The sequence below is a fragment of the Treponema sp. genome (genome assembly GCF_051883275.1).
In the GTDB taxonomy this organism is placed as follows: domain Bacteria; phylum Spirochaetota; class Spirochaetia; order Treponematales; family Treponemataceae; genus Treponema_D.
In genome coordinates, this window is sequence record NZ_JBJETK010000074.1 from 1 (window position 1) to 57,067 (window position 57,067).

The following is a 57,067-nucleotide window of genomic DNA, read 5'->3' on the forward strand; positions in this document are numbered from 1 at the left end:
ATTCCGTATTCCGGGAACTTTTTATAAATGTCCTCACCGTATGCATTTGCAAAGCAAATAATGTAACAAATAGTGTTCTCTGGCAGTTAACGAAAGATAAACATTTCAAGCTGTTTGCAGCTCAGTATCTATGCGCAGTTGCTATTCAATAGAAAGCAAGGCTGCCTTTGCCGCATGAATATGGGTTGTGTCAAATACTGGCAGTTTTACTTCATTCTGATGAATCAGCAAGCCGATTTCAGTGCAGCCCAAAATCACACCCTGAGCGCCGTTTTTTTCAAGCTCATCAATAACAGCAAGATATTCCATCTTTGATTTTTCGGAAATAATTCCAAGGCATAGCTCATTGTATATGATATTGTTGACGGTTTCGATTCCCGCTCGGTTTGGAATTACTACATCAATGCCTGCCTCAATCAGCTTGTTCTTATAGAATTCCTGTGTCATGGTGTATTTTGTACCGAGCAGACCAACTTTGGAAATATTGTTTTTCTTTAATTCTTCGGCTGTCGCTTCAGCAATGTGAATAATCGGAATTGAAATATGCTTCTGGATTTCCGGCGCAACTTTGTGCATTGTGTTTGTGCAGATAATAATGTAGTCCGCGCCTGCTTTTTCAAGGTTAACCGCCGCCTCCGACAAAACTTCGGCGCTCTTTTCCCATTCTCCGTTTGCCTGGTATTTTTCTATTTCAGCAAAGTCCACACTGTAAAGAAATATTTTTGCAGAATGTAATCCGCCAAGTTTCTGTTTTATTGTTCTGTTTATAATCTGATAATATGTGACTGTGCTTTCCCAGCTCATTCCGCCTATTAAACCGATTGTTTTCATTTTTACTTCCTCCTTGAACTTCAGGCTAAAAAAAAGCAAAAGGATTGCTCCCCTTGCACAATCAAGTTTATAGCATAGTTAATGATTTTATAAAAGTGTTGAACTGAATAAAATCTGTTCTTTGGCATATAAATAGTTTTTGCAAAACAGAATTTCTTTTTGAAAATATTATTTTTAATGTTGAAACTCTTCCCCTTTTTGTGCTATCTTTTGCTAAATCAAATACAGCGGAAGGCGGATAGCATAGATGCTGAAACGAGTTCAGCATGACAAAGTAGCAAATACCGCATGACGGGTTTTAAACAGTGGAATAGCGAGGTTACAGACAGTGGAATGGCGAGGGTGTAATCAGCGGAATGGCGAGGGTGCACTGTCATTCCACAATTCCACTGTCATTCCGAACTTGTTTCGGAATCTGTGAAGTGTACGACACAGATGCTGAAACGAGTTCAGCATGACGACTTTTTAGAAAGTTTTTGGGCATATTGTCATTCCGAACTTATTTCGGAATCTGTGAGGTGTATAGCATAGATGCTGAAACAAGTTCAGCATGACGTTTTTTTAGATTGCATGGCGGCTTTTTAGAAAGTTGCATGACGGTTTTTTTTAGCTGCATGATGGCTTTTTAGAAACTTGCATGACAGAGTTTTAACTACACTGTCATTCCGAACTTGTTTCGGAATCTATGAGTTGTATAACATAGATGCTGAAACGAGTTCAGCATGACGTTTTTTTTAGTAGCTGTATGATAGTTTAAAGTGCACATTCTTATTTTGAATGTGCTTAAAAAATAAAATCGGAAGCTGTTGCTTCCTCATTGATTTTTTTACAGGAGCTGGATGAAAAAATCTACAGGCAAACTGGGCATTGTGTAATGCCGGGAGAGTGGCGCAAAGTGCGTTGCATCTTCGGCAGTCTCCCGGTAGTTCAGGCAAACCGCAGGAATGGCGGTTCGGCAAAATACTTACAGGAGAAGTTCTTTTTTCTGAATTAAAAAGAACGCAAACACAATGAACAAAACAAATTATTTAATCCGAAAGGAAACAGAAGCTGATTTTTTTGAAGTTGAAAACCTGACGCGCGAAGCGTTCTGGAATGTCTACAAGCCCGGCTGCGATGAGCATTACGTTCTTCACTGCTACAGGAAAAACCCGGATTTTATCCCGGAACTTTCGCTCGTTCTTGAGCTGGACAAAAAAATCATCGGGCACGTAATGTACAGCCGTTCGCACATAGACGCGGACGACGGCACGCAAATTCCGGTAATGACGTTCGGCCCGATAAGCATTCACCCGGACTTTAAGCGCAAGGGATTCGGAAAAATCCTTCTGGACTGTTCGATGGAAAAAGCAAGGCAGCTCGGCGGAAAATGCCTTCTGATTTGCGGAAACATCGGTTTCTACGGAAAAAGCGGCTTTGCACCGGCGGCAGAATTCGGCATCAGGTATGCGGACGACCCGGAAAGCGGCGCGCCTTATTTTTTGTGCAAGGAACTTGAGCAGGGATTTTTAAACGGAATTTCCGGAAGCTACAAAGACCCCGAGGGGTATTTTGTATCGCAGAAAAATCCTGCCGCCTTTGAGGAATACGAAAAGCTGTTTCCGCAAAAGGAAAAGCTCAGGCTTCCCGGACAGATTTTCTAAGTAAACGCAGAATAATCTAAAAAAGGAAAGGGCTTTCTGAAAATTTCAGGAAGCCCTTTCTGCGCACTGTCATTGAATTTATACTGTCATTCCGAACTTGTTTCGGAATCTATGAGGTGTACGGCACAGATGCTGAAACGAGTTCAGCATGACGTTTTTTTATTAGGTATACTGTCATTCCGAACTTGTTTCGGAATCTGTGAGGTGTACAACATAGATGCTGAAACAAGTTCAGCATGACAGTTTTTTTTAAGCATCATGACGTTTTTTTAGAAAGTTGCATGACGGAGTTTTTGGGCATATTGTCATTCTGAATTTACACTGTCATTCCGAACTTGTTTCGGAATCTGTGAGGTGTACAACATAGATGCTGAAACGAGTTCAGCATGACAGTTTTTTTTAGCATCATGACGGCTTTTTAGAAAGTTGCATGACAGAGTTTTTGAAAGTCCTTGTGGAGAGAAAAATGAGAGATAAAGTATATGTTTATTTTATGACAAATAAAACAAATTCAGTGTTATACATTGGTGTGACAAGTGATTTACAAAAAAGAGTAAATCAACATAAAAAACATGAATACGAAGGTTTTACGGATAAATATGATTGCACCAAACTTGTATATTTTGAAGAATGTAATGATATAAAGGCAGCGATTGCAAGGGAAAAACAGTTAAAGAATTGGCATAGGGATTGGAAAAATAATCTTGTAATGCAAGTCAATAAGGAATGGAAAGACTTGGCGGAAGAGAAATAGATACTGTCATTCAGAAGTTACACTGTCATTGAATTTATGCTGTCATTCCGAACTTGTTTCGGAATCTATGAGATGCTCAGCATAGATGCTGAAACGAGTTCAGCATGACGATTTTTTAGGCATGGTGTCATTCCGAACTTGTTTTGGAATCTGTGCGCTTCTGGTATTTGCAAATTTTTGATAAATACTTATACTGTTTTTATGACTTTGTATATAAACAGTTGTGTTAGAAAGGAATCACGCACAAACGAGCTTGCTGAATATCTTTTAAAAAAAATCGGCTCTGATTTTGTTGAAATTAATCTGGAAAAAGAATCTTTAAAGCCGATTTCCGAGGACTATATAAAAAAGCGGACGGAGCTGGCATTAAAAGGCGATTTTTCTGATGAAATGTTTAGTCCCGCAAAAATGTTTTCTCAGGCGGAAACGATTGTAATTTCTGCGCCATACTGGGATTTGTCTTTTCCCTCCGCGCTGAAAGTTTTTATTGAAAACATTTATGTAATCGGGCTTGTGACAAAATTTTCTCAGGACGGAAACCCGGTCGGGCTTTGCAGGGCAAAAAAACTTTATTATGTTTCTACTGCCGGCGGAAAATTTTGCGCTGATTTTGGCTTTGATTATATAAAAACGCTATGCCAAAAATATCTGGGAATAAATGAAGTTGAATTGATTTTGGCGGAAATGCTTGATGTTGCCGGCTCGGATGCAAAAAAAATAATCACCGCAGAAAAGAAAAGAATTGACGGAATGTTTTAACTTTTGCAATGCAGGGCTAAAAAATTCCGGCTTCCGCTTAGGGATACTGTCATTCTGAATTTATGCTGTCATTCCGAACTTGTTTCGGAATCTGTGAAGTGCCCAGCACAGATGCTGAAACGAGTTCAGCATGACAGTCTTTTTTTTTCGCATGACGGTTTTTTAGGCATACTGTCATTCCGAACTTGTTTCGGAATCTGTGAGGTGTACGACACAGATGCTGAAACGAGTTCAGCATGACGTTTTTTTTAAGGCTGCATGACGGAGTTTTAAGAATGCTGTCATTCCGAACTTGTTTCGGAATCTGTGTGCTGTACGACATAGATGCTGAAACGAGTTCAGCATGACAGTTTTTTTTAGCCGCATGACAGTCTTGTTTCTGCATGGCGGTTTTTAGGCACACTGTCATTCAGAAGTTACACTGTCATTGAATTTATGCTGTCATTCCGAACTTGTTTCGGAATCTGTGAAGTGCCCAGCACAGATGCTGAAACGAGTTCAGCATGACGTTTTTTTTAGCCGCATGACAGTCTTGTTTCTGCAAGACAGTCTTTTTTTCCGATGACGCTTTTCAGGAAGTTCCCCTTATTTTAAAAAGCCGTATTCGTAGACTTTGGGCTCGATTTTTTTTGCGAGCAGTTTTTGTTTGGCGCGAAGGTCGGCTATGAGGGCGTTGTATTTTTCGTCGGTGGAGGAATTGTTCATTTTGCCGCTGGATCCGATTCCCTGGAAACTTGCACGGATGTCGTAAAACGAAGCGTTGTTTGCCTCTTTTGTTACATGCGGTTTTGAGTAGTAATATTTGTAAAGCTCTTTTCCTGCTTCAAGAACTGCCTTTGCTTCTTCTGAAAAAACAATTTTTTGCGTGCCGTCGTAAACTGCGCTTTCTGTTTTTGCTAAATCCAGCTCGCAGGAGGTTTGTTTTTTCAACCGACCTTTTATAAAGTCTGTCATAAAAGTTGATTCAAATGCCTGCTTTGCGTTTACTTCGGATTCGGTGAATGGTATCCAGTGGTTTGTGCCGTGGTCGGCGGAAATTCTGTTTTGTCCGTGGAACAATGTGTAGGCAAGACAGTCTGACTGAAATTCAAGGTCAGTTTTCCAGCCGTCGTTTGGATAAAGGAACTGGTCACGGTCGTTGAGCCAAGAAAAATCAACACAATGGCGAACTGATAAATATATTGAAGAAACAATTAAATTTTTTTCATTAACCCATATTCCTCGTGGGTTCGGCATTTGAGATTTTTTATTTAAAATATATACAATGTTGTTGTGTTGAAAATCATTTCCATTAGTTCCTGCTAGAAATCCTATTCCATCATCTTGTAATATTTTAGACTTTGAAATCCATTTGTTAATTATATCGTCTTTTGAAGTAACAAAAATTTCTTTTTGAGGAAGCAAAATTCCATCTTCATTAAAACAATGAGCTTTGATTCTATTAAATTTTTCTGTTATTTTTGAATCCCAAATAAAAAATCCTATTGGAAAATCGCCTTTAACATTGTCAAACGTATTTGCAGGAACTAAAAATAAAGAAATAAGTTTTGGAGTAAAATGTTGTAAAAATTCTGAAAAGGCTGTTCCTTGTATTAATTTTAGTTTCGAAAATTCTGCTAAAATACATCCTTTTATTTCAAAATAAATTCGTGCAAAAAATTGTGCGTATAATTCTCTTCCTGCGGTTCCAAGTAATTCAGCATATTTATCATGAACCAGAGATTTATTTACTCCTGCTTTTCCTTTACCTATGACGGTAGAAACTTCCGCATACGGCGGATTAATATAAATCACAAGTTTTTTTCTTTCGTTTTCATCGGCGAGAATTTTTCTTAATTGTTCGGGAACTTTTTCGCTCTGCAAATCATCGTTCAAAAAATCAAACTGAAAAATGTTGTTTTCAAAAACAGGGAGAACATTCTGGTCGGCAAGTTCCTTCATAATACCCACATCGCCTTTGTCGAGGGTAGAGGCAAAAACATTTCGCTTGTTGGAAAGACCTTTCAAAAGATTTCCTGTTCCGGCGCAACAGTCCCAGATATAATAATCGTCCTGCCAGTCCTCGCCAAGGACATCGGCAATATATTTCTGGCTCAGCTCTACCCACTGCTTTGGAGTAAAAAAACTGCCCTTGCGCTCACGCACATCCTGCGGAACAAGAAGGTCTTTGCGCTCAATGAACCACTGCCAGTGCTCTTCTTTTGGCGGGCGCTCGTATTTGTTCCAGAAAGCCTTGTGCTTTTTTACGCTTTTTAGCTGGGTTTGTTTGGACATTTCCGTTCCGAGAAGTTTGTCTATTTCTCTTTGAAAACTGTATTTTCCGTCGCTGAAAACAACGTCAAGTTTTTCGTATAAAGTTTTTGTCGTGTCGTTAATCAAATCTGCAAGAAAAAAATCTCCGCAGAAAATATTTGCTTTCTTTGCCTGCTCCCAGTTCATCTGAATGTCGGGCATTACTTCTTCGCACCATTTGTTGAATACTGCAATAAAGTTGTTTTTTGTAACCTGAATTTTTTCTGTTTTCCCTGATGCAAGATTGTTTTTTATGAATTCTTTTAATTCCTTTTCGTCTGAATTAAATTTGAAAATTGTCTTTTCTTCGTCAAGAATTTTTTCACAGAGGGAATAAAGCTGCCTGAATTCTTTTGTTTCGTGCTTGCTCGGAGTTACATTCCAGTTAAAATCGTTCTGCGAAAAAATGTGAAGGACTTTGTGATATTCAATAAACGCAATTTTTTCCGCGTCAAAAGCACCAAGGTAGGCAGGCGGCATATATTTTTCGTTTGTCTTTTCTTTTCCGATTGTAAGAATCAGCTGGACAAAACTTTCGTTTATATCTTCTTTGTTTCCTTTTTTAGACTCTGCCCAGAGCAGGCTTTGAATGTCAGAATCAGTGGTCAGCCCAAGCCCGTCCTGAACTGAAACGCAAAAATCCACATTCCCCAAAATATGCGACGTTTCAAATTTTGCAAAAAAATCTTCTGCAACTCTTTTTTTAATTTCTTCTTCTCTTAGTGATAAAGCGTATTTCATGTTTTGTAAATCCTTATTGCAATCTGCTTTGAAATGTATGCAGGTGATGTTACATAGTTACAGTAACGACATTGTAATCCTGCAAGAGTTTTTTTCCGCCAGTGCGAAGAATCTGCAAGAATCTCTGCGCTGTGCCCTGAGGAATATTTCTGCCGGATTCCCATGCTTCAACTGTTTTAGGAGAAACGCCGAGAACGAAAGCAAAGTTTTTCTGCGTGAGATTTAAGTCTTCGCGAATCTGTTTGATTTCTTTGTCATGATACTGAGGAAGTTCTGCAACTGTGACGCTCATTTTTCTTGCTTTAGAAGTATCGCCTTTTGCATAAGCAAGACTTTCTGTGAGTCCGTTCATAATGCTTTCAAATGCTTTGTTTTCTGCCATCTTGTGTCTATAGTTTTTTATTCAATCCGAGTTCTTTCCAGTTGCGGTCAAATTCTTTTGTAATGATGAATTCTCTTGTCATGATTATAATATATACCCTATTGAATAGGAGTGTCAAAGGGGTGGCTGGATTAGGAAATACGGTAAGTGCAATATTTTTATTAATAAAATTGTTTTCCTTGCTGAAGATATGGAAAATTTTTTGATGTTGCGATACATTTAAAACAAGGAGGTACAATTATGGCAACTTCAAGTATTTTTGCTAATTTCAATATAACTGACTCAAAAAAAGCTGAAAGTTTTGTAACAGCCCTTGATAATTCTGCAAAAGAAAAAAACAAGAAGCCCTGTGCAAACAAAAATTCATTTGTTGTGCTTCCTGATGACATTAAATCCTTGTGGGCTAAACGAAAAAGCAAATGACTTTTAACGTTGTAAATATGATTGATTTGCTCGATTCTGTGGGTGAAGAAGAAGTCCGTGCAGCTTTGTCAGATTTTGAATGTAAAAAAAATTTTGAAATTGAAAATTTTCTTAAGAGCAATGCAATAGATTTTGCCAGGCGAAAAATTTCCGTTACGCACCTTATTTTAGATGATAAAGGACAGATTGCGGCATATTTTACGCTGACTCACAAGCCGTCAAATATTTCTGCTTCTTCTTTAAGCAACTCTGCAATAAAAACGCTTTCCCGATATGCAATACTTGATAATGATTCCAATTCTTTTAACATTTCCGCTTTTCTCATAGCACAGTTTGGAAAAAACTCTGCTTATAATGGTTTCAGAAATATTTCAGGAAATAAATTGATGGATTACTGTTTTGAAATTCTTGAATCCGTACAAAAGCAAGTCGGCGGAGGAATTGCTTTTCTTGAATGTGAAGATAAGAAAAAACTTCTTGATTTTTATCAGAACGAAAACAACAGATTCCGAACTTTTGGAGAACGCTTTTCAAAAACTGAAGGTAAAAAATATATTCAGCTTTTACGGTTCTTTTAGAACGGCCTGTACCTTGTGCCATTCCATACCACATTCCCCCTTGCCTGGGTTCTAAAGTGCAATTTCTATGAAATTATGGAATTGGAATTTTAATAAATCTTCTCACAAAATTTTCTCGTGAAAAAAAACGCCTGCCTCCAAAAGGAAACAGGCGTAATCACCGCAACGGTCAATTAGTTCAAACTACTTCAAATTAATCATAGATTTATCATAATCTGTTGGTGGAACAAAGCCCATGAGCTGCATCAATGTTGCAGGCCATGAAGAAATTCCAAGGCCGCTGTTGAGCTCAAGCTCGTACTCGCCTTTGTATTCTGGGTCGTAGATGATGCCCGGAACAGGGTTCAGGGAGTGGCTTGTCTTTGGCTTCGGCTCGCCCGATGCATCTCTTGCAACTGTTCCGTCTTTTTTGTGCTCGTACATGTCGTCCGAATTTCCGTGGTCAGCGGTCAGGCACAGAATTCCGCCTGCCTTTTCTATGGCTTCCTTCAGTCGTCCGAGCTGTAAATCCATTCCTTCCATAGAGCAGACAACGGCATTGAAAACGCCTGTGTGTCCAACCATGTCGCCGTTCGGATAGTTCAGGCGGATGTGGTCATACTTGCCGCTTTCAATCGCTTCAATTACCTTGTCTGTGATTTCCGCGCACTTCATCCATGGACGCTGCTCAAAAGGAACTACGTCAGATGGAACTTCCACATAGGTTTCAAGGCTCTTGTCGAATTCTCCGGGGCGGTTGCCGTTAAAGAAGTATGTAACATGACCGTATTTCTGTGTTTCAGAAATAGCCATGAGGTGCACGCCTGATTTTGTAAGGTACTCGCCCATTGTGCGGTCAATGCTCGGAGGGTTTACCAGATACTGCGCAGGCTTGTGGTTGTCTCCGTCGTATTCCATCATGCCGGCATATTCAACCTGCGGGCGGCGCACACGGTCAAAGTGCGGAAAGTTGTCTTCCTCAAAAGCGGCTGTAATTTCCAGCGAGCGGTCGCCGCGGAAGTTAAAGAAAATCACACTGTCGCCGTCAACAATCGGGCCTACGGGCTTTCCGTCTTTTGCAACAACAAATTCGTGCATATCCTGATCAAGCAGACCTGAGTTTTCCGTGCGGTAAGTGTTGATTGCTTCTGTTGCGCTTGCGAACTGGCGTCCATCTGCCAGAACATGGGCATGCCATCCGCGTTCAACCATTGACCAGTCAGCGCCATAGCGGTCCATTGTAATGTACATTCGTCCGCCGCCGGAAGCAATCTGGTAGTCCACATCGCTGAATTCAGCAAGGAATTTTTCAAGCGGCTCAAAGTATTCAAGAGCGGAAGTCGGCGGAACATCGCGCCCGTCGAGCAGGGCATGAACACGCAGAGTTTTTATGCCTTCCTTGTGAGCCTGTGTAATCATAGCTTTAAGGTGGTCAATGTGCGAGTGAACGTTTCCGTCAGAAACAAGACCGATAAGATGGAAAGTTGAATTCTTGTCCTGGACATTTTTTACAAGCTTTTTCCATGTTGCGCCCTCGAACATTGTGCCGGAGGAAATTGACTCGCCGACAAGCTTTGCTCCCTGGGCAAATACACGTCCGCATCCGATTGCGTTGTGTCCGACTTCGCTGTTTCCCATGTCATCATCGCTTGGAAGTCCTACTGCCGTTCCGTGGGCCTTGAGCTGTGTGTGAGGACAGTTTGCCGTAAACCAGTCCAGGTACTTCATTTTTGAAGCCTTTACAGCATCTCCTTCCTCGTATTTTCCATATCCAACGCCGTCCATAATCACAAGGACAACCGGACCGCGGCGGCCTTTCCAGTTTGGATTTTTTTCCAAAGCATGCATTGTGTCTGCCATTTTTAATGCTCCTATAAATTTTATTTTTTTTTCGTATCAGGGCGTTTCCGTCAGCCGCTATGCGCCTGCCGGCCGGGCTTTTCATGGTTCCGCTTCCGCTCCAGCCGCTTCCTTCGCTCTCATACGCTCGCTCAAGTCCAGCGTCCGCCTTCGGCGCCATTCCAATCCCTAACGCATCGCATCCATTCAGCCTGAAAAAATTCAGCGTTCAAGGCTTTTTGTCTTAGATGCGCTTTAAAATATACCGAATTTTAACTATTTTTACAATCTAAAGAAAATCCCCGCAGTCAGCCGGAGCCGCAAAAAAAAACTGCCCTTCATTTCTGAAGGGCAGCCGTTTTATTTCAGCCTCGCTATTGCTTTTCCTATTTGCTGTTTGTGATGAGCAATGTCTTTGAATCCAGCTTGAGGGAAGCCTCAATGTCTGTGTTCTTGCCCATCTTCAGTATGTCAAGCTGTGTCGCAGAATTTCTTGATGCAAGATGAAGCACCGCTGAAAAGTACGGAAGAAGAGCCTTAGGTGCTGAATCCTCAAGCTTGTCCCCTGATACTGTTGAGCTGAACCAGACTTTTGTCTTTGTTGCCTTTGCATAGCTTGCAACAGACTGAAGGTCTGCTTCCTTTACTTTTGAAAAATCAACATCATCGATTACAACGCCGGCAACCGCAGTTCCGCCTGCTTTCAGGGCATTCAATGTGTTTACAACTTTTTCCAGGCTGATGTTGTCCTGGTTGAAATTGAGAATTGTCCTGTTGCGCAGAATCTGCTCCTTTACATCCGCCGCATTCGCAATAGCCTTTTTCTTGGAAATCTCATTGTAAATTCCGTCATACCATGAAATCACATTTTCACTGTGCTGATTAAAAGAAACATGAACAAGCTGCTTTCCGTTAAGAAGTGTGTCCATTCCAAACTGCACAAGAACAGATGTTTTTCCAAGTCCTTTTTTTGCTGTAACAAGTCCAAGCTCTCCTGCTTTCAGCCCTCCGTTTGCGGCTTCGTCAAAGATGCGGATCGGGCTTCTTTCATATAATTCCTGTTTTGCCATAGTGTTTCCTCCTGAATTTTTAGCTGTGTTTTTTTAGAGTTGCTTTGAAAAATGCGGTGTTTTAAGCTGTTGTAACGGCACTCTTAAAACTCGCAGAAATTTCTAAAAAATCATAAAAATAAGTTTTTAGGAATTTCCCTTTGTTTCTGCAAAACTCTTCATCCTATTGAAATAAGTATAGCACATAAAATTTTTTTTACAATAAAAAAAAGCTCCGGTAAAAGAAAAATCTTTCGCCGGAGTCTTTGCCAGTTCAGTTAAAAAATTTTATTTTACCTGTCCTGTCTTTTTCTTTTCTGCATAAGCCTTGATAAGTTCATCGGCAACTGCATTTGGAACTTTGCTGTATTTTTCGAATTCCATTGTAAATTCAGCCTTTCCCTGTGTGGAAGAGCGGAGAATTGTAGAGAATCCGAACATTTCTGAAAGCGGAACTTCTGCGTTTACAGTTGAGTTTCCGTTCTCGTCAGAAGAGTCGATGATAACACCGCGTCTCTGGTTGATAAGACCGAACATATTTCCCTGGAATTCTGTCGGGCCTGCAATCTGAACCTTCATGATAGGCTCAAGAATTGCCGGCTTTGCCTTTGCATAGCCTTCGCGGAATGCGCCGATAGCAGCAGTCTGGAATGCGATGTCTGAAGAGTCAACCGGGTGATACTGTCCATCATTGATTGTGCATCTTACGCCGACAACAGGTGCTCCGATAAGAGAGCCTTTTTCCATTGCCTTCTTGAAGCCCTTGTCGCAAGAAGGAATATATTCGTTAGGAATTGCTCCTCCCTTGATAGAATCAACAAATTCGTAATCCTTTTCTGAAACCGGCTCCATGAAACCTGCGACACGTCCATACTGACCGGAACCACCAGTCTGTTTCTTGTGTGTGTAGTTGAAGTCAGCGCGCTGTGTAATAGACTCGCGGTATGCAACTTCAGGCTGTGAAACGGTAACTTCGCATTTGTACTCACGCTTCATGCGCTCAACGTATACTGCAAGATGAAGCTCGCCCATTCCCTTGATGATTGTCTGGTTTGACTCAGGGTCAACGTAGGTCTGGAATGTAGGATCTTCCTTTGTAAAGCGGTTGAGAGCCTTTGACATATTTGCAGCATCCTGCTTGTTTACAGGTGTGATAGCTTCAGAAATAACAGGCTCTGGAACGAACATAGAAGTCATGGCAACGTTAAGTCCGCCGCCGCAGAATGTATCTCCTGATGCGCAGTCAACACCGAACAGCGCGATAATATCTCCAGGCTGTCCTTCATTGATATCTTCCATTGCAGCTGCGTTCATGCGGACAATGCGTCCAACCTTGAACTTTTTCTTTGCGCGTGTGTTGTAGAGCTCATCGCCCTTTGTGATTTTTCCCTGGTAAATGCGGACGTATGTAAGCTGACCGTACTGTCCGTCGTCAAGCTTGAATGCAAGAGCAACGCAAGGCTTGTTTTCGACATTGAAAAGCTCCACCTGCTCTTCGTTCTTGTCAAGGTCAAGTCCATAGTTGTGAACTTCTGTTGGGTTAGGAAGATAGCGAACAACACCGTCAAGAACAGGCTGAATTCCCTTGTTCATGTGTGCTGAACCGCAGAATACAGCTACGAAGTTTTCTTCAAGTGTTCCCTTGCGGATTGCGGCGATGATTTTTTCTTCTGGAATATCCTCTTTTTCTTCCATAAGATCTTCCATGAGTGAATCATCAAACATTGCGGCTGCTTCAAGAAGTTCTGTTCTCTTTTCCTTTGCCTGCTCAACAAGGTCAGCTGGAACTTCTGCAACGCGTACGTCTTCACCGTCGTGGCCTTCAAAGTAGTAAGCCTTCATTGCGATAAGGTCTACAACACCCTGAAGCTTGTCTTCAAGTCCGATTGGAAGCTCTACCATATATGCATTGAGTCCGAGCTTGTCGCGGAGCTGTGCGCATACACGGAGAGGGTTTGCACCCTGGCGGTCGCATTTATTTACAAAAGCTATGCGTGGAACATGATAGCGCTTGAGCTGGCGGTCAACTGTGATAGACTGTGACTGAACACCTGCAACTGCGCAGAGAACAAGAATAGCTCCGTCAAGAACACGGAGAGAACGCTCAACTTCAACTGTAAAGTCTACGTGGCCGGGAGTGTCAATAAGATTGATTGTTGTGCCTTTCCAGTTTACCTGGGTTGCTGCTGACTGGATTGTGATTCCGCGCTCGCGCTCCAATTCCATAGAATCCATTACAGCACCTACACCGTCCTTTCCATGAACCTCATGAATCTGGTGAATCTTGTTGCAGTAGAACAAGATGCGTTCTGATGTTGTTGTTTTACCAGAGTCGATGTGCGCACTGATACCGATATTACGTACTTTTGTAATATCAAAACCCATAGTGTATACCTCTCAAAAAAAAATTCGTGAGTCGGCATAATACGAAAAGCAGAAATTTCGCATAATGCAATTAATTCAAGCAATTTTATTAAAAAAACAAGGTAAATTCAATAGGTCTTATGCTGTTTTGACAAAACTTTAAAAAAACATCGGGAAAATTGAAGCATTTCAGGGCGGCTCTGAAAATCCGCAGAAAGTTTTAAATCTATTTTTCGAGGCTTCCTGTAAACGTTGTCTTTATATTCCATTTGATTTTTTTGTTTCCTCCCTTGAATCCTACACCGGCGGTAGGGGTGAGTTGAAAGTTTCCGTTCAGCTCCGAAAGCGAAAGCCCTGCTGATGCCTGTGTCATGAGAATTTTCTGCGGATAAATTCCAGCGGTGAATGTGCCTGTTTGTTTTCCGTTTTCTTCTTTTTTATAGGAGCAGTTTGCCGCCGCGGAAAAATTTCTGAGTTTCCAGTTCAGCTTAAGCTGTGCGGATTTTTCTTTTCCGCCGCTTTCTCCGTAGTGGATTATGCCTGCGCTGGATGAAAGTCTGAATATTCCGCTTGAAATGTTTAACGCCGCCTTTGTGCCGTGGTCTTTTACGGTTTCCGGGATTGTTTTGTCCGTGAGTTTTTCTGCGGTGTAAAAGAGAAGCCCCGTGTCTGCCGAAGTTTTTCCGAACCAGAACGTGTACTGCGGATTTATTCCTGCCTGGCGCTTTGTCCGGCTTTCTGTTCTGTCCGCGGTGATGAGCGGAGCATCTGCTATATAATAGAAGAAGTGCAGCGTAAAGTCCTGAAGCAGGATAAAATTCTGCGACCTTGCCCAGCAGCAGTTTCCGCCAAAGGGGCTTTCATGGATTCCCGCCGCGGTTGAAATTCTTAAGTGCGGAAACACAAGATTTGCCTCGGTTTCAAGGGCGGCGCGTTTTTCTGTTGTAAAAGCCCGCTGTTTTTGAAACCATGATGTTGTGTTTTCCCTGCCGTACTCAAAAAGTCCCCCGGAAAATGATATGCTTGCGCTGGGAATGAACGGGGCGCTGAATCTTTTAAAGACGGAGGCGTAGACTTCCTCGGTTTCCAGAACCGAAAACTGAAGCGTTGGTAAAACCGAATGTCTTTTTGCCGGAGAAAAAACTGCTGATGCCGCCGCCGGGGTTTTGCCAGAAGTCCATGAGGGCAGGGCAGGGGAAATTCCGGGTGCAAGCAGGGAAGGCTCTTTGAGCGCGCCGGGAATATAAAAGCTGGGCCGCCGCAGTCTGGAAATTCCCTGGGAAAAGCACAGTGTGCCGGCGAGAAAGTCCATGTTCACGTCTTTTAGCGGGAGCCTGTATTTTACGCCGTAGCGGTATTTTTGGAGCTTTTCAAATTCCGAGGGGCTGGAGCTTGCTATGCTGTGGAATGTTTCAGTGCCGATCCCTGAAATCCATGCTGCGCTGACATTTCCGAAGTGGAATTTTGCCCCGGTGTCGTATTTCACTGTGCCGTTTCCCTTTTCTTCCTTCAGCGGAAATTTGAAGGTGCTCCCCGAGTAGAATTCGATTTGGGCATGGCAGGCGAGCGGAAAAAAAATAACAGCAAGAAAGATTGTTTTTCTTTTCATCAATATCTTTATTTATCAGAAAAAAAATTTTCTGCGCGTTTTGACGGAAATTTATAAGAAAACTTTGGAAAAATTGTGTTTTTTCTGGGCGAGCCTGAGTGTTTTTGGTGATTAATCAGCAGTTTTTTAACATTTTTTGCGTTTTTATGCTTTTTTACTTGAATAGAATTGAAAAGTTTTATATACTTTGCATACATTTTATATCATAAGCATGTCAGATTGCAGCCGCTTCTTAGGCTTTGCCAGGTAAAAAGGAAAATCAAGTAAAAACAGATATTTTCAAGCGGTTCCGGTCTTTCATGTAAGGAAAAGGGATCGTTTATGGAAGATTTAGAAGAAAAAATTGACGGGGGTATTATGCCCTCAGAGGATTCACAGGTTTCTGCTGAAAAAACAGACACTTCAGCAGCTGAGCCGGAGACAATTTCGTTCGCAGACCTCGGTCTTGATGAAATCACACTTGCCGCTATAGAAAGAAAGGGCTTTAAAGTTCCTTCGCCGATTCAGGTTCTTGCAATTCCAAGGCTTTTGAACGGCGATGCGAATGTAATTGCAAAGGCCCGCACTGGAACTGGAAAAACCGCTGCGTTCGGACTTCCGCTTGTTCAGGATCTGCGCGAGGAAAGCGACCATGTGCGCGCTATAATACTTGAGCCTACACGCGAGCTTGCAATGCAGACCGCCACAGAAATGGCTTCGTTCACAACAGGAAAATATCCTCGCACTGCGGTTGTTTACGGCGGTGCTTCAATGGGCGAGCAGATGAGGGCTCTGCGGCGCGGTGTTGAAATTGTTGTCGGAACTCCTGGCCGTGTTCAGGATTTGATTGACCGCGGTGTTCTTGATATCAGCAAAATCGACTATTTTATTCTTGATGAAGGCGATGAAATGCTCGACATGGGATTCATCGAGGACATTGAGAATATTTTTGAATGTGCGAACCAGGATTGCCGTGTTCTCCTGTTCAGCGCGACTGTTCCAAAGGAAATTCTGAAAATCGCCCAGCGTTTTATGGGTGAATACGAGATTGTGGAAGAGGAAGGCTTTGAAGAGGAGCCTCTTTTAATCGAACAGAAATATTGGGTTTTGCGTGAGAGCGAAAAAATAGAAGCTCTGGTGCGCCTTATAGATATTTCGCCTGACTTTTTCGGGCTTGTATTTGTCCAGAGAAAATCAGATGCGGATTATGTTTCAAAGTCGCTTGACGAAAGAGGATACGAGGCGGCCGCCCTTCACGGTGATATTCCGCAGGGACAGCGCGAGAAAATTCTTGCACGCTTCCGCTCAAAGAAAACCAGAATTCTTGTTGCGACTGATGTTGCTGCGCGCGGAATTGATATTGAAGGTGTTACCCATGTTGTAAACTACGAGCTTCCTTTTGACGGCCCGACTTATGTTCACCGCATTGGACGTACTGGACGCGCCGGTGCTGCCGGTATGGCTGTTACTTTTGTGAAGCCGGAGGAAACTCGCAGAAAGCTTAATTATCTTATCAATACAGTTAAGAAAAGCTCCAAGGGAGAAATGGTTGAGGACAAGGTTCCTTCTATAGAAGAAGTTCTTGAAGCAAAGAAGAGCCGCCTGTTCTCTGATATAAAAAACAAGCTCGGACTTGACCGTGTTCATTCTGAAGCGGCCGATTCAGTTTCTGAAAATGACGAATCTTCTTCAGAGGAAAAGCTTCCGCACCTGAGAAAGGGCGATCCTATTTTTGACAGATTTGCTGAAGAGCTTTGCAGCGGCCAGAATCCTGAGGAAGTGGTTGCTTCTTTGCTTGCTGTTTCTTATGGCGGAATGTTGAACAAAAACCGCTATGGAAAAATCAACAGCTATTCAGTTGAAAAAGGCCGTGACAGGGATCGCGGCGGACGTCGTGAGCGCGGTTCAAGAAGAGGCGGAGATGCTTTTGTCGGCGAGGATCAGCTCAGGCTTTATGTTCAGATGGGCTGGGATGATGGATATAATCCAAGAAAAATTGCGGATTTCTTCCATGATTTGCTCGGTGTTCCGGGGCGCAAGGTTGATGCCATTGACATGGCCGACAAATTCTGCCTGCTCACTCTTCCGGCTGACGATGGACGAAAGGCAATAGAGCTTTCAGAGCGCGACCGTTCTTTGCCGCACATGCATCTTGATACAAAGGTTACAGGAGCCGGGCTTGGCGACCGTGATTCATTTGGACGTGACCGCGGCTCAAGAAGAGGCGGACGCGGAAGAGATCGTGGTTTTGGCCGCGACAGAGATTTTGGCGGACGCCGTGACCGTGACAGGGACAGAGGCGGTTTCCGCGGCGGTTCCCATGCAAGAGCCGGTGTTCACACTGCAACACAGAGAAGCGGTTCGTCTTCATTCTTCAAGAAGTCTGATGCGCAGGAATACTGATTGCTGAATAATCGGCTGGCCTTGAAATATTTCCGAGGCTGGCTGTTTTTGTTCGGAGGAATTAATGGCACTGCCGGAAAAAGGCGGTGTCTTTTTTTTTGCTGCCGCATTGACTTCATTGCGCTTCATCAATAAAATAAAGAAATGTACGAAATAAAAGATTCAAAGCCGTTTGATACAGACGAAGAAGATTTTGATACTGTTATGGCTAGTGATATTTCTTTCACTGGAAATATTCGTTTTACCAAGCCTTTTATGATAAGGGGCAGGATGAGCGGCACGATTGAAGCTTCAAGCGATTTGCTTATTGACACAAATGCCGAAGTCAATGCGGATATTTCCACTGACCGTGTTCTTGTGCGCGGAAAAGTTGTAGGGAATATAAACGGCAGAAAGCTTGTTTACGTTGCTTCAACCGGCTCTGTTATAGGCGATATTTCCTCTGCTCAGGTGGTTCTTGAGCCGGGGTCTGTGTTTTCGGGAAAATGCTCAATGTCTGAGATGTAATGCTTTCAAGGTGATATATGACTGGAAAAATAAATACTCTGTTTTTTTTATTTGTTTTTTTTGCTTCGGCGGCTTTTTCACAGACAGCCCGTCCGGACGCTCTGAAATTATACCGCGAGGGAAAATACAAGGAAGCTGTGTCTGTCTGCGAGAGCGAGCTTTCTGCCAATCCGAATAACATGGATTCTTATGCCGTGCTGTGCTGGTCTTTGGTTGGAAACAAGCAGTACAAGGAAGCTGAGCAGAGGGCTATAGAAGCCAGAAAAATCAATGCCTATGACATCCGCTTGATTGAAGTTTTGGGCGAGGCGAAATTCTATCTTGGAAAAAATGCGGAAGCCCTTGATATGTTCCAGCGTTATGTCGCTAATTCTTCGGAAACTGCCGCCAGGCTTGGAACTGCTTATTATTACATGGGTGAAATTTTTGTCCGCCAGACAAAATATGAGCACGCGGATATTTCTTTTACAACCGCAGTGAAATACGAGCCGACCTACAGCGCGCACTGGTGGACACGCCTTGGATATGCGAGGGAAATGTGCGGCGATTACAAGAATGCCATTGCCGCCTATGACAGAGCGCTTGGCCTGAATGCCCAGTATTATGATGCTGTCCAGGGAAAGAGCAGATGCCAGACCCGGCTTTAGCTTTAATTCATGAAAGGAACTGTTCATTTTGAAACTTTAGGGTGCAGGCTTAATCAGGACGAAACGGAAGGTGCCGCCAGAGCGTTTTCTGATGCGGGATTTTTTTCTGATTTGACGCCGGTTTCTTCAGGCTCTGAAATTTCCTGCGGTGTGATTTTGTCTGTGGTGAACACCTGCACTGTCACTGGAAAAGCTGAGCAAAAGGCCCGCAGAATCATCAGGCTGCTCCTTGAAAAATTCCCCGAAGCCCCTCTGATTGTAACCGGGTGCTATGCCGAGCTTGGCGCGCCTGAATTGCTTGCGATTTCACCGGGCAGGCTGATTGTAATTCCCGGCACACAGAAATATATTCTGAAGGAAATTGCAGCGGCCATGAACGGAGGTGAGCTTGATTTTGCAGCCGGAAAATTCAGCGCTGGGTCGCTCCTGTCATTTGTTGAAAAAAAATTTCTTTTGCTCAGGAAAATTTCCCCTGAAAAGAAAATCCCGGCGGCGGTAAATCCTTTTGCGCTGTATACTCCGGTTTTTGAAAAGCACAGCCGCGCCACACTGAAAATTCAGGACGGCTGCAATAATTCCTGTTCATTTTGCGCAATTCATTTTGCAAGAGGAGCCTCGGTTTCACTTGAGCCTGAAAAAGTTCTGGAGCGCGCCCGGGAAATAGAAAAAAACGGTATTGCGGAAATTGTGCTTACCGGTGTGAATCTGAGCCAGTATGCCGGAAAAACTGAGTCCGGGGATGTTTTTGATTTTAAGGCTCTGCTTTTATTTCTTCTTTCCGGCACTGAAAAAGTAAAATTCAGAATTTCTTCTTTTTATCCGCAGCATATTACAGAGGATTTGTGCAGGGTTCTTGCTGACCGCAGAATTCAGCCTTTTTTTCATTTGAGCATTCAGTCCGGGAGCGATTCTGTTTTACATTCAATGCGCAGACCCTATAGCCGTGTGCAGGTGGAAAACGCGGTGTTCCTTCTGCGAAAATTCAAGGAGCTGCCGTTCATTTCCTGTGATATAATCGCAGGCTTTCCGGGGGAAACTGAATCTGACTTTGAGCAAACCAAAGCTCTGTGTGAAAAACTGAATTTTGCCTGGATTCACGCGTTCCCCTTTTCACCGCGTCCGGGAACAGAAGCATTTTCAATGCCTGGGAAAATTCCAGAGCGGATAAAAACCGAGCGTGTCAAATGGCTTTCAGAAATTGCCGTTGCAGGAAAAATTTCATATATAAAAAGCTTTGCAGGAAAAAATGTCGGCGCGATTGTGGAAAAAAGAATTTCAAAAACTGCGGAAGGCAAAACTGTTTTTCGCGCTGTTACAGAAAATTTTTTGCACGTGGAATTTCAGTCTGAAAAAAAATTGACCGCCGGAACAGCTGTGCGTGTTAAGATTGGCTGTGCGCTTGAGTCCTTTATAAGAAGCGGAAAGGAAACAGACTGCTCTGCTGAACTGATTGATGCAGACATGAGCCAGACACAAGTTCAGCCTGGTTCATGCTGAATTTTTCTTTTTAAAATTTGCAGTTGATTCCTATGTTGATCAGACTGTTGTCTTCCCACTCATAGAATTCGCTGTCTTTATCCTTGCAGTGGATATACATTCCGCTTAGAGTCATCGTCAGATTTCCATTTGGCTTATATGCGATTTTTGGCTGGACAATAAGGTCGCCGCGCTCGATTCCCCAAAGCGTTGTAATTTCCGGTACAATTCTGCTGTTCATCCACGAGTCTTCGATTTTAAAGACAAGCTTGTTGTTGGTATATCCGGCCTCGTCATAGTCTACATCATAATATTTTGAAACCGGTATTTTTTTTCCCTGCACAGAAATTTCCTTGGTGTCTTTGATTTTGTTTCCCTTGAAAATAAAAGTTCCTGTTTCCTGTATGTTTATGTTTATATTGCTGACCGGAATATCAAAGTCAAATCCTGCAAGCCAGGCGATGCTGTTGTTTCGCACCCATGGATCGTTTCCTTCGATGTCATCTGTCAGGTTGTAGGCGAATTCTCCGCGCAGGTTGAATCTTCCTGCTACGGTTGCGGCTTCGACTCCAAATGTCTGTTTCCAGTCGTAGTCAAGGGAAGGTGTTTCAGTTCCGGCCGATGCGAGTGTTCTGCTGAAATCTGCGGAAGGCTGCTTGTAATGTCCGTAGTAGTAGCTCACGCCCCAGTCAACAGCACCGGTTGTCCCGGTGAGCCTGAGTCCTGCCTGTGTGTATTTCAGTTTTTCTGTGTCGGGGTAGATTGAATCCTCTTTGAATTGCGCGGCTTTTTCAATATCCCAGCCGGAAACGATTTTCTTTATATTCGATGACAGGGTTGTGTAGGCGGCAGGTGTCCAGATGCCTTCTTCAGCGAATCTGTCTTTTTCCATGTACGGAGTCCAGATTCCTTCAAGGCGAAGATCATTTTTTTCAAATGAATATATAGCTCTGAGCATCGGGGTGCTTAGCCTGCGGTCAATGTAGTCCGGCATGATAAAATCCGTGTAGTCGTCTGCATTGAAATTGTCGAGAACGTGAAGCTTGTCGCCTTTTCCCCAGACAACTTTCATTTTTCCAGCTTCAAGCTTGCAGTTTCCAAAGTAGCCCCGGATTGTCATTTCGTCTATGATGTCCTGCGGATAATCCTTGATTGTATCTTCGTCGAATTTCAAGTGGATTTCTGCATCCAGATTTGAATCTGAAAGGCTGGCAGAAATTTTTGCAGACGGAATAGATGTAACGGGGAAATCTGAAATCGAATCATAGTCTGAATCTTTTTGACCTTCGTATTCCGGTTTGTCAAGATACATTCTGCATTTTAGTTCGCCTTCAGCATTGAATGTAATTGACGGTCCTGATTCCTGGAAATTTCCTGTGCCGTCCGGAAAAGTTCCCCAGTCGTCAAAATCCTGTGAATAAGCAGCTGAACATAAAATTGCCGCCGCTGCAAAAATTATTTTTTTCATGAAAAGCTCCCGTAAAAGTCAGAATGGAATCAGCAGTCTGAATACAAATGGCGAGCCGTGTTGTTTGCATAAAGTATCGCAGCCGGATTTAATTTTCTTTATTGCAACAGCTTAAAACTCGCCTGAACCTCTAAAATCTTTGGAATGAATTTCAGAGGTTGCCATTGTATCCTGTTTTAGAATTTTCCTGTGTTAAGAAAATCCTGGGTGAAGATTTTGTCACTGAGATTCGCCTTTACATCTATTCTTATAATTTTGATGTAAGTTGAATGTTTTTCCTGAATATTTTCAAGCTTGTTTTCCATTGGAATATTAAATCCGTCGATATTTTCAATCTTATAAACATTCAGGATTTTTACAAGCTTTCCGTTCTTGTCAAAAAATTCCGTGTAAACCGGACAGTCCGTGGCTTTATCGACCCACACAAGTCTGTAGCTGTATTGGCTGCTTTTTGGATCAATAGGAACGTTTTTTACAACTTCGCAGTCGAATCCGTTCTTTGTGTCTTCCTTTATAAATTCATGAGTGTCCTCTTCCATTTCACGGGTGGAAAGATCGTCGTAGGTTGCATCAGTTCCCATGAAGGATTTTGAGCCTTCGCTTGAATTTACGCGCCTTGTGTTTTTCAGCGCAGGAAGATAAATCCACTTGTCATCCGCGGCATTTTTATTTTCAATTTGAAGAAAGCGTGTGTCCTTTATATTTGCAGGAGAACGGAAATCCATGACAGTGCTTGTTATGTCATTTTTGTTCCGGCCGTACTGCAATATATTTCTCTGCTCTGTGCTTCCGTTTTTGTCAGTCAGTGTCATTACAACCTGTGAGCGGCTGTAGTTTGGCTTTGCAATATCGTGTGTCCGCTGCATGATTTTATCGCCGCGCTCGTCTGCAAATGCTGATACTGCTGCAGCAAATGCCGCTGCAAGTGTTAATGTTTTCAATGTTAATCTCATTTTGTCCTCCATATTTTTTCTGGATTATCCAGTGTTTTATTTTTTTCTCGGCTGCATGAATTTTGGATCTGTAAGATTTAAAATTCCGGGGATAATGGTCATTGCAAGGAAGCTTGATGTGAACATTACGATTGCTACCAGAATTCCGATATACCGCAGAACGATAAATTTTGAAAGTGTTAAAACAAGAAATCCAAGTCCAACGGCAATGGCATTTGTAAGAATTCCGCGGCCGCTTTTTTTGAAGGTTTCTTTAAGAACTTCAACAGTGTTATCGCTCTTATGTCTTTCTTCCCTGTAGGTTGTCATAAAGTGAATTGTATAGTCAATGCCAACTCCGACTGCCACAGAAGCTATAATGCTTGTTATAAAGTCAAGGTTGATTCCATAGAATCCCATCGTCATATAGTTCAGAAGAATTGAAAACAAAAGCGGAAGCGCTCCAAGAATTCCTGCCCAGCATGATCTGAACGAAACTGCGATAATCAGGAACACGGAAAACAGCGACAATGCAAGGCTTGTTATCTGGCTTGAAAGAATCATGCTTGTCATTCTGTGTTCCATCTGCGCTGAGCCTGTTGCTTCAAATGTATAGCCCGCAGGAAAATGTTCCGCCGCATAATTTTTGGCATCTGCAATTATCACACCGCTTTCTTCCGATGAATGACTTCTGAGCTGACAGGTAATGCGCATTTCCTTTGGATTCATATCATCGTCAATAAATCTGTCGAGCGAGCCGCTTAAAAGTGTGAGGTAGTTTTCAACAACATTTTTAAGTTCCTCTTTGGATGCAACCGGATATTTTGAAGTGCTGTACGGAATTTCATAATATGCGCTTCCGTTATAGTTCATTTCCTGCATAAGCTGGCTGACAATTTCTTCAACGCTTGCATACTGTCCGCCGGCTTTGATGTAGGCATTGTTAAGTAGCTCAAGAATTTGCTTTACTGTCATTGTCTGTTCAAGCTGTGAAGCATAGGCGATATTCGGATCAATAAAATCCACAGGGGCGGCGGCTGTTGTCTGGCTGCTCTCTTCTTCTGTTCCCCAGCTGTCCCAGTTGTCATTTTCTTCAGCAGAAGTTTCATTTTCCTCATAGCCCCAGTTGTCCCAGCCGTCTTCAAATCCGGAGCTGCTTTCTGGTTCTTCGCTATAGGATGCAGCCTGCGCACCCGGAACATGCCAAACCTGATTTATTTTTTTTATGAATGTTGTGAATGAAATAATTTTGCCGATGTTCTCATGCCTTGAGTAAAGGTAATGCTCCATGTTGTCCACAGCCTTCAATAGCTCAGGATTTGAAACGTCTCCTTTTTCCTGTCCCTTGATTATAAAGAACAGGCTGTTTGAGCCGGCGTAATTCTGGTCTATGTAATCAACATCCTTGCGGAAACTACAGTTTTTGGGAAAGTAGTTTATGAGCGCAGTGTCTATTTTCAACATTCTAAGACCAACGAACGAAAGTGTGATTATAGCTATTGAAGTCAGCACAAGCCTTGAAGTGGATCCGCAGAAAAATCTGTAGATTAAATACAATGTATCGCTTCTGGCTTCCTCTTCTGTTTTTCCTCCGCGCTGAATTCTTGCAAGCTCAAGGCGGCGTTTGGCTTTTTCCATTTTTGCCTTTACCTTTGCGGTGAGCTTGTCAATGCTGCGTTCTTTTTTTATTGCCTTTCTGTAGTCTTTTAAAAGAAGAACTGCGGGAATAAATGTTATTGAAAGGAAAAGCGAAATGAAAACTCCGAGCGCAGTGAATACAGCAAAACTATGCAGCGGTCCGAGCGGACTTGTTACAAGTGATATGAAGCCAACAATGGTGGTGATTCCTGCAAGAAGAACAGCGACAAAAACTTCGTTCAGTCCGGAGAAAATACAGTCCTCGTATTTTTCTTTTGTCATTTCTCCTTCAACATTTTTTATGGCAATGTAATAGTGCGAAAGAACATGAATTCCGTATGCCGAACCGACCGCAATTAAAGCAACTGGAATAACGCTTGCAATCAATGTGAATGTCACTCCGAAAAATCCCATCATTCCAACAGAAATCAAAGTTGACATTAAAACAGTGCAAAGCGGAAGCAGCATACCCGTCAACGTTCTGAAACTTATGTACAGCGAGCATAAAACTATTACTATTACAAGAGGAATCAGCACTAAAAGATCAGAAATCATAAACTGCTTTGATTCATCAGAAAGAACAGGCTCTCCTACAAAAATAACATTGAGGTGATGCCCGTCAGTTTCTTCATTTACAATTCCCTTTACTTTTGAAAGGACTTTCTGCTGCCGCATGATGTCAGTGCCGAGTTTTCTGATTTCGGACTTTGCAGTTTTTATATTTGATTTTACCTGGCTGATTTCATTGTTTATTTCGGATTTGTTTTCCGCTGTTTTTCTCTGCTGCAGAAGTTCATAGAGCCGTGCCTGGTTTTCTTCAAGCAAAATTGTTTCATCGCTTTTTGGGCGGAGTGAAATCTGCATCTGCATTCCTGTGCAGTCATCATTCACAATTACACGGTTGTACATATCATGCCATTCCATGATACGTGACTTCAGCTGAAAAATATCCTGCTCAGAACCTGTGTAGGTGTCTGGAATTAACTGTGTTGCAGAAATCGAGCCGTTTTCGTCGCAGACATAATCGATGTGCGAGACGGAATCAATGTCCTCAACTTCAGGAAGCTCAAGCAGCCTGTCTGTGATTTTCCTTGTAACTTCAATGTATTCCGGCGTAAGTATTGTGGTGCCGCTTTTTGTTTCAAGTATTATTCCTATTGAAAGCATGCTTCCGAATTCATCTTCTGTTTCTGTGAGCAGGGCATAGGATTTGTCCTTTTGCGGAAAGAATGAGCGAAGTGAATTCTCAAGAGCAAGATTTTTAAGGAACACTCCAAAGAATCCTGTGATAATCACTGTTGTGGCTATGATAATCCACGGATGCTTAAAAAAGCTTTTTAGAAATTTTTGGTTCATAAAATCTCCAATAAAATGCAGATATTTTGCAAAGTTAGTTTTCAGTTTTTTCTGCTAAAATAAATATACTCTATTTTTTATTAAATTCAATACTTTTATGAAAAAAAGTTTAATTATTTAAACTTATGAAAATTTGAAAATTTGTCGCAAAAATTGAATGTTTTATAGTTGTTCTTTAACAAAAAATGCAGGTAATTCACTGTCATGATACTTGACTGATGGGCATGTTTGTTATTAAATTTAATAGACATCTCTAGGAATTGGAGTTCCAAATTTCAGATAGAAAATTCAATGCAGCAAAAGGAGCTTGTAAAAAAATGCCTATAACTAAAACTGAATTAAAAAAAGTGCATGAAATGTTTTCAAAGTGCGGTCCTTTTTTTATAGCTCTTGGCGACAGTGTGCGGCAGAAGCTGCTTTTGGATATTGCTGACGCCGGTGAAAACGGAATCAGCGTTATGGATTTAACTGCCAAGTCCAACCTTTCCCGGCCTGCCATATCGCATCATTTGAAAATTCTTAAGGATTCAGGTTTTTTAAAGTCTGAAAAAAAAGGCACATGGGTGTTCTACAAAATTGCGATAACAGAAAATTTCGAGGAAATAGGCAGACTGGTTACTGAAACCTTGAAGATAATAGAAAGGGTAAGAAAGCAGGCCAAAAAAAGCGGCCGTTGATTTTTTAGCTTTCCTTAAGCCCTTCTACGATTTGAATTCCTGAGCTTGAGCCGATTCGGTTTGCTCCGGCCTGAATAAACTGCAAGGCTTCTTCCGCAGTGTGAATTCCTCCGCTGGCTTTTACGCCCATTGTGTTTCCGACTGTTTTCCGCATAAGTTCCACTGCATGAACTGATGCGCCGTTTGGCTTTTTCATTGAAAATCCTGTCGATGTTTTTACAAAGTCAAACCCGGAATCCTTTGCGCAGATACATGCATTTATAATTTCTTCATCTGACAAAAGTGTTGTTTCCAGAATCAGTTTGGTGACGATTGATTTTTCCTGCTCTGAGAACATTGCGGCTTCCCTGACACTTTTTGTAATTGCGGAAAGCTGAGCGGCGAGTGTTTTCCAGTCCTGCGCTTTTACAAGTCCAAGGTCGCATACAAAATCAAGCTCGGAAGCTCCGCCTGTCACTGCAATGTCCGCCTGTGAAAGTTTTGTTTCCAGTCCGCCTGCTCCAAGCGGAAAATCTATGACGGTGCAGACTTTGGTTTGCGAGCCTGAAAGAATCTGCGCTGCCAGCGGAACAAAAACTGGATTTATGCAGACACTTGCAAATCCGTATTCCTTTGCCGTTTTGCAGAAATCCTCTGCCTGTTTTTTTGTTGCTTCGGGAGAAAGAAGCGTCTGGTCTATGAATTTTGCAAGTTCCTGTTTTGTCATTTTAAATTCTCCAAAAAAGTTTGTTGTCTATAATTTCGCATCTGATTTTGCCTTCGTGTTCCATGCAGGAAAGGTAGGAGCGCAGGGTTGCGCCTATCAGATAAAAGGGAACGACTTTCATTTTTATTGATGAATAGTCTGCGACGGCTTTTAAAAGTAATTCCGTTGTGCAGAATCCTTCCCTGATTTTTTTCAGAATGAGCGACTCGAATTCATAGGTCACCATTATGTTTATTTCCGCAAGCGCATTTATTGCTTCAAGCGTGCATTTTGAGCCGTGGCCGGGAATGTAAAAATCAGATTTTATCGAGGCGATTTTTCGGACTGACTGCCTGAATTCCTTTTGATTGCAGAGAAAGGGAATCCATGTTTTGTTCAGAAGCTCAGCGCCAAAAAAACTGTCGCCTAGAAAAAACGAAAGTGTTCCGCAGCTGATGTCCCGGACAAGGATTCCAATCTGCCCAAAAAAATGCCCGGGAAGAAAATAAAATGTCATGGAAACATCGTCCGCCATGATTGTTTCTTCGCCCAGAATTCTGTCTGAAAAAATCGGCTGCGGTGTAAATTGCGGAATATCGAATTCCTTTAGCAAAGCCCCTCCGCAGTATATCGCTCCTGTCAGCGCGGGAATTTCCATTATCCGGGCAGCCTCCGCCGAAGCCCAAAGCTGCGCTCCGCAGTTCTTTTTAAGGTACAGCGAGCCTCCGCAGTGGTCAGCGTGTGAATGTGTGTGAATTACAGCCTTTATTTTTTTTCCGGGAAAAAGGACTTGGAGTGTTTCAGCAATGAATTTTCCGTCTTCCTCAGACTGTCCTGAGTCTATAAGGAAAATTTCATTTCCGCTGAAAACAACTCCTATGTTTGTAGAGTGGCAGAACATTCCGACATGCGGTGAAAGTCTTAAAAATGAATTTTCATTTATGGACATTGTTTTGCCAGCTCCGTTTTTTAAACTCCAGCAGCCTCTATTGATTTCACAGTGAAATCATATTTATGCTCGTTGATTGTAAAGGTTCTGCGCTCTCCTTTCTTCATGTCAAGCAGGTTGTTGCCCAGCGGTGAAAGGTAGGAGATGATTCCTTCGTCAACATTCGATTCCCACGGCCCGAGGATTGTGTAAACGTTATCCTTGTTTTCAAGATGATTTTCGAATGTAACTTTTGTGCCAAAGGAAACAATGGAAGTTGTGGCTGTGCTCGGATCGAACACAACAGCGCGCGCAAGCTCTTCCTTGAGTTTTGAAAGCTGTGCATTCAGGCGGCTCTGTGCTTCGATTGCGGCGTGGTATTCCGCATTTTCCTTGAGGTCTCCCTTTGCCTTTGCTTCTGCGATTTCCTCCGCGATTTTCGGAAGCTGTGTTTTTTCAATGTCCTCCACAAGCGCGCGCTTGACATCGAGCATTTTTGCTGTAACAAGAAGTCCTTTTGGTGTTTCCTGCTTTATTTCGGCTTCCTGGAATTTGAAGTCAGGGTATTTGCCAAGAATTCCGTTTCTCAGAGCTGCCTTGTATTTTGGCTCGAGGTCTGTGAGGTCGCTGACCATTGTGTACATTCTTGTAATGACATCGGTTGAATTTGCAAGCATGTAGCTGAGCATTGCATTCTTGTCTTCGTTCAGCTTTCCGCCGAAAAGAAGCGCAGTTGCGGCCTTTATAGTTTTTGTGTTTTCAACAGTGTTGACGTGGTTGTTCTTTTCACGGCAGCAGACTGAAATTATATTTACAAGAGTTACAAGCTGCTTTTCCTCTGAAATTCCGGCTTCAGTAAACCAGTCCTCTGACTTACATTCAGCGATAAGATAGATTGCCGCGTTCCTGTTGTTCCTGTAGTCGTTGAAAATGTCCTGGACAAGATGAACTGCCTTTTCCTTTTTATCAGCGGAAATAATTTCTGCAATGATGTTTTTGTCCAGCACTGTAGGGAAGAGCCTGATATACTGGCTGTCCCAGTCCTGGAGCATTTTTATGTTTGCAAGGAACATTTTCTTGAGATGTGTGTTCTTGGTGTCCTTGAGCTTTGTGTACATTTCAGATGGATTTTCAATTTCTGAATAAAGCTGTGAGAATGTGAATTTAGCCGGATTTTCAAGCGCGGAAATTCTCTTTACAATTTCCTGCACAACAAGGTACGAAGCCACTGTCTGCTCGTTGACTGAAGAAAATGCCTTGAGGTAATTTGCAAAGTAGCTGAACATATCGGAGAACTGCTCGTCCGAAGGATCTTCTATTGCATCGAGGTAGCGGGAAATTATATCGATTCTCGGGAAGAATTCCTTGTTTGCCTTGAATTCATTTGCAAGCCGCTCGGATTTGCTGAGCTCCCTGTCGCGTACGGTGTAGAAATTCACATCGTTTGGATTTACTCCAAAACTTGGATCTTCGGAAAGAATTTTCTGCGCCTTGGAATGCCAGCTTGTCCATTCGCTTGAGCTTTTTGTCTTTCCGTCCTTTGACACGCTCTGGTCTTTGAGAATTGAAGGAACAAGCTCCGCCTTTATGTGCTTTTCGTCGCAGTTGTTGTTGTAGCTTTTTATGATTGTTTTTAAAGTCCACGGAATATCGGACTTCACTTTTTTTACAAGCTCTTCGTGCTTTACGGTTTTCTTGTAAACCTTGATGTGGTCTTTTGCAAGAGGCTGGAGCGCGCTGACTGCCATTTTCAGTGACATTGTGTGAACTCCGGTTTTCTTTCCGAAGTTGATTGTAAGAATGTCGCCTTCAACTTTTGTGATTATTCCTACGCCCCATGTTCTGTGGAAAACATAGTTCTTTGCGTCGAATGCGATGTGCTTTTCAAAGTCGCTTATCGCCTCGAATACATTGCGGAATGACTGCTCGAGGTTTGAGGATTTTATGTAGTCTTCAAGGTGCGAGTGGTCTGCGTATTTTCCGCGGAAGCACTCTGTGATTTCCTTGCGCGCCCAGGAGTCCTTGCTGTCAATTTCAAGAATAAGCTTCAGTATTGTGATTGCAGTGTCCCACTTTGAAGTTTCCTTGTAATATTTGTAAAGCTCCTGCATGAGAGTTGCGGACTTGTCCTCGCTGATTGTCTTTGCAACCTTGCGCTGAACAAGCATAAAGAAGTCAAGCTCCTCCGGAATATAGGAAACAAGAATTGACCATACAGATTTTGCAGAGCCGATATTCTTTGCGGAAACAAAGCGCAGAAGGGCTTTTTTGTAATAGTTTACCGCGACTTCTCTGTTTCCCTGTGAGTTGTACCGCTCCGCCAGAATGCGCGCCATCTCAGCTTCCTCGAAGTCGAGCTTTACGATTTTTTCATACAGTTCCCAGATTCTGTCGTCATTTGAATTCTTGTAATACTCCGCCAGCTTTCTGAGAGCCAGCTTGTTCTGGGGGTCTTCCTCAAGTATTGAAGTGCACAGGTATTCTACAAGAGATTCCTTGTGGTTCTTTTCAAAAATTTCAAAAAGCGCATAAAGAGAGCTGGTGTCTACAGAACCTGTCCGCATTGCAATCATGCCGGAAAGATAAAGAGCTACAATACTGTCTTTTGTGTGCGAAAGCTGCTCATCGCAGAGATCCTTGATGCTGTACTCGCAGTTCTGGCTCTTACATTCCTCAAGGATTTTTTCAAGCTCCTCGATGTTGTTCTTTGTGAAGTTTGTAATTCCGGCTCGTGTCCATGTTTCTGCCTTCAGCATTTCGCGGACAGAATTTTCAAGTTCTTCAGACATAATGTTTGCTCCTAATTTTTATGTTTCCTCAATTTGGAAATTTTTTATTTTTATCAAAATCAATTCTAAAAAACCACTGAAAATGATTTTTTGAAATTCCGGTTAAAGGTTTCCGTACCTATACAAATCATGGATTTTAGGATCAAGAATTTTCATCTTGAGCATGATTTCTGAAAGTTTGCTGGATTTTTCCTTGGATGAAAGATAATAATCTATAAGCCAAAAATAAAGATTCAGCAGCCTCGGTTTTATAGCATCCTTGTTGCTTCCCGGGTCTTTCATTTCACTTTCCCTTGCGAAAATTTCCTGCCGCAGATGTATTACTTCCTGCGCCCTCAGAATCCGCTTTACTGTAAAAACATCAAGTATTACTCCATAAACCGCAACCCATTCCTGTAGGATTTCACCGGTGTATCCAAGCTCTTCGACCTTTGCGATGAGAGCCTTTATCATCGGGGAGTCCAGGAAGGAAAAATCAATTTTCTTTGCATCTATATAAAATGCTTCCCTGAAAAGCATTTTTGCATTTTTTGTTTCTCCGCACAGAGCATAGCAGTCTGCAACTTCAGCTACAACAGCGGCCTGCCCCGGCAGTGTGCAGTTTGCATCCTTGAGCAGCTTGAGCGCAATTTCGTAAGACCCCAGCTTTTTGTAGCACAGCCCGGTTTTCCGTAGGATTTCAGACTTCAGCCTGCTGTCTTTTTCATCCGCCGCTTTGCTGTAACATTCAAGCGCAAGTGAAAAAATTCCCTTTCTGAAGGAATAAACGGTCTTTTCGTTTTTTTCTTTTTCCCTTCTGGTTATGTAGACAAACTGCTTCCATTGATTTAAAAGCGTTTCCCCCTGCTCAAAGCTGGAAAGCCCGGAAATGGAATTCAGCGTATCAATCCAGAAGCTACAGCATTTTATTGAAAAAATAATGTTGCTGTCGTCCAGATCCAGTGGAAGCGCCGCTTCGAGTAATTTAGAAGCCTCTGATATATTGCAAGTTTCAATAAGCTTGAACGCATTGCAAAGTGCGTTTTCCGACTGAATATCCATAACTTTCAATTATATATATTTAGAGGATTTAGTCAATGTGATTTTTTTATAAAAAGGGGTATTATTTATAATGGTTTTTTGCTGTTTTTGTCAATACTTGTGCAGCAAACTGCTTGAAAAAATCTCATTTTAAATTCTCGCGGAAATTTCTGGATTCTGACATTCCCCGGGAAGTTTTTGTGCGGTAAAAATCATTGATAAATAATTGGAATTTATTTATCATGGCTTTATGAAAAAAAACAGCCGATTTCTTTCGCCGTCGCTTTTGTCCGCGGATTTTTCAGATTTAAATTCAGCCTTTAGATTTATAGAGGAAAAGGGAAGCTCCTTTGTTCACGTTGATGTGATGGACGGGCATTTTGTTCCCCAGGTTTCTTACGGCCAGCCTGTCATCAGTTCTATCCGCAAATGCACTGCTCTTCCGTTTGATGTGCATTTGATGATTGAAAAGCCTGAAAATTCAATTCTTTCCTATATAGATGCAGGAGCTGACATGGTTACATTCCATGCCGAGGCGACCTGCCACGCTGACCGCTGTATTCAGCTCATCCATGATGCCGGAAAAAAAGCAGGTGTGGCATTGTGTCCTTCAACTCCCCTGTGCGCTCTGGAGGAAATTCTTGCCGCTGTGGATCTTGTTCTTGTTATGACGGTGAATCCTGGCTGGGGCGGACAGAAACTTATTCCATATACTATTGAAAAAGTTCGAAAACTTGCCGATATACAGAGAGAGAAAAACTTTAAATATCTTATTTCTGTAGATGGCGGCATAAATCAAGATACCTTGGAGGATGTCCTTGAAGCGGGAACAGATATTGTTGTTTCCGGCTCGTCATTTTTCAGGGGGAATTTAGAATGGAAATAAAAAAACGCTTTGCTGTTGCTGTTTCTCTGGTTCTTTTTTCTGTGATTCCATTTGCCTTTGGGCAGAAAAAATCAAGCGGGGCTTCTGATGCGCTTGCATCTGACTCTTTTGTGCAGGGGCTTTTGTGCTATAGGGACAAGGCGTGGACAGATGCTGCTGTGTTTTTGAGGCAGGCTGCTGAGTGCGAGGAATATTCCATGGACTCAACGTGGTATATGATAATCATGAGCCTTGTTTACTCGGAGAATTTTTCTTCCGCGGTGAATGACTGCGATTATTTTATTTCACTGTATCCTGAAAGCCGGCTGCTTCCTTCTGTTGAATATCAGCGTGGAAGGGCTTTGCACAGCGCGGGGCAGAACGACAGGGCGGTCATGGCTCTTGCCAGCTTCTGCAATGAATACCCGGACAGCGGAATGTATTCTTCTGCGCTCTATTGGATAGCGGAATGTTTTTACGAGGACTACGATTATGAAACCGCACGCTCTCTGTACGAAAGAATTGTCTCTGATTTTCCGGAAAGCACAAAGCGCAGTGACGCTGAATTCAAGCTTTATCTTATAACCCAGCGCGACCGCGAGCAGAAGCTTCTGTATCTTCTGAAGATGACCGGTGAAGAATATTTGAGCAGCCGGGAAAACTACGAGCGTGAGCTTAGAACAATGCAGTCAGAGGATCTTGCCGAGCTTAAAAAGCAGCTTCGGATTGCAAACAGCCGGATAAAGGAGCTTGAGGGAAATGTTTCCGCACCGTCGCCTTCTTTTTCAGCTGTGCGCGCAGAATTCTCCGAGCCTGACATTTCCGCTTTTTCCGGGAATGTGGAAAATGAAGAAATGTATTCACTGAAAGAAAAGGCCGCTTTGATTCAGAAGCTGCTCGATGAAAAGTACGGAGGAAAATGATGAAAGTGAAATTCTGCGCCTTTGCGTTTTTTGCCGTTTTCAGCTTTGCGCTCAATGCCCAGAATGAAGGGCTTTCCTTTGTGTTTCAGGAAGAGGCTGAAAATGAAAAAAAGGAAATCCCGGCTTATTCTGTGGAAAAAAATATTGTGATTGACCGCGACGAAATTCGTCTTGCGCTTGACAGCACATCAGGCTCTTTTTCTCTTTATGCGCTGCCTGAAAAGGGACGGGAGATTGCGCTTCTTTCAAACTATGATTCTGGATCGGCTTCTTTCTTTGCGCTGAAGGCTGGACGAAAGGAATATATTCTTGCACGCGGAACTGGGGTAAAAACTGAAGCCCGCCGTACACCGCTTGGTGCGCAGATGGCTTATCTTATTCCCGATGTTGCGCAGGTTGTTGTTGATTTCAGTTTTCTTCCTTCAATTCCTAATTCAACAAAAGATGACATGCTTAGAATCACCGTTTACACGATAAACCTGGGAAAAAACATTCAGTCATTTGCCTTGAAGGGTGTGTTTGATACTGTGCTTGGCGAAAATACTCTGGCTCATTTTTCTACGGCGGCCAGAAGCAAAATAAATTCTGAATTTCAGTTTTCAGATATGTCAGATGATTTGTGGATACGCTCAAGCAATGCAAATGCCGCCATTCAGTTTCTTCTTGACGGAGAGGGAATAAGCCGGCCGTTCAGTGTTTCCCTTGCAAACAAGGAAAGCCTTTCTAATTCCTCGTCGTGGGTTCCTTCTGTAAAAAACGGAAAGAGTTTTTCTTCTGTGCTGTCGTATAATAATTCCGCGGTTTGTGTGAACTGGGGAACTGCATATCTTGATCCGCTGAAGACAGATGCCATAGGATTCTTTATTTCCGTTGCCACAGACGGTGAGCTTCCGGCAGGAAAGAAATTTCTTTCTGACCTGAAGAATGGAAAAACAATGCTGGGAATTTATTCCAAGATTGCCGTGCCAACCACCGATGTTGCTCCGGCTCCGACACATCTTACTGCGCAGGAGGCCGGGCTTTCAGAATCGGAAATTCATGATTATACAAAAGACGGTTCTCCGTTTGTTGAAGTTACAGAAGAGCAGCTTGATCCTGAATATATCCAGAGTCTTCTTGATCATATTGCCTCTCTTTCAAGTGATGGAACTGGCGTTGACAAGGAAGAGCTTGCGCGCTTGAATTCGGAGCTTGATTCTATTCTTGCAAAGCTTGGAGTTGACAGGTAAATGGGACGCTCCAATTTGGATACTGCAAAGCATCTCATAAAGCGCAGGAAATTTGATCTTGCCATAAGCATCCTTGAATCCAACGAGGATCTTTATGACGGCGATTTTGAATATTACCTTGCTTTGGGGATTGCTTATCTTTATGCAGATGTTCCTGGAAAAGCTTCCCAGAATTTCAGAAATGCACGCGAAATAAAAATACGGAACACGCAGCTTCTTTTGGGACAGGCTGCTATTTTTCTGAGGCACGGAGAAACTGACCGCGCCCTTGAATATTATCTTGATGTGCTTGACATTAATCCGGGGAATTCCGTTGCCCTGGCAGCAATGGAATTTATCAGGCTTTACGGAGATTATACAACAATCTGCAAATGGGTTGACACCGGCGATATAAAAAAATTTTATCCGCCCATTGGAACAAATCCTGATATTATCAGAAACTGCGTTTTTGCGGGGCTTTTGGCCGGGCTTGTGTGTTCAATTCTTATTGTGAATGAGCCGTGGAAAAACATAAAGCCCGTCCTCACTGAATTTGAATCAAAATTTTCACTTTCGGTAGAGGAAAGAAAAAATCCGCTCCAGACAAATATTTCGCCTGAAAATTTTTTGCTGAAACTGAATGCCAGCGAAGTTTCTTCTTCATTCAATTCTGCAAAAAAATATTTTGGCGAAGGTCGGGACAATGCAGCGCAGGTTGAGCTTAACAGAATTTTAAACAGCAATGCGGCGGAGTCGATAAAAAGCAAGTCGCTTGAAATGTCCAGGCTTTTAAAGGAACCTTCGTTCAGTTCGCTTAAGGATAATTATTCGTATTCTGATGTGATGGAAAATCCTTTGCTCTATCAGAATTGCTACGTTATCTGGGACGGCTCATCGGTTAACGAAAGTGAAAATTCCGATGGCTCATGGAGCTGCATGCTTTTGGTTAATTATATTCCGTCTGAAAAAAAATTAACTTCGGTGGGGTCGGTGAAAGTTGTTTTTGAAGTTCCGCCGAAGCCGCCCGTAGATCAGGAAAAGCCCGTGCGTTTTTTGGCGCAGGTTAAAATTGAAAATGGAGAGCTTTATCTTTTGGGGCGTGGAATTTATCAGCCGCTGCGTGGAAAAACTCTGGAAAAATAAATGCAATATATCCGTATTCGGAAATTTTTTTTGAGGAAATTTTATGAAAGAATTTTTGCCTTATGACACTGTAAGAATTGACGCGCTCAAGCTTGCGCACAGAATTTATCAGAAGGATAATTTTATTCCCGATGTGATTTACACTTCGCTTCGCGGAGGCGCATACATGGCCAATGTAATCAGCGAATATTACAAGGTGGCTCTCAAAAATCACAAGCCGGTTCTGTATGCCGCTGTTGTTGCAAGAAGCTACAATGATGTTTCGCAGCATTCTGCTGTCAGAATTGACGGCTGGACTTATTCCCCTGACTATCTTAGAGCCGGAGACAAAATTCTTCTTGTGGATGATATTTTTGATTCCGGGCGCACTTTGAATTACCTTGTTGGAATTCTTCTGGAAAAGGGAGTTCCGCGTGAAAACATAAAAATTGTTGTGCATGACTATAAGGTTTACAAATGGAAGGAGCAGCTTCCGATTCAGCCTGACTATTGGTGCAGAAAATTTGAAATTTCAAATCCCGAAGAAAATACCTGGATAAACTATAACAGCCATGAGCTTGTGGGACTTACGCAGGCGGAGCTTGAAGAAAATTTCTACAAGCCTTATCCCGAGCTGCGTGAAGTTTTAGAACCTATTTTTAAGGAAGAATAAAATCTATGAAAGAACACCGAATGAAGAAAAAAATCATCTGCCTGCTGATGGGCTTTGCGGCCAGCGGACTTTTTGCATTTGATGAAAAAAATATTTTAAGTCCTGTTTCCGGTGTTTGGAAAAACAAGCAGGCACTCGTTTTAAATCCTGAAAAGGGAACTGATGTTTACTATTCTTTTTCAGGCATGGATCCTTATGTTTCCGGATTTTTTTATGATGCGCCGGTTCTCATAGATCAAGCGCAGGATGTCGTGGTAAATATCGCAGCGATATCGCAGGACGGAACACGAAAAGATTTTTCCATTAAATATAGTGTTGAAGAAAATTCCGCCTCTGAGTATAGCGAGCAGTCAAAAAAATTTGTGGATGCAATAAATGAAAATCCTCTGGTTCCTTATGTTTCTGGAACAGATTTTTCCATTCCGCAGGAATTCATGTATTCGCTTGACAGGGCAGTGCCACCGTATTTGAATTCCGTGCTTTCTCTTTCAGTCCTGAATTCTGCTGAGCGTTTTGTTCCGTGCTTTGTTTCTGATTCTGGCGGCGCGAATCTTTTTTGCTTCGTGCTTCATGTTCTTCCCCGGGAAAATGAGCTGTCCGTGGAATCTGATTCCGTTCCGTTTGAAATTTCTGACTGGAGCAATATTTCTTTTAAGGACAAAAATTACATTTATAAAATTGATGATGGCAACTGGAAATCTCCGTCTGAAATTTCATTTATCGACAGAAGCGAAGCCCATAAAATTTTCTGGCAGCCGCTTGAGTTCCAGCCGGGAAACACAGTTTTTGAATATACACTTCCAGAAAAGCCTTCCGTTGTGTCTTCAAGAAATGCAAATGGCTCCATGGAATTTCTTATACAGGGAAATGAAAAATTTACTTTTGAAAAAAATGCGTCCTCGGTTGTAGCTGAGGCTTTTAACAACGAAGAAGTTTCATCGCTTCTTTCACTGAAAATTTTTTACAACGGAAATTATCAGGGATGCGAAGAAGTTTCTTTTGAGGCAGACAGGCTTCCGCCAAAAGCACCAGAAATTGTTTCGATGGCTTCGGGAAAATTCATTAGAAAACCTTTGTTCAAAATTCTTTCTGAGCCGGACACTGATGTTTACTATGCTTTGAGCAGTCCGATTGAAATTCCAGATGGCTTTATTGAAAATGTGCAGAATAAATTTGAAAAAGCAAAGACAGGAAAATTTGTTTTATACAATGGAAGTAAAATTTCCTTCAAGGCTAAAAATGACAACGCCGTGCTTTACAAGATTCGTGCTTATGCAGTTGATGCGGCCGGAAACAAAAGTGAAATTTCCGAGCAGAAAATATTTGTGGATGAAATAAATTATTATCTTTCTTCCGAAGCGCGTACTGAGATGCAGGACGGCTCGTATGACAATCCTTTTTCTTCCTTTGAGCAGTTTGTTTCAGTTTTGAATTCCGCTGAAAGAAAACTCAGGCTCCATGTTTACGGAAATATTGAAATTCCTGACAGGGAAGTTTTGATTTCAAGGGCCTGCTCTGTTGTGGGGCATGACGCTGTTCTGCGGCTGGAAAGCAATGCTGTTCTGAAAATTGAAAATGCGCTTGCTGAATTTGAAAATTTGTTTTTTGAAAAAAAATCCCGGGATAAAAGCCAGCCTGTGATTTTGTCTTTGAATTCCACGGTGAAAATTTCCAACTGCGAGCTTTCTGCTGTGTTTGAAAAAAGCGGCCTGCTGATTGACTTGAAAAATTCTTCAGCCAGTCTGGAAAATTCCGGGTTTACAATTCTGGCTGCTTCCTATGCCTGCGGACTTTCTGCGGAAAATTCAAAAATTTCTTCTGGAAATTCGCGCTGGACTTCAACTGGCGATTCTTGCTTTAATGCTAAAATTTTCGGGGGAAGCGCTTCATTCAGGAATTCGTCTTTTTCGCTTATTGGAATTTCGGGGCGCGGAATTCAGTTTGTTGATGGACGTGGCAGTGTGAGGGAAAATGAATTTTTTGCAAGGCTTTCAGATTCAACAAGCCGGAGCGAGCCTGTTTGGAGCAACACGAATTCTGTTGCCGCTGAAAAAAATATCCAGAGGGGATTTTAGATTTTATGAATTTTATCGCTGGAATCGATGAAGCTGGAATAGGACCTTTGGCCGGTCCTGTTGTTGCGGCCTGTGTTATTCTGCCGGATGATTTTCCTGTTGAAATTCTCAATGACAGCAAAAAGCTGAGCGAAAAAAAACGCAGCCTGGCATTCGATGTTATAAAAGAAAAATCCTGCTGGGGAATCGGAATTGTAAGTGAAAAAATTATTGATGAGATAAATATTCTTCAGGCTGACTTTAAGGCTATGCGAATTGCATTTGACATGATGATGGAAAAACTTCCTCTTTGGTGCAAAAAAAATTCTGTTGATTTTTCTGCACTGGCGGAATCCATGGAAATAATTGTGGACGGAAATAAAATTCCTTTTGAATATAATCCGCCTGTGAAAGCTGTTGTAAAGGCGGATTCCAAATTCACATCTGTTATGGCTGCGAGTATTCTTGCGAAAGTACAGCGTGATAAAATCATGGTTGATTATGATAAAATTTATCCCATGTACGGCTATGCAAAGCACAAGGGCTATCCGACACAGGCGCACAAGGAAATATGCCGTCGCATAGGACCTTCTCCCATTCAGCGGCTTTCGTTCAACTATAACTGATTGCTTTTATCTTAATCAGCGGCTGAGCAGAAAATCAGTACTCCGTTTTTTCTGAGTCGGGCTGTCTTTTTGAAACAACATGAAGTCTTCCTGAAAATTCCTTGCGCTCGGCTCTTCTTTCAGAAACCAGACGGCTTTCTCCCTTTCTGCGGTAGATTTTCTTGGCGGGCTTTTCTGCATCCGGTGCGCCGCCCATAGCATACTTTGCTTCTTTTGCAGCTTTCTTTTCCGCTCTGATTTTTGCGCGCTCTTTCTGAATTTTTTCAACAGCTCTGAGCGATTCATCCATTCCGCCTAGGAAACTTTGCATGTCATCGGCGAACACAACTATGTCGCGGCGCTCATCCTGACCGTCCTTTATTTTGCTTTCGACAATCTGCAAAAACACATCGCCGTTCCGGTTTTCCTTTACGTTGAAATAATAAGAACGCTTGTCCAGATTAACCTGATTTGTAAAAAGTTCTCCACGAATTCCCATAATGTCCTTCCCTGAAAATTTAATTGATTTTTTTTTGCACCTAAAAAGATACAGGAAATGTTTCAAAAGTATATCGTATTTTAAACAGTATTGCAAGCGGCATTTTAATTTTTGGCTATGTCCGTAAAAACTGTGAACACTTAATAAACGTCCATAAAAGTTAACGAAATGTTTTGTAGCCTTCAAGGCATTGATGAAGTGTTTTAATCAAGTCTTGTTTTGTCCCATAGAAAGAGTCAGAATCTAAAATCTCTGTTTCGTCTGATTTTCCAAGTAGATAATTTGCGATTCTGCGTTCCCTGTTAACACATTCGATTGAAGTATCACTTACATTTCCTATGCTATCTACCGGGTGTCATTTTATGTTGAGCTCTTTTCCAACGAAATACAGTGCGGCACGACTATCATTGCAATTTCCGAATGTTGCGTTTAGTATAAATGCAACAATGTATGTTTCAACAAAGTGTCCAGCCGGGCTAAAATGCAAATGATGTTTTCTTGCCAGCTCCATTGCTTTTTTTACAGAAACCCAGCCTTTATGGAATTTATATTTAATATTGAAATCCTTTTTACTCCAAAACTGAAGTTTTTCTGATTTCATTCGGTCGTCGTATGCTGCAATAAACCTTTTATTAATGTTTTCAAAATCAATCATAGTGACCTCCGTTTTTTTGATTTAAATATTATGACTACCCTGGTAAATAATCCACCCATTGCCACTATTATTAAAAGAGGGATATATGACTCTTTACCCAGACAATTAGTTTTCCAAGCTTTCATACCAATTTTTAAGTTGTTTTTCGGTGATTGTCTTAAATACGTCTTTTGGAACAGTTTTCCCAGATTCAATACAATCAAAATAAATCATTATTGGTATAAAGGAGGCTTTTCCTAGAAAATTATTAAGGGCTATTGCAACTTTATAACTTGACTTAAATGCAGAACCCTCAGCAGAAAATACAAGATTGTTTTCTTTTGCTAACTCTACGGCTGCTAAAAAGTCTATACATCGCTCTTCCGGCTTTACTTCAAAAGAGTCTTTTTTAGAAATGTATAATGGTGCGTTTATTGCATTTTTTTCGGTATTCTACACAATAGTTTTCATTTAACTTATCAAAATCAATCATACCAATCTTCGTTTTTCCAGTTTAAATATTATAACAATTATTTGTTTTACCCTGTTCAATAAATCATTCTTCTTTTTCGTTATGCTTCAGGCTTGCCGTAAAGTAAAATCAACCGTTTTTATGGACATAGCCTAATTTTTTTATGGAAACTATGAAAATGTCTTGCAGATATTTTTCAGCTCCTCGATAAGTTCCTCCATGCTTTCTTTTTTTGTGGAAAATCCGAAGCTGAATCTTACTGCGCTTTCTTTTTCTTTGGAACTCAGCTGCATTGTGTCAAGAACGGGCCGCCCTTTGTGTGATGAAGAGCAGGCGCTTCCAGTTGAAATGTAAAATCCTTTTTCGCTTAATGCGCGCTCCATGACTTGACCTGGAATTCCAGGAAAGGCTGCCTGCACAATCCACGGGGAAAATAAATCCGCACTTTCACTGTCTGCGCGGCAGTGTGGAATCAAAATGCAGCCCTTTATATTTTTTAGTTCCTCAATAAATTCCGCAGTGAATTTTTTTTGCTGCTCGAATCTTTTTTTTGCGCAGCTGTTTTGTTCCGATATAAAATATTTTTCAAGAGAAAGCGAAAAGGCTTCCGCGCCGAATAGATTTTCAGTTCCGCTTCTTATATTTTTTTCCTGTCCGCCGCCTTTGAGAAATGAATTCATTTCTTTTGCAAGATACAAAATTCCTGTTCCGCGCGGTCCTCCTATTTTGTGTGCGCTGAATGCGGCCGAGTCAATTCCCGGAAATTCAAGGTTGAGCGGAATTTTTCCTGCCGCCTGTACGCAGTCAATGTGAAAAAAAGGCTTGCGTTTTCCTTTGGTTTTTTCTCTGATGATTTTTGCGATGTCATAAATAGGCTGTATTGCCCCGGTTTCGTTGTTTACCGCCATGACCGAAACAAATGCAGTGTCATCCTGGATTGCATCGGCAATGCTCTGGGCGGACACGATTCCGTTTTTTTCCGGGTCGACTTTTATAACTTTCCATCCGCAGTTCTGTATTGAAGAAATCATTTCTCTGAGCGCGGGATGTTCGATTGAGCTTAAAACAATGCTTCCTTTCTGCGGACGATTTAAAATAGAAAGAAGCGCAAGGTGGTTGCTTTCTGTTCCGCCTGAAGTGAAAATGATATTCTGTGGTTTTACTCCGAGTACCTGAGCCGCCCTGTTTCTGGCGTTTTCCAGTGCCTGCTTTGCATCAGTTCCTGCATGATGAATGCTTGACGGATTTCCCCAGTGCTCGATTGAATATGCAAGCGCGCGGTTTAAAATTTCCTGATCGCTCGGAGCAGTTGCCGCCCAGTCAAAGTAATGCTCGGATGAAATCATTGGAGCACCTCAAGAATTTCTTTATCTTCAACTTCAGTTGTGAGCGTGGTCTGCCAGCCGGACTGAAGCGTAACCTTTACCTTGGTGCCGGAATTTTTTTTGTCCTTGTGCATTGCGCAAATCAAGCTCTGGATAGTTTCCGGGGTGCTTTTTACAGCCTGCGGAATTTTATCTGTGCAGTATCCGTAGCTTGAAAGAATTGCCTTACATTCATCTGCAAATTCCTGAGTGCAAAGTTTTTTGTTTTTTGAAAGCTCCAGCGCTCTTCCCATTCCCCATGCCACAGCTTCTCCATGGCTTATTACTCCAAGTCCGGCTGTTGTTTCAAGGGCATGTCCGAATGTGTGGCCGTAATTTAAATATGCGCGGATTCCTTTTTCCTTGAAATCCTCGTGCACGGTTTTTGATTTTTCCTTTCCGCATATTTCGATTATTTTCTGAAGAACTTTTTCGTTGCGCTGAAGAATTTCATTTTTCTGTTTTCTGAAAATTTCAGTCAGCTCGGGTGAAAAAAGAAAGGCGGTTTTTACAGCTTCGCCAAGGCCGGAAATAAATTCTGTCTGCGGAAGGCTCTGGATAAATGAATCCCAGATATGGATTTTTTTTGCAGGGTAGAACGAGCCTATCATGTTTTTGTAGCTTCCAAAGTCGCATCCGGTTTTTCCGCCGATTGAAGCATCTACATCTGCAAGGAGCGTTGTGGGAACGAATTCGACATCAACTCCGCGCTTGAATATTGAAGCTGCAAATCCTGTCATGTCGGTGATAACGCCGCCGCCGATTGCAACAAAAAGGCAGTTTCTGTTGAAGCTGGCTTCCAATGCAGTGTCCGCAATTTTAAGAACTGTTTCAATGGTCTTGAATTTTTCCCCGGCTGGAAGAATGCACAGCGCATCTCCGTTTTTTTTATAGCATGCAGGCGCATTTATTTTTTCAGCCGGCTCTTCTGTAAAGTGCGAAATAAAATCCTTGCACAAGGGTGCGACATTTGTGTCTGTAACAAAAAGCTTGTTGCGGCTGTATTCATTCGAAGAAAAAAGAGTGAGCAGGTTCTGCTTGCCTGTGTAAAAAAGAATTTCTGTTTTTTGAAAGCCTGAATTTTCAGGAAAAAAAAGGTCGTGTTTTTTTAGTGGCGAAATATTCATTTTTTTATTTTACTGCATTTGTTTTTTGTTTGCAATTAGAGGCTTTTTGGGAAATAAAAAACTTGACAAATTTCGGGGGGGGTAAAATGTAATGTATAAACTTAGTGAAAATTTTAAGGCGGTTTAATTCAATTTTTTTAAGAGATAAACTTATGAAAAAGTTTGCAAAAATTTTAGTCTTGCTTGCTGTGCTGGGGATTGTGATTCTTCTTTCATCGCAGCTTTTAGGACTGTGGAGAAAAATGATGAGTTTGGCTATGGATATGTATGCTTTTATAATGACAATGCGGTAAAAACTGCAAACGTTCTAAGAAATGGTGATAGCACTTGCGATAAGGCGGTTGATTCCGCTGAAAATATTTGGATAAGAAAATTCTCTTTTTTTAAGATTCAGGAAAAACTCCGGAAAATGCATTTTGTTTTCCGGGGCTTTTTAGTTTCGGCTACGGATTCAGTTCAAGTTCCACCGGGCAATGGTCGCTTCCGGTTATGCCTGTGTGAATTTTTGCAGAAATCATTTTTTCTTTTATGTTCTCTGAAACAAGAAAATAATCTATGCGCCATCCTGTGTTTTTTTCGCGCGCATGGAATCTGTATGACCACCAGCTGTAAATGTCCTTTGTGTCCGGATAGAAATAACGGAAGCTGTCAATAAATCCCGCGGAAAGAAGCTCTGTCATTTTGCCGCGCTCCTCATCAGTAAACCCTGCATTCCGCCTGTTTGTATTTGGGTTTTTCAGGTCGATTTCCTTGTGCGCAACATTCATGTCGCCGCAGACAATAACTCCTTTTTTTTGCGCCAGGCTGCAAAGAAAATTCTTAAAGTCGCTTTCCCATTTCATACGGTATTCAAGCCGCTTAAGCTCATCCTGCGAATTTGGCGTGTAGACTGTAACAAGAAAAAACTGCTCGTATTCCAGCGTGATGATTCTTCCTTCTGTGTCGTGCTCGGCGATTCCCATTCCAAGCTGCACTGAAATCGGCTTGTGCCTGGCAAATATCGCTGTTCCGGAATAGCCTTTTTTTTCCGCATAATTCCAGTACTGGTAATAGCCCGGAAGCTCCATTTGAATCTGTCCGCCCTGAAGCTTTGTTTCCTGAAGACAGAAAAAATCCGCCTGAAGCTCATTAAAAACTTCCATAAAATTTTTTCCCATGACAGCGCGGAGGCCGTTTACATTCCACGAAATAAATTTCATATCATTGTCCTTGTTTTTTCAAAATAAACTTGAAGTATAGTACAGCATTTTTTTTAGTCTATAAAGGTTCTGAAGGATTTTTTTTGCCGTTCATTTTGCCGTAAAAAATTCTCTTGACAAATTTCGGGGGGGGGTAAAATGGAGTGTGTGAACTGACTGAACTTTCAGGCGGTTTAATTAAATTTTTTTTGAGAGGTGAACTTATGAAAAAGTTTGCAAAGATTTCAGCATTAATTGCTGCGCTGGTGCTTGCCCTTGCATTTGTAGGATGCAAAGACAGCGATGATGACGATGATTCTTCTCTTATTGCAACCTTTAGGACTGAGGAAGAAGATGGTGGGTACGGCTATTGTTATGTATATTTTTATGACGACAATACGTTAAAAATGGCAGACAATGTAGTTTCTTTTACTGGCACTTATGAAGGCAATCCTACAGTTGACGGTACTATAACAGGAATATTTGCAGAAGGAGGAAAGCTTGTTTTTTATATTAGTGGCAATGTATTAACGGTGAAAGACTCAGATGGAGATGTAATCACTTTTATAAAGCAGTAAAAGCCATTTTTTTTAGATTCAGGAAAAGCTCTGGAAAATGCATTTTGTTTTCCGGGGCTTTTTTTATTGCATGATAAATGATAAACTCTATTAGGCAGGAAGATCTAAAAAATCGTTCAGAGTGATTTTTGGGATATTCCCTTTTCCTTGCAGGAGTTTAATATGAAAGGCTATATTCATCAGCTGGAATCCTTTGGTTCTGTAGACGGTCCGGGAGTGCGTTTTATAATCTTTTTTTCAGGCTGTCCTCTGAGATGCAAATACTGTCACAATCCCGACACTTGGGACATGACAGGCGGCAAGCTTTATACAGCGGATGAGCTTTTGGACGAAGCTTTGTCGTGCCGGGCATATTGGGGCGAAAAGGGTGGAATTACGGTTTCGGGCGGCGAGCCTCTGATGCAGCTTGATTTTCTTCTTGAGCTTTTTACAAAGGCAAAGCAAAACGGCGTGAATACGTGCATTGACACTGCCGGCGCACCTTTTACAAAGGAAAGTCCCTGGTTCGACAAATTCAATCAGCTTATGCAGGTTACGGACATTCTTCTTATGGACATCAAGCATATTGATGAAAATGAGCACGTCCTTCTTACCGGGCGCACAGGAAAAAATATAATTGAAATGTTCCGCTATCTTGACGAAATCAAAAAGCCTATCTGGATTCGCCATGTTCTTGTTCCCGGAATAACAGACAATGACGAGTGGCTTTTGCGCACCAGGGATTTTATACGCACTCTTTCAAATGTTCAGCGTGTTGAAGTGCTTCCTTATCATGGCCTTGGCGCAATGAAATATAAGGACATGGGAATTGACTATGCCCTTAAAGATACGGAAAGTCCTTCTGTGGAGCGTGTGGAAAATGCCAGGAAGATTCTGGAATGCAGCCTTTATGACGGATGGAAAAAATAAAATATCCGGTGAGCAGCGCGCTGTTTTGGATGAGCATTGAAACTTGGCTTTCTGCATGGTAAAGTGTTCGGCGAATGGATAAGAAAAATGAACTGCTGTCAGAAATGATTCCTTTTTTTCAGGAGCTGCTTCCGGGGCTTTCCCTGCCGATTGTTGTGTTTTTTATTCGCGCAGTGTTTTTTCTTTTTTTATTCGCCGGATTTTCATATATTGTTTTTGGATTTTCGTTTCGCCTGAGGAATTTTATTTCTTCCAGAAGTTATCTGAAAAAACTTTCCTTTGCAAAGCACCTTGAAAAATTCAGTCCGGACCAGAGCAAGCGTCTGCTTTCCCTTGTGCGGCATTGTGTGTATCTCGGGTCGGTTATCGATTCCCACACAAACCGAAAGGGAAAGTCAAGGCAGATGAGCATTATTGTCTACCGGCTTTTAAAAAAGCATGATCATTTGGAGCGGATTATTTTTACAGCGGCGGCGATGGTTTACGATGCAGGCTTTTTGGAATTTCCGCAGTCGCTTTTTCATTCAGAGCTTTTAACTAGAGCTGAAATTTCTTTTTTGCGCACCCACGTTGCAAGGGGGCTTTTTCATTTCGGCTTTGTTCCTAAGGAATACCGGGAAGTTTTTTACACAGCGGCATTTTTTCACCATGAAAATCAGGACGGCGGCGGATTTCCCGAGGAACTAAAATCTGACGAAATTCCGTACGTTGCCCGTGTGATTCATCTGGTGGAAGACTATGTTTCCCTTGTAAGGCAGAATGGCGCGCAGAAGGCTTTGTCTTCACGGAAAGCTTTGGCTGTGCTCAAAAAATCATCCGCAAAATATGATCCGGAGCTTCTTTCTCTTCTTGAAAAAACGCTTCTTTCAGGAAAGAAAAGCCGTCCTTCCGCTTCAGAAAAAAAACAGGGCAAGGCTAAAAAGTAAATTTACGGCTTCTTGCTATTTTCCGTTTTTTGCTACAAAATAGCGGATATTATTGTTAACGCTGGATGACCGAATTTGTTCTGTTCAGTGTTCCCTAAAAAGTTTTTTAATTGATATGGAAGATGTATTGAAAATAAAGGATGCTCTGCTCGGGCATTTTTTGGAGTATGTAAAAATCAGCAGCGGAAGCAGTTCCCGGGAAGCTCAGAACGGAGTTATGCCCAGCACTCCCGGTCAAAAGGAAATGGCGCGGATTTTGTGCGGGCAGCTCAAGTCGCTTGGACTTGAAAATGTTCAGACAACAGAAAACTGCTACACCTATGGAATTCTTCCGGCGAACGGCTCTGATGAAAAACCGCTGTGCCTTCTTGCGCACATAGATACTTCCGAGGAAGTTTCAGGGGAAAACGTAAGGCCGCTTGTCCATGAAAATTATTCAGGCGGAAAAATTATTCTTTCAGATGGAATCGAGCTTGACCCGGAATCTGACCCGTGCCTTGCGCTCGCAGGAAAAAACGGCGAAACTGTCATAACGGGCGATGGCACAACTTTGCTTGGCGCGGATGACAAGGCCGGTGTTGCGGAAATAATTTCGTGCCTTGAATTTCTTGTGAGCCACCCTGAGCTTGAGCATCCCGCGGTTGAAGTGATTTTTTCCCCGGATGAAGAAACCGGACACGGAATGGACAAAGTGCCGCTGAATCTTTTAAAGTCACAGCGCGCATATACAGTTGACGGCGGACATATAGGCGAGCTTGAAACAGAATGTTTCAATGCATTCCAGAGCGAAATCCGCTTTTTGGGAAATGCATCTCATACGGGAACAGCGCGCGCAGTAATGGTTAATGCCCTTACCATGGCCTGCTCCTTTGTTGCCAATCTTCCGGTCGGAGAGCGCCCTGAAACAACGGACGGCAGACAGGGATTTTTTGCGCCGGTTTCAGTTGAAGGCTCGATAGGGGAAGCTTCCGTTTCTCTTCTACTGCGTGATTTTTCAACTGAAGGAATGGAGCGCCGCAAGAATGTTGTGGATCTTCTGGCAAAAACAACAGCGGAGCTTTTCGGCGGAAAAACAGAAGTCCGCCATGTCCAGCAGTACCTGAACATGAAAAATGTCCTTGATAAAAATCCGCAGATTGTTGAGCGTCTTGTTGAGGCGTACAAGAAAAGCGGAGTGCAGCCTGTGTTTTCGCCCATACGGGGAGGAACTGACGGCTCAAGGCTTACCGAAATGGGAATTCCCTGCCCGAATATTTTTACCGGCGGCCACAATTTCCACTCGCGCAGAGAATGGGCGAGCCTGAATCAAATGGTGAAAGCCGCTGAAATTTTAGTCAGGCTCTGCTGCAAGAATTTTCCAAATTGAAATTCATTCAAAATCTCTTTATAATTGCGCTATGTATGAGTACAAAATAGAAGGCGGCTTCCCGATAAAGGGAACTGTAAAAGCAAGCGGAAACAAGAATGCTGCCTTGCCATGTATCGCAGCTTCCCTTCTTACCAGCGAGAAGGTTATTCTGCGCAATGTTCCCGAAATTGAAGACACAGGGGTTATGCTTCTGATTTTGCAGTCGCTTGGCGCAAAGGTCGAAAAGATTTCTGCGAATGTCTGGGAAATAACTGCTTCGGAAATATCGCGTAATGATATTCCAGTTGAGCTTAGCAAGAAAATCCGCGCTTCAATTCTTTTTGCCGGCCCCCTGCTTGCCCGTACAGGAAAAACTGTCATGTCTCCGCCGGGTGGAGATGTAATCGGAAGGCGCAGGCTCGATACACATTTTCTGGCTTTGCAGGAGCTTGGCGCTCGTGTTTCCGTGGATAGAAAATTTGAATTCACCGTGAACAAGCTTGTAGGCGCGGATATTTTTTTGGACGAAACTTCTGTGACCGCAACTGAAAATGCTGTTATGGCGGCGGTTCTTGCTGAAGGCATGACTGAAATCACCAATGCGGCCAGCGAGCCTCATGTCCAGGATTTGTGCAACATGCTGAATGCCATGGGCGCGAAAATTTCAGGAGTCGGCTCCAACATTCTTAAAATTGAAGGCGTGCCCAGATTGTGCGGCTGCGATTTTTCAATAGGCCCTGACTTTATGGAGATAGGCTCTTTTATCGGGCTTGCGGCGGCTACCCATGGCTCTCTGAAAATTGAAGGTGTGCGCAAAAAGGATCTGCGTCCCCTGCGAATTTCATTCAACAAGCTTGGAATCCGCTGGGATATTGAAGGCGACACTCTTGTTGTTGCCGCTGACCAGGAAATGAAGGTCAACACTGATCTTGGAGGCATGATTCCTAAAATTGACGACAGCCCGTGGCCGGGATTTCCGCCGGATTTGACATCCATAATGACTGTTGTTGCCACTCAGGTTGAAGGCACTGTTCTGATTTTTGAAAAGATGTTTGAAAGCAGAATGTTTTTTGTTGACAAGCTCATAAGCATGGGCGCGCGCATAACTCTTTGCGATCCACACAGGGCGGTTGTCGCAGGCCCGAGTCCTCTGCACGGCGAGCATCTGGTTTCGCCTGATGTGCGGGCTGGAATGGCGATGGTTATTGCGGCTCTTTGCGCACGAGGAGAAAGCAGAATCAGCAACGTATACCAGATTGAGCGCGGCTACGAAAATCTTGTGGAACGCCTGAAGTCGCTCGGAGCGCATATTGAAAAAATAGAGAGTCTTTAAAAATTCGTTTTCAGTGATTTTAAAGGCTTGTGCGAATTCTGAGTTGCCTTGTTGCAATATAAATAAAAAAGGAATATTCTATGTTATTCCTATTGGCTTTTTATTGGAGTAAAAAATGGCAGTTGATGAAAAACTACAGATAATACGCCACAGTTGTGCGCATGTAATGGCAGAAGCTGTTCTGCATCTTTTTCCGGGAACAAAAATTGCAATCGGTCCTGCAATAGAAAACGGATTTTACTATGACTTTGATTTTCCTGAGGATCACAAGCTTGGAACGGAGGATTTTGCTTCAATAGAAAAAGAAATGCGCAGAATTCTTTCTGGAAACCATGAGTTTGTGCGCAGGGAAATTTCCAGAGAGGAAGCCCTGGAGCTTTTTAAGGAGCAGCCGTACAAGCTGGAGCTGATCAAGGATCTTCCTGAAAATGAAATTATAAGTGTTTACGAGCAGGACGGATATCTTGACCTGTGCCGCGGACCTCATGTGGCATCTACATCGGAAATAAACCAGCAGTCGTTTAAGCTCATGAGCATTGCCGGAGCTTATTGGAGAGGCGATGTAAAGCGTCCTATGCTGACACGCATTTACGCTGTCTGTTTTTACAAGCCTTCCGAACTGAAGGATTATCTTGCAATGCTTGAAGAGGCTGACAAGCGCGACCACCGCAAGCTCGGCGTTCAGCTGGATTTGTTCCATCTTGACCCTGAAGATCCAGGTCAGATTTTCTGGCATCCAAACGGCTGGACAATGTACATTGCCTTGCAGGATTATATGCGCGAAAAAATCCGCAATGACGGCTATATGGAAGTGAACACTCCTGCGATAATGCCGCGCACTCTGTGGGAGCGTTCCGGACACTGGGGACACTACCAGAAAAATATGTTTGTTACAGAAAGCGAAAAGCGCATGTTTGCAATCAAGCCCATGAACTGTCCCGGCGCGCTTGAAATTTTCAACTCAAAAGTCCGCTCCTACAAGGATCTTCCTATGCGCCTTGCTGAATTCGGACACTGTGTGCGCAATGAGCCTAGCGGAACTCTGCATGGAATTATGCGTGTCAGGGGCTTTGTTCAGGATGATGCGCACATTATCTGCACAGAAGATCAGATTGAAAGAGAAGTTGCAAAATTCTGCCGTCTGCTTCTTGATGTGTACAAGGATTTTGGTTTTGACAAGAATCTTCTTGTAAAGCTTTCCACAATGCCTGAAGACCACGTGGGCGATTTGGAAACCTGGCAGCACGCGGAAAAAGCTCTTGCCGCAGCCTGCAATTCAGCTGGAATGAACTATGAAATTCAGCCGGGGGAAGGAGCTTTCTACGGTCCTAAGCTTGAGTTCACCCTTATAGATGCGCTTGGCCGGCAGTGGCAGTGCGGAACGATTCAGCTTGACTATCAGCTTCCGAGCGCAGAGCGTCTGAATGCGGAATATATTGGGTCGGACAACCAGAAGCATCATCCTGTAATGCTGCACCGTGCTGTTCTTGGCTCCCTTGAGCGTTTCCTTGGTATTCTCATTGAAAACTACGCCGGTGTTTTCCCTGCATGGCTTTCTTTTGAGCAGGCGGCTGTTGTTCCTGTTTCGCCTGAATTCAATGACTATGCGGAAAAGGTTGCTGAGCAGCTGAAGTCAGCCGGCATCCGTGCAGCTTCGTATACTGACGACAGCAATATGAAGAATAAAATCAAGAGCATTTCAACTGAGCACAGAACTCCGTATATTCTTGTTGTCGGCGCAAAGGAGCAGGAGGAAGGCACTGTTGCCTGTAGGTTCCGCTTTTCGTCCAAGATTCCGCAGCGCACATTTACGCTCGCAGAATTCAAGGAATATGCCCTGGAAAAGATTAATTCGCATTTCAACGGAATTTAAAATTCTATAGAAAGCACCTTTTCTTCGGATAAAACCAGAAAGTCTATCAGCGGAATAGAAAATTTAGTTGCTTTGCCGGAAGGTGAAACAAGCTGGAATTCCACTGATGACTTTTCTACATCCTGGACAAGCCTATTTCCAAAAACAGAAAGCAGCTCTTTGTATTCAGTGCTGCTCATTTTTTCTCCGGTAAGAACAGGCGCCATAAAAATGCTCATAAATGCCTGTGTTTCTTCCGGAGTTGAATCCACAAGTTTTTTTATGTTTTCCGGGTTTATTTTTACCTTCAGCGAATTTTTGTCCTGAACTATGAAGCTGGAAAAATTTCCTGTTCCGGAAATAATCAGCTTTGAAAATTCCGGGGAAGAAACAGACACGTTTTTGAATTCCGAATTCTTTAAGCTTTCCTGAATTTTTTCTGTGTCGAACAGCACAATTTTTTGCCCTTCCTGGATGTCCAGGCTGGCAATGGCTTCCTGTATTTCAGCTGTAAGAGCATCGCCGATGTCCACAGAAAATGAAAAAGTCTGTGCTCCGTTTTTTTCCGCCCTGACTTGAACCAGCGAAGCGCAGCCGGTAAATGCAATCATTATGTAAAGATAAAAAAATATGCAGGTGTGCTTTATTCCTTTCATACTATTGAAACAACTCCTTTAAATAAATGTTACGCACCGGTACGAGGCAGAATTCTTCCATAGGCAAAAAAATGATTTTTCCAGAAACGCTCATCAATCATGCACAGCTGAACGCCTGTTTTGGGGCCGTCGCTTACTGATGAAATAAAAACGCGCTTTCCATTGAATTCTTTGATTTTGCCGTTGTAAACTCCGCAGTAAATTCCCACGTGCGTTATTCTGCTTGAATTCATGTCATTCTTGAAAAAAATCAAATCGCCCGGCTCCCGCTCATTTGGCTCTATTTTTTCCACGAGGCTGTAGTTGTAAATTGCATTTGCCGACCTCGGAAGCTGAATTCCCGCGGCATTTCTGACTGTGTAGCCTATGAATCCGCTACAGTCAAAGCCGCTTTCGGGGGTTGTTCCTCCAAAGACGTACTTGACCCCGGAAAATGAAAGCGCATAGGTTATGAGTTTCTGCCGGCTTTCCGAAACTTTCGGGGCGGAAAAAATCATCTGGGCGGATGCTGCCAGGATAAAAGCGAAGGCTGCGGTTTTGCAGAATTTTTTGTGTTTTTCCATAATATTTATTTTCGGGGAAAAACGGCTTTTTATTCAGTGTTTCCTTTGCGCTTCCCTTTATTTTTTCAGGCCGGCATGATATTCTTTGTAGAGAAAATCTCAGATGACTTTAAAAATGGTGTTATGATAAAAAAAAATATTGTTTTTCTTTTAGGACTTTCATTTTTTCTTTGCGCTGCAACAAGTGCGGAAACATTTTCTCTTACGGCTTCGCTTGGATTTCAGAGCGGAAAAATGCAGGAATATGTGTATTCCGGCGGAACCTATGTAAGCCGGATTGACTGGCAGGCGGATTTAGTTCCTGTTGCGGATGTGAATTTCAGCGGCGATATCTGCAATGTTGTTTTTGGCATAAATTTTCTTTCCGCATTTCCGGTGAAAAAAGGCTCTGTGGAAGACTGGGACTGGCTTGGATTGGACAAATCCCGTGCAACGAATTTTTCATCGCATGATCTTTCTATCCAGCGGAAAGTTGACCTTGAGGCTTCGCTTGGATATCGCTTTTCGCTTGAGCATTTCAGGATTCTTCCGAGACTGGGCTTTGTTTTCAGAAACCAGAAATTCAAGGCGAGCGACGGCTACTTTAGATATGCGAACTATATCCGCGGTGAATACTTGAACGATTCAGTTGGAAAAAACAATATAAGCGGAAATGTTCTTTTGTATGAGCAGAGTTTTTATATGCCGTTTGTTTCCTTGGAAACTGAATTTGGAATTTCCGGCGGGCTTGACTTTCTTTTTGACTGCCGGCTGTACCCGTATGTTTACTGCGATGCAACTGACAATCACTGCATTAGAAATGTGATTTTTTATGACGAAACACAGGGCGCGGGATTTTCGCTTGAAATGGAGCTGAGGTGGAAGCCTTTTTCCGTTCTGACCTCCTATGAATATCTTGAGTGCAGAGGTGGAATTTCAAAATACAAGGAAGAAGGAAAATCTTCTGTAAGGCTTCGGAGTGTGCCGGGAATAAAATCTTCTGTGGCTTCTGTTCTTTTTAGATACAGGGTTGGTTTTTAGAGCTGCCGTGAAAAATTCAGTGTCCGCATAATGTCCCGGAAATTTTTCTGCATTATTTAAAGGATTAGGCTATGTCACAGGAAAAACTTTTTGAGCTTGTCTATATCTTGCTCGGCAAAAAAACGGCGACTGCAAAATCGCTTGCAGAATATTTCGGTGTTTCTGAGCGTACGATTTACCGCTGGACTGAATCTTTGTCCTGCGCCGGGATTCCGGTTTTTTCTTCAAGAGGCAAGGGCGGCGGAATTTCAATTATGGAAAATTACACGCTGGACAAAACCATTCTGACGGAAGAAGAAAAATCTTCGGTGGTTTCAAGTGTGAAGGCTGTTTTAAAGCTGGCTGGAATGAATTCAGCTGAAAAATCAGTGCTGGAAAAACTTCAGGCTCTTGACGCCAAAAACAGTGACTGGCTTGAAGTGGATTTTTCTCCATGGAATCCTCAGGGAAAATATATCAGCCGGATGTTTGCTGAACTGAAAAAAGCTGTCATGCAAAAAACGCAGATAGAATTCGATTATTTTTCGGTTGGCGGAAAAACAGAGCGCAGGATTGTACACCCGTGGAAAATTGTTTTCCGCGGTTCGGGCTGGTATGTTTACGGCTGGTGCGCTGTCCGCTGTGCGCCCCGGTATTTCAAGCTGAGCAGAATGAGCGGCGTGGTGATTCTTGATAAAAAAAACACTGTGGAGCAGCCTGAAAAAACGCCGGATGACAATTCATGCTCTGCCTATGATGCTCCTCTTATTGAAGTGCAAGTTGAAATTGAAAACCGCGGAATGTACCGGCTGATGGATGAGTTTCCTGTGTGCGTTGTAGAAAATTCAGGGGAGGATAGTTCGCGTGTGAAATTCAGTGCGCAGGATAATTTATGGCTTGTTCCTTTTTTGCTTTCATTCGGGTCGGCTGTAAAAATTCTTTCGCCTGAACAGCTAAAAAACCGTTTTTATGCCGAGGTGGAAAAAATGGCTTTGAAGGCAAAATAAATTCTGTTTTTTTCGATGTTGAAAAATGCCTGCGTTGAATATAAAATTGGCATTGATTTTATAGTGTCTTGAAAAACTTGAATTTTTTAAGGCATGCTGATTTAGTTTTTCAGGAGGTAAATATGAATATAAAAAAAATTACTGGTGTCTTGTGTTTTTCCCTTGCGCTGGCTTTGTTCCAGGGCTGCGTTACAACAACAACCGCAGCAGGAAATGTAGGGGCTGACAGAAATCAGCTTATGCTTATTTCCGAAGAGCAGATGGAGCAGAGCGCGGATGAGTCCTATGCCCAGATTCTTTCCGAAGCGCAGAAAGCCGGAATACTGAATGTGGACAGCGCAGTTGTTTCCCGTGTGAATAATATCGGCAAAAAACTGATTTCGCAGGTCGGAGTTTTCAGGGAAGATGCGCTTTCGTGGAACTGGCAGATAAATGTGATTTCTGACAGCACGGTGAATGCATGGTGCATGCCGGGAGGAAAAATTGTTGTGTACACTGGAATCATTGAAAGCCTGAGCCTGACAGATGCGCAGCTTGCAGCGGTTATGGGGCATGAAATTGCACATGCGCTGAGGGAGCATAGCCGTGAGCAGGCCAGCAGCGAGGCTATCAAAAATGCCGGCATTGCAGTTGTTTCTTCGGTTGCAGGACTGGATGAAAAGGGAAATTCTCTGCTTGGTCTTGCTGCCCAGTACACGATTACTCTTCCGTTTTCACGTTCGCACGAAACAGAAGCTGACCACATTGGAACAGAGCTGATGGCGCGCGCCGGGTACAATCCCTATGAGGCTGTTGCCGTCTGGGAAAAAATGTCGGCGCTTGACGGAACCAAGATTCCTGAAATCATGAGCACTCATCCTTCAAATGAAAGCAGAATAAAGGACTTGAAGAAAATCTGTGAAAAAGTATATCCGCTTTACGAAGCTTCAGTAAAATAAAATTTTTTTCAAGGCAGTTCATCTGTGAAAATGGACTGCCTTGGGATTTACGAAAGCCGGCTTGGTTTTCCTGTAAATATAATACGCAGATTCAGTTTTAAATAGCTGCATATTTCCCTGCAATAACTGTTCAGGATAAACAGAGCCGGTGTTTTAGAGGCAACTCCGTATATGTCTGTAAATCCGATTCTAGCCGCAAGCCGTTCTGCCCTTGCAAGATGAAAATCGCTTGTTACTATTGCAACAGGAGAAGAAAGAACTTCCTCCACTGAAATTCCTTCGTGCCTTGAAATAAGTTCCGCGCTGAATATCAGATTTTGAATTGTGTCCTTTGCCTGGTCTTCCGCAAGAATTTTGTCCTCGCTGATTCCGTAAGCCGCCAGCGCAGGTTTTAAAACATCTGATTCTGGGCAGGGTGAAAAAATTCCCTTTCCGCCGCTGACAATGCTAATAGCCTGCGGCTGTGATTTTATATATACGGAGGCAGTTCGTATTCTGTTCTGTACAGAATCTGTGAGCTTTTTGTTTTTTGTGATTCCGCCTCCAAGAACAATCACGTATCGGACATTTTCTGTTCCGGCGGCAAGTCTTGGTGTGCATATAAAAAAGAGTGTCGCTGTGGCAGTAAGTGCTCCGGCGGAAAGTGCAATGCAGAAAAATATTCTAAGTGCTCTGGGAATGTTTTCCCATTTTTTTCTGAGGAGTTTTTTCCTTGAAAGAACTGCGAGCATTATAAAGAATGCGGAAACAAGCAGCCATACAATAGAAAAATCAATTACCGTTATACTGTCAATAAAACTTTCAGGCGGCGCAAATTTCAATGCCAAAAAATATCCAAGAAAAAAAACTGCGGGAATAAAAAATATATATTGCATGAAAAAAAGAATAGCATTTTTTATGTTTTTATGCGACTGTCTTGCGCTGTCTTTTTTCTGGAAAAAACGCACCTTGACATTCCATGCGGCAATTAATATATTTCTGTTCTAATGCAGGGAAGGAATTTTAAGCTCACTTTTTTATATGCCGCGCTTGTTTTTCTTGTGCTCTTTTCAGTTGTTTTTGTTTCCTTTGAAAAGAACCATGAGTGCGAGGGAGAAGACTGCCCTGTCTGTCTTTGCATAAATATTACAACCCGCAATCTTTCTTTTTTTGCAGGAGCATTTATTTTAAAGGCTTTTGCGGATATTTTCCTGCCTGTCTGTAAGCATATTTTAAAGCTTGGGCGAACTCGTCCTGCGTTCTTATTTTTTTCTCCTGTTCTTCAGAAAATTCGACTTAATAATTGATTTGCGTGGAAATTTTATATCCGGTATTTTGTGCCGGGACATGATGTTTTTTTACATCGATTTATTTTTGAATTTTCTATGCTGAATTTTTTGAGGTGATTTATGAAAAAAACTATTGCAGTGTTTGCTGCTTTATTTTCTCTGTTTTTATGTCCGGCTGTTTTTGCAGCTAAAAAAACGTCTGCCAAAAAGACTATTGT

Annotated in this window: 52 protein-coding genes (1 of these 52 cut by a window edge); 29 read left to right on the forward strand and 23 right to left on the reverse strand. The window is 42.5% G+C overall.

The features are described from left to right. Positions 1-141: 141 nt before the first annotated feature. Positions 142-831, reverse strand: coding sequence for an aspartate/glutamate racemase family protein (locus ACI4L0_RS11100; RefSeq protein WP_439800237.1), 690 nt, complete (start codon positions 829-831; stop codon positions 142-144). A 1,010-nt stretch (positions 832-1,841) separates the two neighbouring features. Here ACI4L0_RS11100 and ACI4L0_RS11105 point away from each other — a divergent pair. The 3 genes from ACI4L0_RS11105 (at position 1,842) to ACI4L0_RS11115 (ending at position 3,987) form a co-directional block, all read left to right on the forward strand. After that, positions 1,842-2,474, forward strand: coding sequence for a GNAT family N-acetyltransferase (locus tag ACI4L0_RS11105; protein WP_439800238.1), 633 nt, complete (start codon positions 1,842-1,844; stop codon positions 2,472-2,474). A 466-nt stretch (positions 2,475-2,940) separates the two neighbouring features. Continuing rightward, positions 2,941-3,228: a GIY-YIG nuclease family protein gene (locus ACI4L0_RS11110; protein ID WP_439800239.1), complete on the forward strand. Its 288-nt coding sequence runs from the start codon at positions 2,941-2,943 to the stop codon at positions 3,226-3,228. A gap of 201 nt (positions 3,229-3,429) precedes the next feature. Next, positions 3,430-3,987 carry an NAD(P)H-dependent oxidoreductase gene (locus tag ACI4L0_RS11115; RefSeq protein ID WP_439800240.1) on the forward strand — a complete coding sequence of 186 codons (558 nt, stop codon included), beginning with the start codon at positions 3,430-3,432 and terminating at the stop codon, positions 3,985-3,987. Positions 3,988-4,572: 585 nt separating this feature from the next. Here ACI4L0_RS11115 and ACI4L0_RS11120 read toward each other — a convergent pair. Together ACI4L0_RS11120 and ACI4L0_RS11125 are read right to left on the reverse strand one after the other, a co-directional pair. After that, positions 4,573-7,020, reverse strand: a complete 2,448-nt coding sequence (locus ACI4L0_RS11120; RefSeq protein ID WP_439800241.1) for a hypothetical protein — start codon at positions 7,018-7,020, stop codon at positions 4,573-4,575. Between the two features lie 49 nt (positions 7,021-7,069). Further along, positions 7,070-7,402 (reverse strand): helix-turn-helix domain-containing protein, encoded by a 333-nt coding sequence (locus ACI4L0_RS11125; RefSeq protein WP_439800242.1) that lies wholly within the window; start codon positions 7,400-7,402, stop codon positions 7,070-7,072. 240 nt (positions 7,403-7,642) lie between these two features. Here ACI4L0_RS11125 and ACI4L0_RS11130 point away from each other — a divergent pair, with 240 nt between their 5' ends. Then, positions 7,643-7,825: a hypothetical protein gene (locus tag ACI4L0_RS11130; protein ID WP_439800243.1), complete on the forward strand. Its 183-nt coding sequence runs from the start codon at positions 7,643-7,645 to the stop codon at positions 7,823-7,825. Continuing rightward, positions 7,822-8,403 carry a hypothetical protein gene (locus ACI4L0_RS11135; RefSeq protein ID WP_439800244.1) on the forward strand — a complete coding sequence of 194 codons (582 nt, stop codon included), beginning with the start codon at positions 7,822-7,824 and terminating at the stop codon, positions 8,401-8,403. Before ACI4L0_RS11130 ends, ACI4L0_RS11135 begins: the two co-directional genes overlap by 4 nt. Positions 8,404-8,586: 183 nt before the next feature. Here the strand turns inward: ACI4L0_RS11135 and gpmI are convergent, their stop codons facing one another. The 4 genes from gpmI to ACI4L0_RS11155 all read right to left on the reverse strand — a co-directional run bounded on the left by gpmI (position 8,587) and on the right by ACI4L0_RS11155 (position 15,243). Further along, positions 8,587-10,242: a 2,3-bisphosphoglycerate-independent phosphoglycerate mutase gene (gene gpmI / locus ACI4L0_RS11140; RefSeq protein ID WP_439800245.1), complete on the reverse strand. Its 1,656-nt coding sequence runs from the start codon at positions 10,240-10,242 to the stop codon at positions 8,587-8,589. A gap of 365 nt (positions 10,243-10,607) precedes the next feature. Further along, positions 10,608-11,291, reverse strand: coding sequence for an ATPase domain-containing protein (locus ACI4L0_RS11145; protein ID WP_439800246.1), 684 nt, complete (start codon positions 11,289-11,291; stop codon positions 10,608-10,610). Between the two features lie 267 nt (positions 11,292-11,558). After that, positions 11,559-13,655, reverse strand: a complete 2,097-nt coding sequence (fusA, locus tag ACI4L0_RS11150; RefSeq protein ID WP_439800247.1) for an elongation factor G — start codon at positions 13,653-13,655, stop codon at positions 11,559-11,561. 205 nt (positions 13,656-13,860) lie between these two features. Next, on the reverse strand, positions 13,861-15,243 hold the full coding sequence (locus ACI4L0_RS11155; RefSeq protein ID WP_439800248.1) for a hypothetical protein: 1,383 nt from the start codon (positions 15,241-15,243) through the stop codon (positions 13,861-13,863). A gap of 357 nt (positions 15,244-15,600) precedes the next feature. On the opposite strand from ACI4L0_RS11155, the gene ACI4L0_RS11160 reads away from it, so the two are divergent. Continuing rightward, on the forward strand, positions 15,601-17,625 hold the full coding sequence (locus tag ACI4L0_RS11160) for a DEAD/DEAH box helicase (protein WP_439800334.1): 2,025 nt from the start codon (positions 15,601-15,603) through the stop codon (positions 17,623-17,625). Here the strand turns inward: ACI4L0_RS11160 and ACI4L0_RS11165 are convergent. After that, complete coding sequence (locus tag ACI4L0_RS11165; protein WP_439800249.1) at positions 17,590-17,754, reverse strand: hypothetical protein; 165 nt, start codon at positions 17,752-17,754, stop codon at positions 17,590-17,592. The two genes, ACI4L0_RS11160 and ACI4L0_RS11165, sit on opposite strands and share 36 nt — an antisense overlap. Before the next feature lie 15 nt (positions 17,755-17,769). On the opposite strand from ACI4L0_RS11165, the gene ACI4L0_RS11170 reads away from it, so the two are divergent. The 3 genes from ACI4L0_RS11170 to mtaB are packed head-to-tail and all read left to right on the forward strand — an operon-like array spanning position 17,770 to position 20,276. Further along, positions 17,770-18,132: a bactofilin family protein gene (locus ACI4L0_RS11170; RefSeq protein ID WP_439800250.1), complete on the forward strand. Its 363-nt coding sequence runs from the start codon at positions 17,770-17,772 to the stop codon at positions 18,130-18,132. A 17-nt stretch (positions 18,133-18,149) separates the two neighbouring features. Continuing rightward, positions 18,150-18,779: a tetratricopeptide repeat protein gene (locus tag ACI4L0_RS11175; protein ID WP_439800251.1), complete on the forward strand. Its 630-nt coding sequence runs from the start codon at positions 18,150-18,152 to the stop codon at positions 18,777-18,779. 9 nt (positions 18,780-18,788) lie between these two features. Beyond that, positions 18,789-20,276 carry a tRNA (N(6)-L-threonylcarbamoyladenosine(37)-C(2))-methylthiotransferase MtaB gene (gene mtaB / locus ACI4L0_RS11180; RefSeq protein ID WP_439800252.1) on the forward strand — a complete coding sequence of 496 codons (1,488 nt, stop codon included), beginning with the start codon at positions 18,789-18,791 and terminating at the stop codon, positions 20,274-20,276. 10 nt (positions 20,277-20,286) lie between these two features. Here the strand turns inward: mtaB and ACI4L0_RS11185 are convergent, their stop codons facing one another. The 3 genes from ACI4L0_RS11185 to ACI4L0_RS11195 form a co-directional block, all read right to left on the reverse strand. Continuing rightward, on the reverse strand, positions 20,287-21,723 hold the full coding sequence (locus ACI4L0_RS11185; protein ID WP_439800253.1) for a hypothetical protein: 1,437 nt from the start codon (positions 21,721-21,723) through the stop codon (positions 20,287-20,289). A 176-nt stretch (positions 21,724-21,899) separates the two neighbouring features. Continuing rightward, positions 21,900-22,676 (reverse strand): outer membrane lipoprotein-sorting protein, encoded by a 777-nt coding sequence (locus ACI4L0_RS11190; protein ID WP_439800254.1) that lies wholly within the window; start codon positions 22,674-22,676, stop codon positions 21,900-21,902. Between the two features lie 36 nt (positions 22,677-22,712). Further along, positions 22,713-25,649, reverse strand: a complete 2,937-nt coding sequence (locus ACI4L0_RS11195; RefSeq protein ID WP_439800255.1) for an efflux RND transporter permease subunit — start codon at positions 25,647-25,649, stop codon at positions 22,713-22,715. Between the two features lie 317 nt (positions 25,650-25,966). On the opposite strand from ACI4L0_RS11195, the gene ACI4L0_RS11200 reads away from it, so the two are divergent. After that, a complete protein-coding gene (locus ACI4L0_RS11200; RefSeq protein WP_439800256.1) occupies positions 25,967-26,326 on the forward strand; it encodes an ArsR/SmtB family transcription factor in 360 nt (119 codons plus the stop codon). Between the two features lie 4 nt (positions 26,327-26,330). Here the strand turns inward: ACI4L0_RS11200 and deoC are convergent, their stop codons facing one another. The 4 genes from deoC to ACI4L0_RS11220 all read right to left on the reverse strand — a co-directional run bounded on the left by deoC (position 26,331) and on the right by ACI4L0_RS11220 (position 31,769). Then, positions 26,331-27,032: a deoxyribose-phosphate aldolase gene (gene deoC, locus ACI4L0_RS11205; RefSeq protein ID WP_439800257.1), complete on the reverse strand. Its 702-nt coding sequence runs from the start codon at positions 27,030-27,032 to the stop codon at positions 26,331-26,333. Between the two features lies 1 nt (position 27,033). After that, the gene (locus tag ACI4L0_RS11210; RefSeq protein ID WP_439800258.1) at positions 27,034-27,960 is read right to left on the reverse strand and encodes an MBL fold metallo-hydrolase; all 927 of its coding nucleotides are present in this window, start codon (positions 27,958-27,960) and stop codon (positions 27,034-27,036) included. A gap of 20 nt (positions 27,961-27,980) precedes the next feature. Further along, positions 27,981-30,728: a transcription elongation factor GreA gene (gene greA / locus ACI4L0_RS11215; RefSeq protein WP_439800259.1), complete on the reverse strand. Its 2,748-nt coding sequence runs from the start codon at positions 30,726-30,728 to the stop codon at positions 27,981-27,983. A gap of 102 nt (positions 30,729-30,830) precedes the next feature. Continuing rightward, positions 30,831-31,769 (reverse strand): hypothetical protein, encoded by a 939-nt coding sequence (locus tag ACI4L0_RS11220; protein WP_439800260.1) that lies wholly within the window; start codon positions 31,767-31,769, stop codon positions 30,831-30,833. A gap of 229 nt (positions 31,770-31,998) precedes the next feature. Between ACI4L0_RS11220 and rpe the strand changes: the two genes are divergently transcribed. The 7 genes from rpe to ACI4L0_RS11255 are packed head-to-tail and all read left to right on the forward strand — an operon-like array spanning position 31,999 to position 39,219. Further along, positions 31,999-32,634 carry a ribulose-phosphate 3-epimerase gene (gene rpe / locus ACI4L0_RS11225; RefSeq protein WP_439800261.1) on the forward strand — a complete coding sequence of 212 codons (636 nt, stop codon included), beginning with the start codon at positions 31,999-32,001 and terminating at the stop codon, positions 32,632-32,634. Next, positions 32,625-33,536 carry a tetratricopeptide repeat protein gene (locus ACI4L0_RS11230; RefSeq protein ID WP_439800262.1) on the forward strand — a complete coding sequence of 304 codons (912 nt, stop codon included), beginning with the start codon at positions 32,625-32,627 and terminating at the stop codon, positions 33,534-33,536. Before rpe ends, ACI4L0_RS11230 begins: the two co-directional genes overlap by 10 nt. Beyond that, the gene (locus ACI4L0_RS11235) at positions 33,536-34,765 is read left to right on the forward strand and encodes a hypothetical protein (protein WP_439800263.1); all 1,230 of its coding nucleotides are present in this window, start codon (positions 33,536-33,538) and stop codon (positions 34,763-34,765) included. Before ACI4L0_RS11230 ends, ACI4L0_RS11235 begins: the two co-directional genes overlap by 1 nt. Continuing rightward, positions 34,766-35,887 carry a tetratricopeptide repeat protein gene (locus ACI4L0_RS11240; RefSeq protein WP_439800264.1) on the forward strand — a complete coding sequence of 374 codons (1,122 nt, stop codon included), beginning with the start codon at positions 34,766-34,768 and terminating at the stop codon, positions 35,885-35,887. It begins immediately after the preceding gene. A gap of 43 nt (positions 35,888-35,930) precedes the next feature. After that, positions 35,931-36,539 (forward strand): phosphoribosyltransferase, encoded by a 609-nt coding sequence (locus ACI4L0_RS11245; RefSeq protein ID WP_439800265.1) that lies wholly within the window; start codon positions 35,931-35,933, stop codon positions 36,537-36,539. A gap of 5 nt (positions 36,540-36,544) precedes the next feature. After that, a complete protein-coding gene (locus tag ACI4L0_RS11250; protein WP_439800266.1) occupies positions 36,545-38,614 on the forward strand; it encodes a hypothetical protein in 2,070 nt (689 codons plus the stop codon). Positions 38,615-38,619: 5 nt separating this feature from the next. After that, entirely contained in the window at positions 38,620-39,219 is a 600-nt protein-coding gene (locus ACI4L0_RS11255) for a ribonuclease HII (RefSeq protein ID WP_439800267.1), read from the forward strand. 34 nt (positions 39,220-39,253) lie between these two features. On the opposite strand, the gene ACI4L0_RS11260 is transcribed toward ACI4L0_RS11255, so the two are convergent. The 4 genes from ACI4L0_RS11260 to ACI4L0_RS11275 all read right to left on the reverse strand — a co-directional run bounded on the left by ACI4L0_RS11260 (position 39,254) and on the right by ACI4L0_RS11275 (position 43,294). Next, positions 39,254-39,697, reverse strand: coding sequence for a DUF3276 family protein (locus ACI4L0_RS11260; RefSeq protein WP_439800268.1), 444 nt, complete (start codon positions 39,695-39,697; stop codon positions 39,254-39,256). A gap of 355 nt (positions 39,698-40,052) precedes the next feature. Then, complete coding sequence (locus ACI4L0_RS11265; protein ID WP_439800269.1) at positions 40,053-40,352, reverse strand: hypothetical protein; 300 nt, start codon at positions 40,350-40,352, stop codon at positions 40,053-40,055. Between the two features lie 621 nt (positions 40,353-40,973). Continuing rightward, entirely contained in the window at positions 40,974-42,149 is a 1,176-nt protein-coding gene (locus ACI4L0_RS11270) for a cysteine desulfurase family protein (RefSeq protein ID WP_439800270.1), read from the reverse strand. Continuing rightward, positions 42,146-43,294, reverse strand: a complete 1,149-nt coding sequence (locus ACI4L0_RS11275) for a 3-dehydroquinate synthase (protein ID WP_439800271.1) — start codon at positions 43,292-43,294, stop codon at positions 42,146-42,148. The genes ACI4L0_RS11270 and ACI4L0_RS11275 overlap by 4 nt, the downstream gene beginning before the upstream one ends. A gap of 152 nt (positions 43,295-43,446) precedes the next feature. Between ACI4L0_RS11275 and ACI4L0_RS11280 the strand changes: the two genes are divergently transcribed. Further along, on the forward strand, positions 43,447-43,587 hold the full coding sequence (locus ACI4L0_RS11280) for a hypothetical protein (RefSeq protein WP_439800272.1): 141 nt from the start codon (positions 43,447-43,449) through the stop codon (positions 43,585-43,587). 150 nt (positions 43,588-43,737) lie between these two features. Here the strand turns inward: ACI4L0_RS11280 and ACI4L0_RS11285 are convergent, their stop codons facing one another. After that, on the reverse strand, positions 43,738-44,493 hold the full coding sequence (locus ACI4L0_RS11285; RefSeq protein ID WP_439800273.1) for an exodeoxyribonuclease III: 756 nt from the start codon (positions 44,491-44,493) through the stop codon (positions 43,738-43,740). A 203-nt stretch (positions 44,494-44,696) separates the two neighbouring features. On the opposite strand from ACI4L0_RS11285, the gene ACI4L0_RS11290 reads away from it, so the two are divergent. From ACI4L0_RS11290 to thrS, 6 genes are all read left to right on the forward strand, one after another. Beyond that, entirely contained in the window at positions 44,697-45,050 is a 354-nt protein-coding gene (locus ACI4L0_RS11290; protein WP_439800274.1) for a hypothetical protein, read from the forward strand. Between the two features lie 162 nt (positions 45,051-45,212). Continuing rightward, positions 45,213-45,959, forward strand: coding sequence for a pyruvate formate-lyase-activating protein (gene pflA, locus ACI4L0_RS11295; RefSeq protein WP_439800275.1), 747 nt, complete (start codon positions 45,213-45,215; stop codon positions 45,957-45,959). 74 nt (positions 45,960-46,033) lie between these two features. Further along, a complete protein-coding gene (locus tag ACI4L0_RS11300) occupies positions 46,034-46,885 on the forward strand; it encodes an HD-GYP domain-containing protein (protein ID WP_439800276.1) in 852 nt (283 codons plus the stop codon). A gap of 115 nt (positions 46,886-47,000) precedes the next feature. Then, positions 47,001-48,251, forward strand: coding sequence for a peptidase T (gene pepT / locus ACI4L0_RS11305; protein WP_439800277.1), 1,251 nt, complete (start codon positions 47,001-47,003; stop codon positions 48,249-48,251). Positions 48,252-48,282: 31 nt separating this feature from the next. After that, positions 48,283-49,566 (forward strand): UDP-N-acetylglucosamine 1-carboxyvinyltransferase, encoded by a 1,284-nt coding sequence (gene murA, locus ACI4L0_RS11310; RefSeq protein ID WP_439800278.1) that lies wholly within the window; start codon positions 48,283-48,285, stop codon positions 49,564-49,566. 115 nt (positions 49,567-49,681) lie between these two features. Next, a complete protein-coding gene (thrS, locus tag ACI4L0_RS11315; RefSeq protein WP_439800279.1) occupies positions 49,682-51,439 on the forward strand; it encodes a threonine--tRNA ligase in 1,758 nt (585 codons plus the stop codon). On the opposite strand, the gene ACI4L0_RS11320 is transcribed toward thrS, so the two are convergent. Together ACI4L0_RS11320 and ACI4L0_RS11325 are read right to left on the reverse strand one after the other, a co-directional pair. Further along, positions 51,436-52,074 (reverse strand): hypothetical protein, encoded by a 639-nt coding sequence (locus ACI4L0_RS11320; protein WP_439800280.1) that lies wholly within the window; start codon positions 52,072-52,074, stop codon positions 51,436-51,438. The genes thrS and ACI4L0_RS11320 overlap by 4 nt on opposite strands. Before the next feature lie 29 nt (positions 52,075-52,103). Further along, positions 52,104-52,637, reverse strand: a complete 534-nt coding sequence (locus ACI4L0_RS11325; RefSeq protein ID WP_439800281.1) for a C40 family peptidase — start codon at positions 52,635-52,637, stop codon at positions 52,104-52,106. Positions 52,638-52,760: 123 nt separating this feature from the next. Between ACI4L0_RS11325 and ACI4L0_RS11330 the strand changes: the two genes are divergently transcribed. The 3 genes from ACI4L0_RS11330 to ACI4L0_RS11340 all read left to right on the forward strand — a co-directional run bounded on the left by ACI4L0_RS11330 (position 52,761) and on the right by ACI4L0_RS11340 (position 55,581). Next, the gene (locus ACI4L0_RS11330; protein ID WP_439800282.1) at positions 52,761-53,657 is read left to right on the forward strand and encodes an omptin family outer membrane protease; all 897 of its coding nucleotides are present in this window, start codon (positions 52,761-52,763) and stop codon (positions 53,655-53,657) included. A gap of 71 nt (positions 53,658-53,728) precedes the next feature. Continuing rightward, on the forward strand, positions 53,729-54,643 hold the full coding sequence (locus tag ACI4L0_RS11335; RefSeq protein ID WP_439800283.1) for a helix-turn-helix transcriptional regulator: 915 nt from the start codon (positions 53,729-53,731) through the stop codon (positions 54,641-54,643). A gap of 122 nt (positions 54,644-54,765) precedes the next feature. Beyond that, positions 54,766-55,581 carry a M48 family metallopeptidase gene (locus tag ACI4L0_RS11340; RefSeq protein WP_439800284.1) on the forward strand — a complete coding sequence of 272 codons (816 nt, stop codon included), beginning with the start codon at positions 54,766-54,768 and terminating at the stop codon, positions 55,579-55,581. Between the two features lie 47 nt (positions 55,582-55,628). Here ACI4L0_RS11340 and ACI4L0_RS11345 read toward each other — a convergent pair whose 3' ends face one another. Then, entirely contained in the window at positions 55,629-56,408 is a 780-nt protein-coding gene (locus tag ACI4L0_RS11345; protein WP_439800285.1) for a YdcF family protein, read from the reverse strand. Positions 56,409-56,567: 159 nt separating this feature from the next. Here ACI4L0_RS11345 and ACI4L0_RS11350 point away from each other — a divergent pair, with 159 nt between their 5' ends. Further along, positions 56,568-56,867 carry a hypothetical protein gene (locus ACI4L0_RS11350; RefSeq protein WP_439800286.1) on the forward strand — a complete coding sequence of 100 codons (300 nt, stop codon included), beginning with the start codon at positions 56,568-56,570 and terminating at the stop codon, positions 56,865-56,867. A gap of 102 nt (positions 56,868-56,969) precedes the next feature. Then, positions 56,970-57,067 carry the start of a metal ABC transporter substrate-binding protein gene (locus ACI4L0_RS11355; protein ID WP_439800287.1) on the forward strand. Its footprint extends 886 nt past the window's final position, so 98 of the gene's 984 nt are visible here — the first part of the coding sequence; the start codon lies at positions 56,970-56,972; its stop codon lies off the right edge, out of view.

Bases quoted from the DNA above. Each gene is read 5' to 3' on its own strand.
- ACI4L0_RS11115 (WP_439800240.1), top strand. From the start codon at position 3,430: ATGACTTTGTATATAAACAGTTGTGTTAGAAAGGAATCACGCACAAAC.
- ACI4L0_RS11275 (WP_439800271.1), bottom strand. From the start codon at position 43,294: ATGAATATTTCGCCACTAAAAAAACACGACCTTTTTTTTCCTGAAAAT.
- ACI4L0_RS11125 (WP_439800242.1), bottom strand. From the start codon at position 7,402: ATGGCAGAAAACAAAGCATTTGAAAGCATTATGAACGGACTCACAGAA.
- ACI4L0_RS11105 (WP_439800238.1), top strand. From the start codon at position 1,842: ATGAACAAAACAAATTATTTAATCCGAAAGGAAACAGAAGCTGATTTT.
- ACI4L0_RS11165 (WP_439800249.1), bottom strand. From the start codon at position 17,754: ATGAAGCGCAATGAAGTCAATGCGGCAGCAAAAAAAAAGACACCGCCT.
- fusA (WP_439800247.1), bottom strand. From the start codon at position 13,655: ATGGGTTTTGATATTACAAAAGTACGTAATATCGGTATCAGTGCGCAC.
- ACI4L0_RS11210 (WP_439800258.1), bottom strand. From the start codon at position 27,960: ATGTCCATAAATGAAAATTCATTTTTAAGACTTTCACCGCATGTCGGA.
- greA (WP_439800259.1), bottom strand. From the start codon at position 30,728: ATGTCTGAAGAACTTGAAAATTCTGTCCGCGAAATGCTGAAGGCAGAA.
- pepT (WP_439800277.1), top strand. From the start codon at position 47,001: ATGGAAGATGTATTGAAAATAAAGGATGCTCTGCTCGGGCATTTTTTG.
- ACI4L0_RS11290 (WP_439800274.1), top strand. From the start codon at position 44,697: ATGAAAAAGTTTGCAAAGATTTCAGCATTAATTGCTGCGCTGGTGCTT.
- thrS (WP_439800279.1), top strand. From the start codon at position 49,682: ATGGCAGTTGATGAAAAACTACAGATAATACGCCACAGTTGTGCGCAT.
- ACI4L0_RS11320 (WP_439800280.1), bottom strand. From the start codon at position 52,074: ATGAAAGGAATAAAGCACACCTGCATATTTTTTTATCTTTACATAATG.
- ACI4L0_RS11255 (WP_439800267.1), top strand. From the start codon at position 38,620: ATGAATTTTATCGCTGGAATCGATGAAGCTGGAATAGGACCTTTGGCC.
- ACI4L0_RS11230 (WP_439800262.1), top strand. From the start codon at position 32,625: ATGGAAATAAAAAAACGCTTTGCTGTTGCTGTTTCTCTGGTTCTTTTT.
- ACI4L0_RS11330 (WP_439800282.1), top strand. From the start codon at position 52,761: ATGATAAAAAAAAATATTGTTTTTCTTTTAGGACTTTCATTTTTTCTT.
- ACI4L0_RS11130 (WP_439800243.1), top strand. From the start codon at position 7,643: ATGGCAACTTCAAGTATTTTTGCTAATTTCAATATAACTGACTCAAAA.
- mtaB (WP_439800252.1), top strand. From the start codon at position 18,789: ATGAAAGGAACTGTTCATTTTGAAACTTTAGGGTGCAGGCTTAATCAG.
- ACI4L0_RS11195 (WP_439800255.1), bottom strand. From the start codon at position 25,649: ATGAACCAAAAATTTCTAAAAAGCTTTTTTAAGCATCCGTGGATTATC.
- ACI4L0_RS11220 (WP_439800260.1), bottom strand. From the start codon at position 31,769: ATGGATATTCAGTCGGAAAACGCACTTTGCAATGCGTTCAAGCTTATT.
- murA (WP_439800278.1), top strand. From the start codon at position 48,283: ATGTATGAGTACAAAATAGAAGGCGGCTTCCCGATAAAGGGAACTGTA.
- ACI4L0_RS11265 (WP_439800269.1), bottom strand. From the start codon at position 40,352: ATGATTGATTTTGAAAACATTAATAAAAGGTTTATTGCAGCATACGAC.
- ACI4L0_RS11170 (WP_439800250.1), top strand. From the start codon at position 17,770: ATGTACGAAATAAAAGATTCAAAGCCGTTTGATACAGACGAAGAAGAT.
- ACI4L0_RS11135 (WP_439800244.1), top strand. From the start codon at position 7,822: ATGACTTTTAACGTTGTAAATATGATTGATTTGCTCGATTCTGTGGGT.
- ACI4L0_RS11120 (WP_439800241.1), bottom strand. From the start codon at position 7,020: ATGAAATACGCTTTATCACTAAGAGAAGAAGAAATTAAAAAAAGAGTT.
- ACI4L0_RS11250 (WP_439800266.1), top strand. From the start codon at position 36,545: ATGAAAGAACACCGAATGAAGAAAAAAATCATCTGCCTGCTGATGGGC.
- pflA (WP_439800275.1), top strand. From the start codon at position 45,213: ATGAAAGGCTATATTCATCAGCTGGAATCCTTTGGTTCTGTAGACGGT.
- rpe (WP_439800261.1), top strand. From the start codon at position 31,999: ATGAAAAAAAACAGCCGATTTCTTTCGCCGTCGCTTTTGTCCGCGGAT.
- ACI4L0_RS11300 (WP_439800276.1), top strand. From the start codon at position 46,034: ATGGATAAGAAAAATGAACTGCTGTCAGAAATGATTCCTTTTTTTCAG.
- ACI4L0_RS11285 (WP_439800273.1), bottom strand. From the start codon at position 44,493: ATGAAATTTATTTCGTGGAATGTAAACGGCCTCCGCGCTGTCATGGGA.
- ACI4L0_RS11155 (WP_439800248.1), bottom strand. From the start codon at position 15,243: ATGAAAAGAAAAACAATCTTTCTTGCTGTTATTTTTTTTCCGCTCGCC.
- gpmI (WP_439800245.1), bottom strand. From the start codon at position 10,242: ATGGCAGACACAATGCATGCTTTGGAAAAAAATCCAAACTGGAAAGGC.
- ACI4L0_RS11185 (WP_439800253.1), bottom strand. From the start codon at position 21,723: ATGAAAAAAATAATTTTTGCAGCGGCGGCAATTTTATGTTCAGCTGCT.
- ACI4L0_RS11240 (WP_439800264.1), top strand. From the start codon at position 34,766: ATGGGACGCTCCAATTTGGATACTGCAAAGCATCTCATAAAGCGCAGG.
- ACI4L0_RS11245 (WP_439800265.1), top strand. From the start codon at position 35,931: ATGAAAGAATTTTTGCCTTATGACACTGTAAGAATTGACGCGCTCAAG.
- ACI4L0_RS11325 (WP_439800281.1), bottom strand. From the start codon at position 52,637: ATGGAAAAACACAAAAAATTCTGCAAAACCGCAGCCTTCGCTTTTATC.
- ACI4L0_RS11270 (WP_439800270.1), bottom strand. From the start codon at position 42,149: ATGATTTCATCCGAGCATTACTTTGACTGGGCGGCAACTGCTCCGAGC.
- ACI4L0_RS11175 (WP_439800251.1), top strand. From the start codon at position 18,150: ATGACTGGAAAAATAAATACTCTGTTTTTTTTATTTGTTTTTTTTGCT.
- ACI4L0_RS11350 (WP_439800286.1), top strand. From the start codon at position 56,568: ATGCAGGGAAGGAATTTTAAGCTCACTTTTTTATATGCCGCGCTTGTT.
- ACI4L0_RS11190 (WP_439800254.1), bottom strand. From the start codon at position 22,676: ATGAGATTAACATTGAAAACATTAACACTTGCAGCGGCATTTGCTGCA.
- ACI4L0_RS11110 (WP_439800239.1), top strand. From the start codon at position 2,941: ATGAGAGATAAAGTATATGTTTATTTTATGACAAATAAAACAAATTCA.
- ACI4L0_RS11340 (WP_439800284.1), top strand. From the start codon at position 54,766: ATGAATATAAAAAAAATTACTGGTGTCTTGTGTTTTTCCCTTGCGCTG.
- ACI4L0_RS11280 (WP_439800272.1), top strand. From the start codon at position 43,447: ATGAAAAAGTTTGCAAAAATTTTAGTCTTGCTTGCTGTGCTGGGGATT.
- deoC (WP_439800257.1), bottom strand. From the start codon at position 27,032: ATGACAAAACAGGAACTTGCAAAATTCATAGACCAGACGCTTCTTTCT.
- ACI4L0_RS11200 (WP_439800256.1), top strand. From the start codon at position 25,967: ATGCCTATAACTAAAACTGAATTAAAAAAAGTGCATGAAATGTTTTCA.
- ACI4L0_RS11235 (WP_439800263.1), top strand. From the start codon at position 33,536: ATGAAAGTGAAATTCTGCGCCTTTGCGTTTTTTGCCGTTTTCAGCTTT.
- ACI4L0_RS11260 (WP_439800268.1), bottom strand. From the start codon at position 39,697: ATGGGAATTCGTGGAGAACTTTTTACAAATCAGGTTAATCTGGACAAG.
- ACI4L0_RS11100 (WP_439800237.1), bottom strand. From the start codon at position 831: ATGAAAACAATCGGTTTAATAGGCGGAATGAGCTGGGAAAGCACAGTC.
- ACI4L0_RS11145 (WP_439800246.1), bottom strand. From the start codon at position 11,291: ATGGCAAAACAGGAATTATATGAAAGAAGCCCGATCCGCATCTTTGAC.
- ACI4L0_RS11160 (WP_439800334.1), top strand. From the start codon at position 15,601: ATGCCCTCAGAGGATTCACAGGTTTCTGCTGAAAAAACAGACACTTCA.
- ACI4L0_RS11335 (WP_439800283.1), top strand. From the start codon at position 53,729: ATGTCACAGGAAAAACTTTTTGAGCTTGTCTATATCTTGCTCGGCAAA.